General features: G+C 38.3%; 57 protein-coding genes and 1 riboswitch. Of the genes, 52 read left to right on the top strand and 5 right to left on the bottom strand.

Going from position 1 to position 57,671, the window contains the following annotated elements:
• Positions 1-88: 88 nt before the first annotated feature.
• A complete protein-coding gene (locus tag ACFQ18_RS06390) occupies positions 89-523 on the bottom strand; it encodes an Hsp20/alpha crystallin family protein (protein WP_047185494.1) in 435 nt (144 codons plus the stop codon).
• A 122-nt stretch (positions 524-645) separates the two neighbouring features.
• On the opposite strand from ACFQ18_RS06390, the gene ACFQ18_RS06385 reads away from it, so the two are divergent.
• The 31 genes from ACFQ18_RS06385 to ACFQ18_RS06235 all read left to right on the top strand — a co-directional run bounded on the left by ACFQ18_RS06385 (position 646) and on the right by ACFQ18_RS06235 (position 38,178).
• Positions 646-1,269 (top strand): DUF2179 domain-containing protein, encoded by a 624-nt coding sequence (locus ACFQ18_RS06385; protein WP_047185493.1) that lies wholly within the window; start codon positions 646-648, stop codon positions 1,267-1,269.
• A 414-nt stretch (positions 1,270-1,683) separates the two neighbouring features.
• Positions 1,684-1,781: riboswitch (purine riboswitch) on the top strand.
• Between the two features lie 173 nt (positions 1,782-1,954).
• Complete coding sequence (gene purE, locus ACFQ18_RS06380; RefSeq protein WP_204797913.1) at positions 1,955-2,446, top strand: 5-(carboxyamino)imidazole ribonucleotide mutase; 492 nt, start codon at positions 1,955-1,957, stop codon at positions 2,444-2,446.
• Complete coding sequence (purK, locus tag ACFQ18_RS06375) at positions 2,433-3,569, top strand: 5-(carboxyamino)imidazole ribonucleotide synthase (protein WP_204797912.1); 1,137 nt, start codon at positions 2,433-2,435, stop codon at positions 3,567-3,569. The genes purE and purK overlap by 14 nt, the downstream gene beginning before the upstream one ends.
• 29 nt (positions 3,570-3,598) lie before the next feature.
• A complete protein-coding gene (locus ACFQ18_RS06370) occupies positions 3,599-4,309 on the top strand; it encodes a phosphoribosylaminoimidazolesuccinocarboxamide synthase (RefSeq protein ID WP_047185490.1) in 711 nt (236 codons plus the stop codon).
• The gene (gene purS / locus ACFQ18_RS06365; RefSeq protein WP_047185489.1) at positions 4,306-4,557 is read left to right on the top strand and encodes a phosphoribosylformylglycinamidine synthase subunit PurS; all 252 of its coding nucleotides are present in this window, start codon (positions 4,306-4,308) and stop codon (positions 4,555-4,557) included. Before ACFQ18_RS06370 ends, purS begins: the two co-directional genes overlap by 4 nt.
• Positions 4,554-5,237 (top strand): phosphoribosylformylglycinamidine synthase subunit PurQ, encoded by a 684-nt coding sequence (purQ, locus tag ACFQ18_RS06360; RefSeq protein WP_204797911.1) that lies wholly within the window; start codon positions 4,554-4,556, stop codon positions 5,235-5,237. Before purS ends, purQ begins: the two co-directional genes overlap by 4 nt.
• Positions 5,221-7,449, top strand: coding sequence for a phosphoribosylformylglycinamidine synthase subunit PurL (gene purL, locus ACFQ18_RS06355; RefSeq protein WP_047185487.1), 2,229 nt, complete (start codon positions 5,221-5,223; stop codon positions 7,447-7,449). Before purQ ends, purL begins: the two co-directional genes overlap by 17 nt.
• A 14-nt stretch (positions 7,450-7,463) precedes the next feature.
• A complete protein-coding gene (gene purF, locus ACFQ18_RS06350; protein WP_379565987.1) occupies positions 7,464-8,846 on the top strand; it encodes an amidophosphoribosyltransferase in 1,383 nt (460 codons plus the stop codon).
• A gap of 24 nt (positions 8,847-8,870) precedes the next feature.
• Positions 8,871-9,890, top strand: coding sequence for a phosphoribosylformylglycinamidine cyclo-ligase (purM, locus tag ACFQ18_RS06345; protein ID WP_204797910.1), 1,020 nt, complete (start codon positions 8,871-8,873; stop codon positions 9,888-9,890).
• Entirely contained in the window at positions 9,887-10,450 is a 564-nt protein-coding gene (purN, locus tag ACFQ18_RS06340; RefSeq protein ID WP_204797909.1) for a phosphoribosylglycinamide formyltransferase, read from the top strand. Before purM ends, purN begins: the two co-directional genes overlap by 4 nt.
• 64 nt (positions 10,451-10,514) lie before the next feature.
• Positions 10,515-12,047 carry a bifunctional phosphoribosylaminoimidazolecarboxamide formyltransferase/IMP cyclohydrolase gene (gene purH, locus ACFQ18_RS06335; RefSeq protein WP_204797908.1) on the top strand — a complete coding sequence of 511 codons (1,533 nt, stop codon included), beginning with the start codon at positions 10,515-10,517 and terminating at the stop codon, positions 12,045-12,047.
• A gap of 17 nt (positions 12,048-12,064) precedes the next feature.
• Entirely contained in the window at positions 12,065-13,309 is a 1,245-nt protein-coding gene (gene purD / locus ACFQ18_RS06330) for a phosphoribosylamine--glycine ligase (RefSeq protein ID WP_047185482.1), read from the top strand.
• Between the two features lie 553 nt (positions 13,310-13,862).
• A complete protein-coding gene (locus tag ACFQ18_RS06325; protein WP_047185481.1) occupies positions 13,863-15,605 on the top strand; it encodes an adenine deaminase C-terminal domain-containing protein in 1,743 nt (580 codons plus the stop codon).
• Between the two features lie 254 nt (positions 15,606-15,859).
• Entirely contained in the window at positions 15,860-16,879 is a 1,020-nt protein-coding gene (locus ACFQ18_RS06320; RefSeq protein ID WP_204797907.1) for a DUF3048 domain-containing protein, read from the top strand.
• Positions 16,880-17,172: 293 nt separating this feature from the next.
• Positions 17,173-17,469 carry a YerC/YecD family TrpR-related protein gene (locus ACFQ18_RS06315; RefSeq protein WP_047185479.1) on the top strand — a complete coding sequence of 99 codons (297 nt, stop codon included), beginning with the start codon at positions 17,173-17,175 and terminating at the stop codon, positions 17,467-17,469.
• A 641-nt stretch (positions 17,470-18,110) separates the two neighbouring features.
• The gene (locus tag ACFQ18_RS06310; protein WP_047185566.1) at positions 18,111-18,785 is read left to right on the top strand and encodes a heptaprenylglyceryl phosphate synthase; all 675 of its coding nucleotides are present in this window, start codon (positions 18,111-18,113) and stop codon (positions 18,783-18,785) included.
• Positions 18,786-18,803: 18 nt separating this feature from the next.
• Positions 18,804-21,020 carry a DNA helicase PcrA gene (gene pcrA, locus ACFQ18_RS06305; RefSeq protein WP_204797906.1) on the top strand — a complete coding sequence of 739 codons (2,217 nt, stop codon included), beginning with the start codon at positions 18,804-18,806 and terminating at the stop codon, positions 21,018-21,020.
• Between the two features lie 15 nt (positions 21,021-21,035).
• Positions 21,036-23,048: an NAD-dependent DNA ligase LigA gene (gene ligA, locus ACFQ18_RS06300; RefSeq protein WP_204797905.1), complete on the top strand. Its 2,013-nt coding sequence runs from the start codon at positions 21,036-21,038 to the stop codon at positions 23,046-23,048.
• Positions 23,048-24,187, top strand: coding sequence for a CamS family sex pheromone protein (locus tag ACFQ18_RS06295; RefSeq protein WP_204797904.1), 1,140 nt, complete (start codon positions 23,048-23,050; stop codon positions 24,185-24,187). The genes ligA and ACFQ18_RS06295 overlap by 1 nt, the downstream gene beginning before the upstream one ends.
• A gap of 183 nt (positions 24,188-24,370) precedes the next feature.
• A complete protein-coding gene (locus ACFQ18_RS06290) occupies positions 24,371-25,636 on the top strand; it encodes a helix-turn-helix domain-containing protein (RefSeq protein WP_204797903.1) in 1,266 nt (421 codons plus the stop codon).
• An 18-nt stretch (positions 25,637-25,654) separates the two neighbouring features.
• Positions 25,655-25,792, top strand: a complete 138-nt coding sequence (locus tag ACFQ18_RS06285) for a hypothetical protein (RefSeq protein ID WP_165589212.1) — start codon at positions 25,655-25,657, stop codon at positions 25,790-25,792.
• Between the two features lie 288 nt (positions 25,793-26,080).
• Positions 26,081-26,374 (top strand): Asp-tRNA(Asn)/Glu-tRNA(Gln) amidotransferase subunit GatC, encoded by a 294-nt coding sequence (gene gatC, locus ACFQ18_RS06280; RefSeq protein WP_047185474.1) that lies wholly within the window; start codon positions 26,081-26,083, stop codon positions 26,372-26,374.
• Positions 26,375-26,463: 89 nt separating this feature from the next.
• The gene (gene gatA / locus ACFQ18_RS06275) at positions 26,464-27,930 is read left to right on the top strand and encodes an Asp-tRNA(Asn)/Glu-tRNA(Gln) amidotransferase subunit GatA (RefSeq protein WP_047185473.1); all 1,467 of its coding nucleotides are present in this window, start codon (positions 26,464-26,466) and stop codon (positions 27,928-27,930) included.
• On the top strand, positions 27,930-29,360 hold the full coding sequence (gatB, locus tag ACFQ18_RS06270; RefSeq protein ID WP_047185472.1) for an Asp-tRNA(Asn)/Glu-tRNA(Gln) amidotransferase subunit GatB: 1,431 nt from the start codon (positions 27,930-27,932) through the stop codon (positions 29,358-29,360). Before gatA ends, gatB begins: the two co-directional genes overlap by 1 nt.
• A gap of 478 nt (positions 29,361-29,838) precedes the next feature.
• Entirely contained in the window at positions 29,839-30,759 is a 921-nt protein-coding gene (locus tag ACFQ18_RS06265) for a diacylglycerol kinase (RefSeq protein WP_047185471.1), read from the top strand.
• A 378-nt stretch (positions 30,760-31,137) separates the two neighbouring features.
• On the top strand, positions 31,138-32,520 hold the full coding sequence (gene rlmD / locus ACFQ18_RS06260; RefSeq protein ID WP_204797902.1) for a 23S rRNA (uracil(1939)-C(5))-methyltransferase RlmD: 1,383 nt from the start codon (positions 31,138-31,140) through the stop codon (positions 32,518-32,520).
• Between the two features lie 338 nt (positions 32,521-32,858).
• On the top strand, positions 32,859-33,071 hold the full coding sequence (locus ACFQ18_RS06255) for a helix-turn-helix domain-containing protein (RefSeq protein ID WP_046058007.1): 213 nt from the start codon (positions 32,859-32,861) through the stop codon (positions 33,069-33,071).
• A gap of 36 nt (positions 33,072-33,107) precedes the next feature.
• Positions 33,108-33,833, top strand: coding sequence for a DNA-methyltransferase (locus ACFQ18_RS06250; RefSeq protein ID WP_204797901.1), 726 nt, complete (start codon positions 33,108-33,110; stop codon positions 33,831-33,833).
• Positions 33,830-34,891 carry a DNA cytosine methyltransferase gene (locus ACFQ18_RS06245; protein ID WP_204797900.1) on the top strand — a complete coding sequence of 354 codons (1,062 nt, stop codon included), beginning with the start codon at positions 33,830-33,832 and terminating at the stop codon, positions 34,889-34,891. Before ACFQ18_RS06250 ends, ACFQ18_RS06245 begins: the two co-directional genes overlap by 4 nt.
• A 3-nt stretch (positions 34,892-34,894) precedes the next feature.
• Positions 34,895-36,880, top strand: a complete 1,986-nt coding sequence (locus tag ACFQ18_RS06240; protein ID WP_204797899.1) for an McrB family protein — start codon at positions 34,895-34,897, stop codon at positions 36,878-36,880.
• A 17-nt stretch (positions 36,881-36,897) separates the two neighbouring features.
• Complete coding sequence (locus ACFQ18_RS06235) at positions 36,898-38,178, top strand: LlaJI family restriction endonuclease (protein WP_204797898.1); 1,281 nt, start codon at positions 36,898-36,900, stop codon at positions 38,176-38,178.
• A gap of 47 nt (positions 38,179-38,225) precedes the next feature.
• Here the strand turns inward: ACFQ18_RS06235 and ACFQ18_RS06230 are convergent, their stop codons facing one another.
• Positions 38,226-39,431, bottom strand: coding sequence for a CGNR zinc finger domain-containing protein (locus ACFQ18_RS06230; protein ID WP_204797897.1), 1,206 nt, complete (start codon positions 39,429-39,431; stop codon positions 38,226-38,228).
• Positions 39,432-39,892: 461 nt separating this feature from the next.
• On the opposite strand from ACFQ18_RS06230, the gene ACFQ18_RS06225 reads away from it, so the two are divergent.
• From ACFQ18_RS06225 to ACFQ18_RS06200, 6 genes are all read left to right on the top strand, one after another.
• A complete protein-coding gene (locus ACFQ18_RS06225; protein ID WP_379565977.1) occupies positions 39,893-40,426 on the top strand; it encodes an ECF-type sigma factor in 534 nt (177 codons plus the stop codon).
• A 46-nt stretch (positions 40,427-40,472) separates the two neighbouring features.
• Positions 40,473-40,691 (top strand): hypothetical protein, encoded by a 219-nt coding sequence (locus ACFQ18_RS06220; RefSeq protein WP_012103008.1) that lies wholly within the window; start codon positions 40,473-40,475, stop codon positions 40,689-40,691.
• Complete coding sequence (locus ACFQ18_RS06215; protein ID WP_204797895.1) at positions 40,666-40,989, top strand: rRNA biogenesis protein rrp5; 324 nt, start codon at positions 40,666-40,668, stop codon at positions 40,987-40,989. The genes ACFQ18_RS06220 and ACFQ18_RS06215 overlap by 26 nt, the downstream gene beginning before the upstream one ends.
• Entirely contained in the window at positions 40,982-42,130 is a 1,149-nt protein-coding gene (locus ACFQ18_RS06210) for a DUF2800 domain-containing protein (protein ID WP_204797894.1), read from the top strand. Before ACFQ18_RS06215 ends, ACFQ18_RS06210 begins: the two co-directional genes overlap by 8 nt.
• Positions 42,123-42,671 (top strand): DUF2815 family protein, encoded by a 549-nt coding sequence (locus tag ACFQ18_RS06205; RefSeq protein ID WP_204797893.1) that lies wholly within the window; start codon positions 42,123-42,125, stop codon positions 42,669-42,671. The genes ACFQ18_RS06210 and ACFQ18_RS06205 overlap by 8 nt, the downstream gene beginning before the upstream one ends.
• A gap of 72 nt (positions 42,672-42,743) precedes the next feature.
• A complete protein-coding gene (locus ACFQ18_RS06200; RefSeq protein WP_204797892.1) occupies positions 42,744-44,678 on the top strand; it encodes a DNA polymerase in 1,935 nt (644 codons plus the stop codon).
• Positions 44,679-44,962: 284 nt separating this feature from the next.
• Here ACFQ18_RS06200 and ACFQ18_RS06195 read toward each other — a convergent pair whose 3' ends face one another.
• Positions 44,963-45,562: a TetR/AcrR family transcriptional regulator gene (locus ACFQ18_RS06195; RefSeq protein ID WP_137743047.1), complete on the bottom strand. Its 600-nt coding sequence runs from the start codon at positions 45,560-45,562 to the stop codon at positions 44,963-44,965.
• 103 nt (positions 45,563-45,665) lie between these two features.
• On the opposite strand from ACFQ18_RS06195, the gene ACFQ18_RS06190 reads away from it, so the two are divergent.
• The 11 genes from ACFQ18_RS06190 to ACFQ18_RS06140 all read left to right on the top strand — a co-directional run bounded on the left by ACFQ18_RS06190 (position 45,666) and on the right by ACFQ18_RS06140 (position 52,960).
• Positions 45,666-46,379 carry a GAP family protein gene (locus tag ACFQ18_RS06190; RefSeq protein WP_204797891.1) on the top strand — a complete coding sequence of 238 codons (714 nt, stop codon included), beginning with the start codon at positions 45,666-45,668 and terminating at the stop codon, positions 46,377-46,379.
• A gap of 25 nt (positions 46,380-46,404) precedes the next feature.
• Positions 46,405-46,623 carry a hypothetical protein gene (locus ACFQ18_RS06185; protein WP_027625323.1) on the top strand — a complete coding sequence of 73 codons (219 nt, stop codon included), beginning with the start codon at positions 46,405-46,407 and terminating at the stop codon, positions 46,621-46,623.
• Positions 46,624-46,936: 313 nt separating this feature from the next.
• A complete protein-coding gene (locus tag ACFQ18_RS06180) occupies positions 46,937-47,689 on the top strand; it encodes a phage antirepressor KilAC domain-containing protein (protein WP_137743045.1) in 753 nt (250 codons plus the stop codon).
• Positions 47,689-48,123 carry a DUF7768 domain-containing protein gene (locus ACFQ18_RS06175; protein WP_015926216.1) on the top strand — a complete coding sequence of 145 codons (435 nt, stop codon included), beginning with the start codon at positions 47,689-47,691 and terminating at the stop codon, positions 48,121-48,123. Before ACFQ18_RS06180 ends, ACFQ18_RS06175 begins: the two co-directional genes overlap by 1 nt.
• On the top strand, positions 48,120-48,746 hold the full coding sequence (locus tag ACFQ18_RS06170; protein WP_379565972.1) for a hypothetical protein: 627 nt from the start codon (positions 48,120-48,122) through the stop codon (positions 48,744-48,746). Before ACFQ18_RS06175 ends, ACFQ18_RS06170 begins: the two co-directional genes overlap by 4 nt.
• Complete coding sequence (locus tag ACFQ18_RS06165) at positions 48,667-50,310, top strand: VapE domain-containing protein (RefSeq protein ID WP_379565970.1); 1,644 nt, start codon at positions 48,667-48,669, stop codon at positions 50,308-50,310. The genes ACFQ18_RS06170 and ACFQ18_RS06165 overlap by 80 nt, the downstream gene beginning before the upstream one ends.
• 30 nt (positions 50,311-50,340) lie before the next feature.
• Complete coding sequence (locus ACFQ18_RS06160; RefSeq protein WP_260838637.1) at positions 50,341-50,490, top strand: hypothetical protein; 150 nt, start codon at positions 50,341-50,343, stop codon at positions 50,488-50,490.
• Positions 50,491-50,708: 218 nt separating this feature from the next.
• The gene (locus tag ACFQ18_RS06155; protein WP_012103000.1) at positions 50,709-50,990 is read left to right on the top strand and encodes a VRR-NUC domain-containing protein; all 282 of its coding nucleotides are present in this window, start codon (positions 50,709-50,711) and stop codon (positions 50,988-50,990) included.
• Positions 50,971-52,332 carry a DEAD/DEAH box helicase gene (locus ACFQ18_RS06150; RefSeq protein ID WP_042357514.1) on the top strand — a complete coding sequence of 454 codons (1,362 nt, stop codon included), beginning with the start codon at positions 50,971-50,973 and terminating at the stop codon, positions 52,330-52,332. Before ACFQ18_RS06155 ends, ACFQ18_RS06150 begins: the two co-directional genes overlap by 20 nt.
• The gene (locus tag ACFQ18_RS06145; RefSeq protein WP_015926212.1) at positions 52,329-52,550 is read left to right on the top strand and encodes a hypothetical protein; all 222 of its coding nucleotides are present in this window, start codon (positions 52,329-52,331) and stop codon (positions 52,548-52,550) included. The genes ACFQ18_RS06150 and ACFQ18_RS06145 overlap by 4 nt, the downstream gene beginning before the upstream one ends.
• The gene (locus ACFQ18_RS06140; RefSeq protein ID WP_204797890.1) at positions 52,547-52,960 is read left to right on the top strand and encodes a DUF1492 domain-containing protein; all 414 of its coding nucleotides are present in this window, start codon (positions 52,547-52,549) and stop codon (positions 52,958-52,960) included. The genes ACFQ18_RS06145 and ACFQ18_RS06140 overlap by 4 nt, the downstream gene beginning before the upstream one ends.
• 191 nt (positions 52,961-53,151) lie before the next feature.
• Here the strand turns inward: ACFQ18_RS06140 and def are convergent, their stop codons facing one another.
• Positions 53,152-53,727 (bottom strand): peptide deformylase, encoded by a 576-nt coding sequence (gene def / locus ACFQ18_RS06135; protein WP_027625331.1) that lies wholly within the window; start codon positions 53,725-53,727, stop codon positions 53,152-53,154.
• On the bottom strand, positions 53,720-53,911 hold the full coding sequence (locus ACFQ18_RS06130) for a helix-turn-helix transcriptional regulator (RefSeq protein ID WP_027625332.1): 192 nt from the start codon (positions 53,909-53,911) through the stop codon (positions 53,720-53,722). Before ACFQ18_RS06130 ends, def begins: the two co-directional genes overlap by 8 nt.
• A 263-nt stretch (positions 53,912-54,174) precedes the next feature.
• On the opposite strand from ACFQ18_RS06130, the gene ACFQ18_RS06125 reads away from it, so the two are divergent.
• From ACFQ18_RS06125 to ACFQ18_RS06110, 4 genes are all read left to right on the top strand, one after another.
• Positions 54,175-54,555 carry an HNH endonuclease gene (locus tag ACFQ18_RS06125; RefSeq protein ID WP_449290097.1) on the top strand — a complete coding sequence of 127 codons (381 nt, stop codon included), beginning with the start codon at positions 54,175-54,177 and terminating at the stop codon, positions 54,553-54,555.
• A 111-nt stretch (positions 54,556-54,666) separates the two neighbouring features.
• Entirely contained in the window at positions 54,667-55,218 is a 552-nt protein-coding gene (locus tag ACFQ18_RS06120) for a P27 family phage terminase small subunit (protein WP_035150331.1), read from the top strand.
• Between the two features lie 17 nt (positions 55,219-55,235).
• Complete coding sequence (metK, locus tag ACFQ18_RS06115; RefSeq protein WP_204797889.1) at positions 55,236-56,417, top strand: methionine adenosyltransferase; 1,182 nt, start codon at positions 55,236-55,238, stop codon at positions 56,415-56,417.
• The gene (locus tag ACFQ18_RS06110) at positions 56,392-57,633 is read left to right on the top strand and encodes a site-specific DNA-methyltransferase (protein WP_204797888.1); all 1,242 of its coding nucleotides are present in this window, start codon (positions 56,392-56,394) and stop codon (positions 57,631-57,633) included. The genes metK and ACFQ18_RS06110 overlap by 26 nt, the downstream gene beginning before the upstream one ends.
• Positions 57,634-57,671 lie beyond the last annotated feature (38 nt).

Here is a 57,671-nt window from a genome sequence, read left to right as displayed (position 1 = left end):
AGTAATCGGAGTCCCAGGACGTTGCGCTTTTAGCCGACCTCGATCCTTTTCATCCTCCTTTTTGAACACGTATTTGAAGTGCAAAACCTTATGCATCTTCTAATGGTTGGATTTCCACCTTATTTCGTCTGCTCGATTCATCTATAAAACGATGAAGTTGAATAAAGACAAGACCATTTTTATACGTTGCACTAATTTTATCGGCTCGAACTGGGAAAGGAAGGGTTATTTTACGATCAAAAACACCTTGTAAAATTTCTTCCTTTACAACTGTTCCATGTGCATTTTCTAAGTCAATGCTGCCTTTGAGTTCTAAAGTAGCATAATTCACATAGATATCCATTTGGTTCAAATCTTTTAATCCAGGTACGTTAACAATGCATAGAATTTCATTTTCCGTTTGATACATATTGATTTGGGGAATATTAGGTTTGATCATTCCTTCAAAATCTTTCCAGAAGTTTTCACCAAAGAAATGATCCATGTTCTTTTTCCAGTCAGACATTTGTTTAAACGGATCCATCATTACACCACCTAATGTATATTATATTTAATAACGTATGCACACGGTATAGGTAAGGTGCCTAGAAAGGTAGGCTTAATATAGAATTAACGATATAAAATGAATGGTTAGGGGGATGTGAATTGCTTACTAATGCTTTGATAATGGTGGCAATCATTTTCGCGGTTAATGTTGTTTATGTTTCTCTTATGACGATACGTATGATATTAACACTCAAAGGTCGTACATACATTGCCGCTTTTGTTAGTATGTTTGAAGTGGTCATGTACATTGTTGGGTTAGGTCTTGTTTTAGATAATTTAAATCAAATACAGAATATCATTGCTTATGCAATTGGATATGGTACTGGTTTAATTATTGGATCCATCATAGAGGAAAAACTGGCATTAGGCTACATTACAGTAAATGTAATTTCATCTAATCCGGACTTAAAGTTTACGAAACGAATTCGTGACAAAGGCTTTGGTGTAACTAGCTGGTCTTCTTACGGAATGGATGGAGATAGATTAACGATGCAAATATTAACCCCAAGAAAATATGAATTAAGACTTTATGAAGTAATTAAAGAAATTGATCCTAAAGCTTTTATTATATCTTATGAACCGAAGCGAATTCATGGTGGATTTTGGGTGAAGCAAGTTCGCAAAGGTAGGTTATTTAATCCGAAAAAAAAGGAAGCAACACAGCAAAAGCAAACAACAACCACTAATACAGATGTGCAGGTTAAGCCTGAAAAAGAACAGTAGAATAAAGTGAAACACACTAAACGCTTGGAAAGATTAATTTCTGTTCAAGCGTTTATTTTATTATCTTTGATGGGGAAAAAACATGAGTGGCAACTTATCCCTGCAATGAGTGCCCGTTCCCTATCAAATTTAGCCAAAAGATAACTCATCGCCGTAATGAGAGCCCGATCGCCACCAAATGTAACCGAAAAGGTAACTCATCTTCATGAACAAATTAAAAGGAAACTACTATTCCTTTGTTCATGAAGTTCCTTTCATCCAAAGCAAGAACTTAATGAAAACCGCCAAATGATATTAGAAAAAGACAAAAAAATCGCGACTAACCACTAAAATCCGAACATTAGGGAAAAATATAACTTAATTGTCCGATATTTCATTGACATTCACCATATGAATTGGTATGCTTAAGTCATCAAAAATACGATCATATTACCTCATATATTTCTGGAATAAGGCCGGAAGTTTCTACCCAGCACCGAGAATGCTGGACTATGAGGGAAGGTGAAAATGTGTCTCGGACTTTTCTACTACACACTACAAGTCTATTCATCTTTCCTCATATGGGAGATAAATAGACTTTCTGTGTATGGTAAAGCATTATGTGGATTGAATTTTCTAAATAATTGATTAAAAGAAAAAGTCGAATATAAACCTAAATTTAAAATAATGTAGAGAGAGGGATTTCATGGCTCAAGTTGGTATCATAATGGGAAGTATTTCGGATTGGGAAACGATGCGACACGCTTGTAATGTGCTCGAACAGTTAGAAATTCCGTACGAAAAAGATGTTATATCTGCCCACCGTACACCGGATAAAATGTTTGATTATGCCAAATCAGCACGGGATCGTGGACTAAAAGTAATCATTGCTGGTGCTGGTGGGGCAGCTCACTTGCCTGGTATGGTGGCTTCCCAAACTACTTTACCAGTTATTGGTGTGCCCGTTCAGACGAAAGCATTGAATGGACTTGATTCCCTGTTATCTATTGTTCAAATGCCTGACGGGGTTCCAACTGCAACGGTTGCAATCGGAAAAGCCGGTGCTACAAATGCGGGGATTCTAGCTGCTCAAATCCTAGGAATATTTGATGAAAAGATTGCAGCAAATCTTCAACGGAATCGTGAAGAAATGCAAGATAAAGTGGCAGAAATGAGGGAAGAACTTGCAGACAAATAAAACGATCATTCCGGCGCAAACAATAGGTATTATCGGCGGTGGCCAATTAGGAAGGATGATGGCGATGGAGGCACGTTATATGGGGTATAAAATTGCTGTGTTAGATCCAACCCCTAATTGCCCCACTGCTCAAGTGGCTGATGTTCAAATTACTGCGCCTTACAATGATATGGATGGAATCAAGCAATTGACGGATATCAGTGATGTGATTACATATGAATTTGAAAATGTGGACCTTGAAGCGGCAACTTACATCGAGAGCAAGGGGAAGCTTCCACAAGGTGCTTACGCTCTAGAAGTGACACAAAATCGGGAAAAAGAAAAGACGTTGATGAGAAACCTAAATTTGCCTACTCCAAAATTTGCTATTGTGACAAATGCCGAAGTCTATAAGAAAGCTTTAGAAGATTTTACTTATCCCACAGTGATTAAAACATGTCGTGGTGGTTATGACGGAAAAGGACAGTTGAAATTAAATTCTGAAGCAGATTTAGAAGAAGCTTTAGCTTTTGTTGAAAAAAATGGGCATTGCATGATAGAAGAATGGATTCCATTTGATAAGGAAATCTCTGTTATTTTTACAAGATCCGCATCAGGCGATATGACGTATTTCCCTATTTCCGAAAATGAACATCGAGACCATATTCTTTATAAAACGACAGTCCCAGCAAATATAGAGGTTGAACTTCAAATAAAAGCAAATGAAGCTGCGCGTGTGCTAGCCGAAGACATGAATATTGTAGGTACTTTTGCCATTGAAATGTTTGTAAAAGGGAATGAAATCTATTTAAACGAGATGGCTCCAAGACCTCATAATTCAGGGCATTATACCATTGAGGCGTGTAATATTTCCCAATTTGGTCAACATATTCGTGCCATTTGTGGATTACCGCTTTTCGAAATTAAACAATGGAAGCAAGCATGTATGATTAATATCTTAGGTGAAGATATGGAATTTGTTTTAAAGTCTATTCCACATCATCATACAGGATTTATTCATTTGTATGGAAAGGAAGAAGCCAAAGAAAAGAGAAAAATGGGACATATCACATTTATCGGTAATACGCTTGAAGAAGTCTGGACACAAATCCATAAATTCGAGGATTTGAAAACCATAACATAACCGCGTCAAACTAACGGAAGGTGAATGCGTTGAAAGCTGAGCTCCTTTATGAAGGCAAAGAAAAGAAAGTTTATCAAGTGTCTGAACAACCCGGAAAATTGATTTTTTCTTATAAAAGTGAAAGAACTGCATTTACGGAGGAAGGAAAAGAGAGTTTCGTTGAAAAGGCCCGGTTAAATAATGATATATCGTCACGCATCTTTGAATACCTACGTGACAGGGGAATGGATACCCATTATATAAAGAAGCTAAGTGATACGGAACAACTCGTGAACAAAACAGAAATGATCCCATTAAAAGTGGTGATTTGTAACAGTGTGACCCCTGCCATGTCTAAAAGATTAGGAATTGAAGAGAATACGATTCTTTATCCACCAATTATTGAATTATATTATAAAAATGAATTACTTAAGAATCCGTTAATTAATGATGAGCACGCGTTATTTCTTACAAATATTACACCAATTGAATTACAAGAAGTGAAAGAAAAAGCATTACGTGTCAATAAACATTTGAATCAATTATTTTCAAGTCTAACTATATCTTTAGCGGTATTGAAATTAGAATTTGGAAGGATGAATGGTCATATTATTCTTTCTGATGAGATTTCCCCAGATACTTGGAAACTCTTAGATAAATCAACAGGTGAAATTCTTCAAAAGGCAAATGAAAAGGTATATTCAGGAAATCAATTAGAGTTTTACGAAAAGTTAGTAAATCGACTGGAGGAATTAAAATGAAGAAAGTAACGGTATACATCACATTAAAGGCCGGTGTTCTTGACCCGCAAGGAAAGGCAATCCAAGAATCATTAACTGCACTTGGATATGAAGGGGTAACAGATACAAGGGTTGGTAAAGTAATTGAATTAAATATGGAAGATGGTCCTGATTTAGAGGTACGTATCAAAGACATGTGTAATAAACTTCTTGCTAATCCTGTAATGGAAGATTACCGATTTGAAGTGGAGGAGGCTGTTCAAGCGTGAAGTTTGCAGTAATTGTTTTTCCGGGGTCAAACTGTGATAGAGATATGTATCATGCCGTGAAAGAAGTATTAGGTGAAGAAGCAGATTTGCTATGGTATGAAAATAGTAACCTAGAAAACTATGATGCCATTTTAATTCCAGGTGGATTTTCTTATGGGGATTACCTACGCTGTGGTGCTGTTGCAGCTACCTCAGACGTTATGAAACAAGTTCGTGAACATGCGGAACGTGGAAAACCTGTCTTAGGCGTATGTAATGGATTTCAAATCCTTACTGAATTTGGATTGCTTCCAGGTGCTTTCATGCGAAATCAGAATGTATCTTTTATGTGCCATCAAGAAGAGCTAGTTGTAGAAAATAATGAAACGGTCTTTACTTCGGGCTATGAAAAAGGCGAAATCGTTCGCTTTCCAATTGCGCATGGGGAAGGTAATTATTTTTGCGATGAAGAAGCACTTCAACAATTAAAAGCAAATAACCAAATTGTTTTCACATATAAAAATAACCCAAATGGTTCCGTATCGGATATTGCTGGAATTATGAATAAAGAGGGGAATGTACTTGGATTGATGCCTCACCCGGAACGTGCGATGGAAGCCATTCTAGGTAGTGATGATGGTATGAAATTATTCAAGTCATTGGTTGAGAATTGGAGGAAGACTTATGTTACAAACGCGTGAGTGGAGCCCTGGGCAAATTGAAGAAAACAAGATTTACCGTGAAATGGGTTTAAGTGACGAAGAATATCAAATGATTAAAGATATTTTAAAACGTCAACCGAATTTCACGGAAACGGGAATCTTTTCTGTTATGTGGTCTGAACACTGTAGTTATAAAACGTCTAAGCCATTATTGAAAAAGTTCCCAACCAAAGCACCTAACGTACTACAAGGACCGGGTGAAGGTGCTGGGATTATCGATATCGGTGATCATCAAGCAGTTGTGTTTAAAGTAGAGAGTCACAACCATCCTTCCGCTGTGGAACCATATCAAGGAGCAGCAACTGGTGTTGGTGGAATTATTCGTGACATCTTCTCCATGGGTGCACGTCCAATCGCATCCATGAACTCATTGCGTTTCGGTAATTTAACTAATGAACGTACGAAATATTTATTCACAGAAGTAGTGAACGGGATTGCTGGATATGGTAACTGTGTTGGAGTTCCAACGGTTGGTGGAGAAGTTCAATTTGATGATAGTTATGAAGAAAATCCACTAGTTAACGCAATGGCTATTGGACTAATCAATCATGATGACATTCAAAAAGGGATTGCTGCAGGTATTGGAAATACGATTCTTTATGCTGGACCACCAACAGGACGTGACGGAATTCATGGTGCAACATTTGCATCTGATGATTTAGCAGAAGATGCGGACAAAGACCGGCCATCTGTTCAAGTTGGAGATCCGTTTATGGAAAAATTACTTATTGAAGCATGTTTAGAAGTTATTCACAACGATGCTTTAGTAGGAATGCAAGACATGGGTGCAGCAGGCCTTACGTCATCTGCATCAGAAATGGCAAGTAAAGCTGGTACCGGATTAGAAATGAACTTAGACCTAGTACCACAACGGGAACCGAACATGTCCGCATATGAAATGATGCTTTCTGAATCACAAGAACGTATGCTTTTATGTGTGGAACAAGGTCGTGAACAAGAAATTATCGACATCTTTGAAAAATACGGCTTGAAGGCAGTACCTGTTGGGAAGGTCATTGAAGAGAGAGTTTTCCGGATTAAACATCATGGGGAAGTGGTTGCAGATATTCCGGTGGATCCTTTAGCGGAAGATGCGCCTGTGTATGAAATGCCATCAGAAGAGGCGAAGTATTTTAGGGAGTTTCAACAGATGGAGAATACCGTTCCGGGCGTTGAAAATCACCAAGAAATGCTTAAAAAACTATTGCAACAACCAACGATTGCAAGTAAAGAGTGGGTTTATGATCAATACGATTCCATGGTACAGACCAATACAGCAGTAGCACCTGGTTCAGATGCGGCTGTGATTCGTATTAAAGGTCATGACAAAGCAATAGCAATAACAACGGATTGTAACTCTCGTTATATTTATTTAGACCCTGAAACCGGTGGGAAAATTGCTGTAGCTGAGGCTGCACGTAACATTATTTGTTCTGGGGCAAAACCATTGGGGCTTACAGACGGACTTAACTTTGGTAATCCCTCTAATCCAGAAATTTACTGGCAAATGGAAAAAGCTACAGATGGAATGAGTGCTGCTTGTACGGCACTTTCAACCCCTGTCATTAGTGGGAACGTATCGTTATATAACCAATCGAAAGGTAAATCTATTTTCCCAACACCTGTTGTAGGGATGGTTGGTTTACACAAATCTTTAGACCATATTACTCCAAGCTTTTTCCAACATGAAGATGATATTGTGTATGTCATTGGAGACGCTAAAAAGGAATTTGGTGGTAGCGAATTACAAAACATCCTTCAAGGTAAATACGAAGGTCGAGCTCCCGAAATTGATTTAAATGTAGAAGCAAAAAGACAAAAGCAATTACTAGAAGCTATCCAATCTGGAGTAGTTGTTTCGGCACATGACTTAGCAGAAGGTGGTCTAGGTGTTGCTCTTGCGGAAAGTGTGTTCGGTCGTAAGGGATTAGGAGCAACGGTAGAACTAACTGGAGATGTGACTGTAGAATTATTTAGTGAAACACAATCCCGATTTATCGTAACAGTAAAAGCAGAAAATCAAGAAAAGTTCGAAAGTCTTGTGGACGATGCAAAACAAATTGGCAAGGTTACTACAGATGGCACCATTCAAGTTTCCATTAACAATGACATGGTTATCAAGCAAGATGTAAAGGAACTTGAAGAACTTTGGAGAGGTGCAATCCCAAGCTTGCTGAAATCCAAAGAATAAGTGGGGAATGTCCAGTGTTCGGAATTTGGGGTCATGAAAAAGCAACGGAATTAACATACTATGGTCTACATGCTTTGCAACATCGTGGCCAAGAAGGAGCCGGAATCGTTGTAAACGTAGAAGGAGAATTAAAGGCGCATAAAGGATTAGACTTAGTCAATGATGTGTTTAAAGATGTAGAATTTGACCAATTGCAAGGACATCATGCAATTGGTCATGTAAGATACGCTACTCAAGGTCAAACCGGAATTGAAAATGTTCAACCATTATTATTCCACTCTCAAACAGAAAGTATGGCTTTAGCACACAGTGGGAAAATCATCAATGCGTATGAACTCCGTGGCCAATTAGAGAAGCAAGGCAGTATCTTACAAACATCATCAGATACCGAAATTTTAGCTCATTTAATCAAGCGTGACGGTCAAGAAATTAATGAAAAATCCATTAGTAACGCGTTAAATGAATTACATGGTGCCTATGCTTATATGATTTTGACGAAAGATAAAATGTATGCAGCACTTGATCCGCACGGTATTTTCACCCTATCTATTGGATTATTAGGGGATGCCTATGTGATTGCATCGGAAACATGTGCGTTTGACCAAATTGGTGCGACATTTGTGCGAGATATATTACCGGGAGAATTAATTACAATCGAGGAAAGGGCATTAAAATCATCTCGTTTTGCCAAACAAGAAAAGCGTGCTTTGTGTGCGATGGAATATGTTTATCTATCTAGACCAGATAGTAATGAGAATGATGTAAATGTTCATGCTTCACGTAAACAAATGGGGAAAGAGTTGGCCAAAGAGGCCCCCGCCCCTTTTAATGCAGATATTGTCATTGGAGTACCGGATTCAAGTATCTCGGCTGCCATTGGTTTTGCGGAAGAAAGTGGTTTACCTTACGAGATGGGTATTATTAAGAATCGTTATATTGGTAGAACCTTTATTAAGCCTTCTCAGGATTTACGTGAACAGGGTGTTAAAATGAAGCTTTCTCCAGTTCGGGGAATTATTGAAGGAAAAAGCGTTATGATGATTGATGATTCCATTGTAAGAGGAACAACGAGTAAACGGATTGTTCACATGCTAAAAGATGCCGGAGCAAAAGAAGTACATGTTCGCATTGCTTCCCCTCCCATTGAGCATCCCTGTTACTACGGAATCGATATGTCAACCTATGAAGAATTAATAGCGACGAACCATTCCACCTGTGAAATTGCAGAAATGATCGGAGCGGATAGTTTAGCATTTTTATCAGAAGCGGGATTAGAAAAAGCAATCGTTAAAGATAAATCACTTAACCAAGGATTATGTACCGCATGTATGTCCGGTCGATATCCCATTGATATTAAGGAAGGAAAAAAATCCCCTTTATGTGTGATAAAGGACTAATCTAGAGGATGTGTAGAATCAACGATGTCAGATGTATATAAACAAGCTGGTGTAGATGTAGAAAAAGGGTATGAAGCAGTGGAGCGTATGAAAAAGCATATTGCAAAAACGACACGTCCCGAGGTGCTGGGGGGGATCGGGTCTTTTGCGGGACTTTTTGATTTATCTAACGTTAACTATCAAGAACCTGTCATGGTTTCCGGAACAGATGGAGTTGGAACGAAACTAAAACTTGCCTTTCAATTAAATAAACATGATTCAGTAGGTATTGATTTGGTTGCGATGTGTGTGAACGACATTGTTGCTCAAGGTGCACAACCACTATTTTTTCTGGATTATATTGCTTGTGGAAAAAATGACCCCGAGCGCATGGAGCAAATTGTAGCAGGGGTATCGAATGGTTGCGTGGATGCTGGAGCGGCTCTTATCGGTGGAGAAACAGCTGAAATGCCCGGTATGTACAGGGATGAAGAATATGATTTAGCAGGATTTGTTGTCGGTATAGCGGAAAAATCTAAACTAATTACAGGGGAGGCAATTCAAAAAGGAGATGCTATAATTGGTCTTGCATCAAGTGGTATTCACTCCAATGGTTATTCCCTAGTAAGAAAACTAGTAGAAGGTTTAAATTTGAATGAAACACCAAAAGGATTATCGAAGTCTTTAGGAGAATCACTACTTACTCCAACCAAAATCTATGCAAAATCAATTGCTAGAGTACTAGATAAACATGAAATCAAAGGAATTTCCCATATTACTGGCGGTGGGTTTTACGAGAATTTCCCGAGAATGATGCCCAAAGGTCTAGGGGTTGAAATTGCACCAAATAGCTGGGACGTACCTGAAGTTTTCCCTTTTTTACAAACATTAGGTTCCATTCCAGATGCTGAAATGTACGGTGTATTTAATATGGGAATTGGAATGGCACTTGTTGTTAGTCAAGATAAGGTGGAAGAGGTACTTTCTATTCTTCAAGAACATGGAGAAAAAGCATCAGTAATTGGTAAAGCTGTAGCCAAAGAAGGGGTGCATTTCCAATCATGAGTAAAATAAATGTTGCCGTTTTTGCCTCAGGTACGGGTAGTAATTTTGAGGCAATCATGGAAGCTGGTGATCTCTCGTGTAACATTGTCCTACTTATTTGCGATAATCCTGGAGCAACGGTTATTCAAAAAGCAGAAAAATACCAAGTTCCTACTTTTGTATTCCGTTCGAAAGATTATGTTTCTAAAGAGGAATATGAAAAAGTTTTAGTAGAAAAACTGAACGCGGCAAATATTTCTTGGGTTTTTCTAGCTGGATACATGCGTATCATAGGGTCAACCTTACTTGAAGCATATGAAGGTAGGATCATAAACATTCACCCTTCTTTATTACCTGACTTTCCAGGGAAAGATGCCATCGGTCAAGCATATCATGCCAGAGTCAAAACAACAGGAGTAACCGTTCACTACGTTGATGCGGGGATAGACACCGGGCCAATCATCGCTCAAGAAGAAATAGAAGTAAAAGAAAACGACACCTTAGAATCACTAGAAGAAAAAATACATCATGTAGAACATCAATTATATCCGCGTGTAATGAAAGACATTGTTAAAAAGTAATTTACTATAGTAGTCTGTTAAATGCAGAAGACTTACATACTAGACAAAGTGGAGGGTTCAACTAATGAAAAGAGCACTAATTAGTGTTTCCGATAAACAAAACATCATTGAATTTGCCAAAGGTCTCGTAGAACTAGATTATGAGATTATCTCAACAGGTGGAACATTAAGCAAAATCCAAGAAGCAGGAATACCTGCAAAAGCAATAGACGAAGTAACTGGCTTCCCAGAAATTATGGATGGCCGGGTAAAAACACTTCATCCATTCGTTCATGGAGGATTACTTGCAAAACGTTCTAACCCTGATCATATGAACCAAATGAAAGAAAACAACATCGAACCAATCGACATGGTTGTCGTAAACTTATATCCTTTCAAACAAACCCTTGAAAAAGAGGGTGTATCTAAAGAGGAAATCATCGAAAACATTGATATCGGTGGCCCAACGATGCTACGTTCTGCCGCAAAGAACTTTGAAGATGTAACTGTAATAGTAGATCCACAAGATTATGATGATATTCTAACTTCTTTAAAAGAAAACACACTAGACTTTGTAAAAAGGCAAAAATTAGCTGCAAAAGTTTTCCGTCATACAGCTAACTATGACGCAATGATTGCAGAATACTTCATGGGTGAAACAGGCGAAGAATTCCCGGAGACTTATACCGTTACATATGAAAAAGTTCAAGATTTACGTTACGGCGAAAACCCACATCAAGAAGCTGCATTCTACAAACGTCCGATTGTTAAAACGATGAGCCTTGCAGCAGCAAAACAATTACATGGGAAAGAACTATCTTATAACAATATTCAAGATGCGAATGCTGCGCTTGAAATTCTAGCAGAATATGATGGGCAAGCTGCAGCAGTTGCTGTAAAACATATGAACCCATGTGGAATTGGTGTAGCGAATTCCATCTCGGATGCATTTAATCGTGCATTTGATGCAGACCCAATTTCAATTTTCGGTGGTATTGTTGCTCTTAACGAAGAAGTAGACTCTCCTACTGCAGAAAAACTTAGTGAAATTTTCTTAGAAATCGTTATTGCACCAAGCTTCTCAGAGAAGGCTTTAGAAATCTTAACGAAGAAGAAAAATATTCGCTTACTTGAATTACCAATGAACGATACGGAGATAGTTAACCATAAATTAACCTCTGTGAATGGTGGCGTGCTCATTCAAGATCAAGACAATGGCAAGGTTGAGGTAGATGACTTAAAAGTGGTTACGAAACGCCAACCAACAGAACAAGAATTGCATGACTTATTATTTGCTTGGAAAGCGGTAAAACATGTGAAATCAAATGCAATTGTTCTAGCTAAGAACGGCCAAACCGTTGGCATTGGCGCTGGGCAAATGAATCGTGTCGGATCTGCAAAAATCGCAATCGAACAAGCTGGTGGAAAAACAAAAGGCTCTGTCATGTCATCGGATGCATTTTTCCCAATGCCAGACACAGTTGAAGAAGCTGTAAAAGCTGGTGTAACAGCAATTATCCAACCAGGCGGTTCCATCCGTGACCAGGATTCTATCGATGTTTGTGATGAACATGGAATTGCAATGGTTTATACGGGAATGCGTCATTTTAAACATTAAGAGTGGAGGACCTTGGAATGAACGTCTTAGTAGTAGGAAGAGGTGGCCGTGAGCATAGTGTGGCACTTGAACTTGCCAAAAGCAGTAAAGTTACGAAACTTTACGTTGCTCCCGGTAACGGCGGAATGAAAGAACAAGCTACATGTATCCCAATTGATGAAATGGATATAGATGATCTTGTTTCTTTTGCAAAAGAAGCTGCAATTGACTTAACAATTGTTGGACCAGAAGCACCATTAAACGAAGGAATTGCGAACCGATTCCAACAAGAAGGTTTAAAAGTATTTGCCCCAACCAAAGAAGCGGCTTTACTAGAAGGAAGTAAAAGTTTTGCAAAAGCGTTTATGAAAAAATACAGTATACCAACAGCAGAATACGAAACGTTTACAGATGTGGAAAAGGCAAAAGCATATATTGAAGAAAAGGGTGCACCAATTGTTATTAAAGCGGATGGTCTAGCAGCTGGGAAAGGTGTCGTTGTTGCTGAAACAATGGAGCAAGCTTTAAAAGCTGTAGAAGATATGCTAGTTTCCAAAACCTTTTCTGAAGCAGGTTCCAAAGTCGTTATTGAAGAATTCTTGGACGGCCGTGAATTCTCATTAATGGCATTTGTTCATGAACACCATGTATATCCAATGGTTCCAGCTCGAGATCATAAGAGAGCGTACGATCATGATGAAGGTCCCAATACTGGCGGGATGGGTTCCTTTGCTCCAGTTCCGGATGTTACGGAAGAACATATCGCGTATTCTGTAGAAAATGTTCTCCAAAAAGCTGCAGATGGTCTAATGTCAGAAGGAAGACCATTTACCGGAATTCTTTACGGCGGTTTAATCATGACGGAACTAGGTCCAAAAGTCATTGAATTCAATACTAGATTTGGTGACCCTGAAACCCAAGTCGTTTTACCATTGTTAAAAAATGATCTAGTTCAAGTATTCACGGATATCCTAGATGGAAAGGATCCTAAATTGGAATGGGAAGATGTAACGTGTCTAGGAACTGTTCTTGCATCTGCAGGTTATCCAGGGCCTTACAAAAAAGGAACAGTAATTCCAACGTTTCCGGAAATAGAAGATACGTATATTATCCATGCTGGAACAAAATACGAAGGGGATACACTTGTATCCGATGGAGGTCGTGTTCTCCTAGTTGGCGCAAAAGCAGCTAATCTACAAGAAGCGCATCAAAAGGTGTACCAGGTTTTAGAATCTATGAATAATGATAATTACTATTATCGTAGAGATATTGGTATGAAATAAACGAAAAGGCAAAAGGAGTTAGTGAAATGCCTCCCCATGGGTAACAAGATTTTAAATCTAGTTACCCATGAGGGGGTTTTTTTATTTAATCTTCTAGTAAATCAGTCATCGTAGAGTGGATATCAGTACTCAGAGGGGAGATATCAGTACTTGGGTAGGATATATCGGTACTCGAGTAGGATATATCAGTACCCAAGGAGGAGATATCGGCACACGAGTAGGATATATCAGTACCCAAGGAGGAGATATCGGCACACGAGTAGGATATATCAGCACTCAAGGGTGAGATATCAGTACTTGAGGGGATATCAGCACACGGGTAGGATATATCAGTACTTGAGGAGAGGATATCAGCACTCAAGGAAGATATATCAGTACTTGAGTAGGATATATCAGCATCCAAGTAGAAGAAATCAGTAATTATGGAATCTACTAGGCAAACTTGTAACAACACATGCGAAATTTGTCAATAAGTATTAAGCAAACATCCCTACAAGAAAGAATAATAGTATGGTAGAATAGGAGTAATCATAAATTATTGGAGAGCTTGCCGATGCATACAAATGAAAATAATTGGAGAAGCCGCGAGCTTAGACAACATGTAAAAGTAATAGATGGTCTAGAAGCTCCTACGCTTGTACTTAAAAATAGTAATTATTTAAATGTTTTCGTAAAACAATGGATAAAAGCGAATATATGGATATATCATGATCGGATTGTTTATGTTGGGGACAATATGCCTGACAAACTAGATCAAACGGAAGTTGTAGATTGTGAAGGGAAATATCTAGTTCCTGGTTATATGGAGCCACATTCCCATCCTTTTGTATTATCAAACCCAGAAGAATTAGCAAAACATGCTGCCAGATACGGAACCACCACTATGATGAATGATAACCTTATGTGGCATTTTTTATTAGACAAAAAGAAAGCGTTTTCTCTATTAAACGACTTTGATCACTTGCCAGTTTCCATGTATTGGTGGTCTCGATTTGATCCACAAACTTCGGTACAAGATGAAGAAGAAATCTTTAATACGGAAGACATGTTATCATGGATTTCTCATCCTTCCGTTGTACAAGGTGGAGAGTTAACTTCTTGGCCAAGCCTGTTAGATGGAAATGATAGATTACTATATTGGATTCAAGAAACAAAAAGACAAAGAAAGCCGGTAGAAGGACATCTTCCTGGTGCATCAGAAAAGACGTTAACAAAGATGAAATTACTTGGAATTTCTGCTGATCATGAACCAATCACTGGTGAAGAAGTATTAAGAAGGCTCCGTTTGGGTTATCATGTATCTTTAAGGAACTCTTCTATTCGTCCTGATTTATCCCTCCTAGTAAAAGAGATATTAAGTCTAGGACTTTCTAATTTTGATAACCTAACATTTACAACAGATGGACCTACACCTTTGTTCTCGGAAAAGGGATTTATCAACGTTTGTATTGATATTGCTATTCAAAATGGAATCCCTATTGAAGAAGCATATCGGATGGGTAGCTATAATGTTGCCAGACATTTTCAGTTGAGTGAGACGCATGGTAGTATTGCGCCTGGTCGAATTGCACATATTAATATATTAGAAAGCAAAGAAAATCCTCAACCTATAAGTGTTCTAGCAAAAGGACAATGGATTATAAAAGACAATACGAAACAAGAGCTTCCTAATAAGATTAACTGGGAAAAATATGGGGTTGCTCCATTAAACTTCGATTGGGAACTTGGAGAAAAGGATTTACAATTTTCCATGCCAATGGGATTAGAAATGGTCAATAATGTTATTGTTAAACCGTATAGCATTAATGTTGATATTACACTAGAAGAACTTCCTGAAAATAAAAATGATGCATTTCTTATATTAATCGATAAAAATGGTAAATGGAGAGTTAACACAACGATTAAAGGATTCACGAATCAACTTGGAGCTATTGCTAGTTCGTTTACTTCATCCGGAGATTTAATCTTTATTGGAAAAAGTAAAAAGGATATTTTACTTGCATGGAAGAGGTTAAAAGAAATTGGTGGAGGAATTGTCCTTGTTCATAAAGGAGAAATACTGACCGACCTTTCCCTAACGCTAGGTGGTATCATGTCTACGGAATCAATGGATGTTATAATGGAGAAGGAAAGAGAATTAAAGAACTATCTTAAAGAATTTGGTTATAAATTTGACGATCCAATCTATAACATCCTTTTCTTATCCTCTACACATTTGCCATATATTCGAATTACACAACAAGGAATTGTAGATATTAAGAAAAATGAAATACTCTTCCCTGCTACAATGTGTTAACATATAATAGTTAGAGAGAAGGCTTAAGCGACCGTTTAGTGATGTACAAGCTTTTGTTGACTTTCACCACAATGGTATAAGTGCAACTAAGCCTCTGTTTTCATCAATCGTGAGTGCGGAATTTGGGGATCCGATTACTCGCTCCACCGAAAACCTTTGCTAGAGCTGGACGTGGTCTAACTTAAGTCAAAAGTTTTAATCTTTCTCAGTTGCAAAAATAAGCAATGGGTAATCTTACAAAGGGTGTTGGGCAAATGAGGAAACCGATCCTATTATTTTTCGTGATGCTTCTTGTTCTAGTTGGATGTTCCAATGATAAAGAAGAGACGGAAAATGCAGTAGAAGATGGAAGTTTCAAAAATATATATCCTTTTACAGGTATTGGTACAAATGAACCGATAGATAACCGAATGATTAGTGTAATGGTTAATAATCATCCAAAAGCTAGACCGCAGACAGGTTTATCTCAGGCGGATATTGTTTTTGAGATACTAGCGGAAGGAAATATCACAAGATTTTTAGCGTTATATCATAGCAATTTACCAGAAGTCGTTGGACCAGTAAGAAGTGCTAGAGAATATTATTTTAAATTAGCAAATGGCTATCATGCTCTATATGTTTATCACGGAGCGGCAGATTTTGTTGATGAAATGATTGTTAATAGTGGCACTGACTTCTTAAACGGATCTACCTATGATAATGATGGCTATTTATTTAAAAGAGAGTCATTTAGAGAAGCCCCGCATAATTCATACCTGCAGTTAGGAGCAGCCTATGACGTGGCTAAAGATAAAGGTTATGATATAACAGCGGAATATGAAGCCTTGCCATTTCTATCAGCGGATGAGATTGAAACATTAGCTGGAGAAGAGGCACGTCATATTGAGGTGATTTATTCGGATTCTTATTCATTCGCAAATGTTCAGTATGACTATGATCAAGATTCAGGAAGTTATACAAGATCGAGTGGCGGAGAGAAGACAGTTGAACTACATACAGAAGTGCCAATCGAAGTCGAAAATGTACTAATTGTAGAGACAAGTCATCAAGTAATTGACGATGCTGGACGTAGGGAGATTGATTTAGAATCAGGAGGAAATGCTTACCTACTGCAAAAAGGACTTATAAATAAAGTGAATTGGGAGAATCATGATGGTAGAATAATACCTATAAAAGACGGCCAAGAGATTGGGTTTATACCTGGTCAGACATGGATCAACGTTATCCCAACAAATCCTGGGTTAGACCAAGCAGTGAAAATTTCCAACGAATAGAGTTAAAGTGAGTGTTCAAAAAAGGAGGATAAAAAGGACCGAGTCGGCTAAAGTCGCAACGTCCTAGGACTCCGATTACTCGTCCCACCGTAAAGATTTCTTGCAACGCTGACACTAGCACGTCTTGTGCGTCGGTAGTTCGAGGCGGTGTAGCTTTGGAGCACTGGAGTGTACATCCTAAAGATACATGAGGAGCGGAAAAGCAAGCCAACTAGAAACGTCAAAGTGTCATTTTTACCGGACTTTTTGAACAACTTCTTAAAGTAATAAGTAGAAGGTCAGGAGGATATACCGTGCAAATAGATAAGCTAAGAGGAGAGCAACTTGATCAATTATTTGATGCAATTCTCTCTTTAAAGGATAGAGAAGAATGCTATCGTTTCTTTGATGATATTGCTACCATGTCCGAAATTCATGCATTATCCCAACGTTTACAAGTTGCAAAAATGCTAATGGAAGGAAGTACATACAATAATATCGAACAAGAAACAAAAGCCTCCACCGCCACCATTTCCCGTGTCCGCCGCTGCATCAACTACGGAAGCGAAGGATACAAAATGGTACTTGATCGAGTATTAGAAGAAAAATGATCCACTGCCAAAAAGGTAGTGGATTTTTTAATGGTACAAACCACTTATACGCAAGCAGAAACGCAGTGATATTCAGAATCCACTGCGTTTTTTATTGGTTGCTGCTCTTATAGTTCGAAGGCTACCGAGAAAAACAGTATTACGGTTTAGTATCCTCATAGTTGTCTGTAGTTAATCAAGAAAGGTCGCCCCCTCACGGCCATTTGCAAGGAAAAAACAGGGGGTTTTGTCCGTGATACCCATTGTCACGGCCATTTGCAAGAAAAAAGCAGAAGACTTTGTCCGTGATCCCCACTCTCACGGCCATTTGCAAGGAAAAAGCAGGAGACTTTGTCCGTGACCCCTGCCGTCACGACCATTTGCAAGAAAAAAGCAGAAGACTTTGTCCGTGATCCCCACTCTCACGGCCATTTGCAAGAAAAAAGTATGAGATTTTGTCCGTGTTCCCCACAGACAAGGCCATCTGCAAGAAAAAAGCAGAAGACTTTGTCCATGAAAACCCCTACCACAGACAGGATAATAGCCTTTTCACATACACTTCAAAAATTTCCACCACATAACTCTAAATACTACCTACGATTTTTGGTATAATGGATTAATGTAATTTGAAAGATGGAGGGATATCCTTTTTGAAGACAAAAATGAACGAATGGAAGCATATTTTTAAGCTGGATCCTGCGAAGGAAATTTCGGATGAACAATTGGATATCCTCTGTACATCAGGTACAGATGCCATCATGGTTGGTGGAACAGATGACATTACTTATCGAGGAGTAGAAGACTTATCCAATCGACTCAGTCATTATTCCGTCCATAAAATACTGGAAATATCCAGGATGGACGCCATTACAACCGGTTTTGATGATTACTTCATTCCGATGGTACTCAATTCCAAAGAAAAGAAATGGATGATGGACATGCATCATCAAGGAATCAAACAACATATGGACTACATGGATTATGTCCAACCCGTTTTTGAGGGATATTGTATTTTGAATGAAGAAGCAAAGGTTTTTCAATATACGAACAGTACACTTCCAGATGCAGAAGATACGTTAGTATACGCATATATGGCGGAGGAAGTTTTTCACTTACCTATATTTTACTTGGAATACAGTGGGATATATGGGGATGCAGAACTTGTTAAACAAGTAAGCCATCAATTAAACGATACATTGCTCTTTTATGGGGGTGGAATTGAGAATGCCCACCAAGCAAAAGAAATGAAGCAGTATGCGGATGTTATTATTGTTGGTAATAGTATCTATACCGATTTTGATAAGGCACTGGAAACGGTACGAGCGGTAAAGCCTTAATATGATGGAGGTGTAAAAATGAGTCAGACGATGGATGACTTATTGAAAGGATTAAATAAAGAACAACGAGAAGCGGTAAAGACAATAGAAGGCCCGTTATTGATTATGGCTGGTGCTGGATCAGGGAAAACAAGAGTATTAACACATCGAATTGCTTATTTAATTGGTGAAAAAGGTGTGGCACCACGCAATATTTTGGCAATTACGTTTACGAATAAAGCAGCAAGAGAGATGAAAGAACGTGTCCGCAGATTAGTTGGGCCTGACAGTGAGTATATGTGGGTTTCTACATTCCACTCCATGTGTGTTCGTATTTTACGAAGAGACATCGATCGGATTGGTTATAATAGAAATTTCACCATTCTAGACAGTAGTGACCAATTATCTGTTGTGAAACAGGTTTTAAAAAATAAAAACATCGATCCGAAAAAATTTGACCCACGTGCTATGATTGGGCAAATTAGTGCTGCAAAGAACGAATTAATTACCCATGAACAATTTAGTAAGAATGCTGGGAATTTCTATGACAGGCAAGTGGCTCAAGTCTATGAAGGCTATCAAAAAATGCTTCAAAAAAACCAGTCACTTGATTTCGATGATTTAATTATGTTGACAATTCAATTATTCAAGCGTGTACCTGAAGTGCTAGAATTTTATCAACGCCGTTTTCAATATATCCATGTGGATGAGTATCAAGATACGAACCATGCGCAATACTTCTTAGTAAAACAATTAGCGAGTCGTTTTCAAAATTTATGTGTAGTAGGGGATTCAGATCAGTCCATCTATCGTTGGCGTGGAGCAGATATTACGAATATCTTATCATTTGAAAAAGATTATCCAACAGCAAAAACGGTATTTCTAGAACAAAATTATCGTTCAACAAAATCCATTCTACAAGCAGCTAATACAGTGATAGCCAACAACCCTGGACGTAAACCAAAAAATCTTTGGACAGAAAACCCAGATGGACAAAAAATCAATTATTATCAAGGTTCAACAGAGCAAGATGAAGCATTATTTATCACAAATAAAATACAAGAATTAACAAAAGAAGGGTATTCTCCAAGTGATATTGCGATTTTATACCGTACGAATGCACAATCCCGTGCCATTGAGGATACGTTTGTAAAATCAGGAATTGCTTATCAAATGGTTGGTGGCACAAAGTTCTATGATCGAAAAGAAATTAAGGACATGCTTGCTTACTTACGCCTAATTACAAACCCAGATGATGATATAAGTTTTGAACGTGTCGTGAATGAGCCAAAACGTGGAATAGGGAAAACCTCTATTGAAAAACTACGAGCTTATGCAATGGTAAACGATCTTTCTTTCTTCCAAGTAGTAAAGGAAGTTGATTTTACTGGTGTATCTAAGAAGGCGGCAAATGCATTAGTTGAATTTGGCCAGTTGATTGAAACATTATCTCAACAACAAGAATTTTTAACAGCTACGGATATGGTTGAACAAATATTGCAACGGACAGGCTATGAGAAGATGCTTAAAAATGAAAATACACTTGAATCTCAGTCACGTTTAGAGAACTTAGAAGAGTTTATGACGGTAACGAAAGACTTTGAAGCTAGTGCTGAAGATAAGACATTAGTTGCCTTTCTTACTGATTTAGCGCTTATTGCGGATATCGATAAAGTGGATGAGGAAGATCCAGATAATGAAGAAAAAGTTACCATGATGACATTGCACGCTGCAAAGGGGCTTGAGTTTCCTGTTGTGTTCCTCATTGGTTTGGAAGAAGGGATTTTCCCACATAGTCGTTCGATTATGGATCAAGAGGAAATGGAAGAAGAGAGAAGACTGGCTTATGTAGGAATAACTCGAGCAGAGAAAATCCTTTTCCTTACACATGCCAAGATGCGGACCTTATTTGGTAGAACAAGTATGAATCCAGTTAGTCGTTTTATTAACGAGATTCCCAAAGATCTATTAGACGGTTTGGAACAACTGAACTCATTCACCTATGGTTCTTCTTCATTTGGACAGAGAAAAGACACCCCAGCACCTAAGCGACAAGCAGTACGTATGCAGAAAACAACTGGAGCTGAAAATGAGGAGTGGGCATCAGGAGATAAAGTGACACACAAAAAATGGGGGATAGGTACCGTAGTAAAAGTACAAGGACAAGGGGATTCCACAGAATTAGATATTGCATTTCCAGCCCCAACCGGAATTAAACGGTTATTAGCAAAATTTGCTCCGATTACAAAACAGTAGGAGGTGTGCTTCTTTATGGATGAAAAGCAAGCACAAAAGAAAATAGAGGAACTTAAAGAATTGCTGAATCAATATGGGTACGAATATTATGTGTTAGATCAGCCAACTGTACCTGATTCAGAATATGATGAGAAGCTAAGAGAACTACAAAAGTTAGAAGAGCAATTCCCTCATTTGATTACAGAGGACTCCCCAACCCAGCGTGTTGGTGGAGAACCTCTGGAGGGATTTGTTAAAGTGGAGCATCGTGTTCCAATGCTCAGCTTAGGAAATGCCTTCAATGAACAAGATTTAAGAGACTTTGCAAGACGCGCTAGTCTAGGAGTAGATGGAGAAGTCTCTTTCGTTTGTGAATTAAAAATTGATGGGCTTGCAGTTTCTCTTACTTATGAAAATGGTAAGTTTGTTCGTGGTGCAACGCGCGGAGATGGAACGATTGGAGAAGATATCTCGAATAATTTAAAAACAATCCGTAGTATCCCATTAACATTGAAAGAACCAGAAACGTTAGAAGTACGTGGTGAAGCTTTTATGCCCCATCGTTCATTTTTGAAATTAAATGAACTACGAACAGAAAATGAGGAAGAACCATTTGCAAATCCACGAAATGCTGCGGCCGGGTCCCTACGCCAATTAGATCCTAAAATAGCAGCTAAACGTCATCTTGATATCTTCCTTTATGCAGTTGGAGAGTGGGAAAACAATGATATTACCACACATAGCGGTCGGTTAGAGAAACTAAAAGAACTCGGTTTTAAAACGAATCCAGAGTGGAGAAAATGCTCATCAATTGAAGAAGTAATGGAATTTGTAGAGTATTGGACGAAAGAGCGTCCTAACCTCGACTATGAAATTGATGGAATTGTAATCAAAGTGGATAATTTGGAACAACAAGAGGAATTAGGATACACAGCGAAAAGTCCAAGATGGGCTATTGCCTATAAATTTCCTGCTGAAGAAGTAATGACAAAACTAATTGATATTGAACTAAGTGTTGGTCGAACTGGAGTCATTACACCTACTGCTATTTTAGAGCCAGTTCGAATAGCTGGATCAACCGTACAACGTGCTTCTTTACATAATGAAGACTTAATTCGTGAGCAAGATATCCGAATTGGCGACATGGTTGTTATTAAAAAGGCAGGAGACATTATACCAAAGGTTGTCCGTGTCGTGGAGGAGAAACGTTCGGCTGATGCAACAGAGTTTCATATGCCTAAAGAATGTCCTGCGTGTGGGAGTGAACTCGTAAGACTAGAAGGTGAAGTGGCCCTGCGCTGCATCAATCCTAGTTGTCCTGCCCAATTGACAGAAGGATTAATTCATTTTGTATCACGTAACGCCATGAATATTGATGGATTAGGCGAAAGAGTAATCATCCAGCTATTTCAACACGGACTCATTCAGACGTTTGCTGATTTGTACCGTCTAGACCGTGAACAATTGTTGAAGTTAGAAAGAATGGGTGAAAAGTCCGTTCAAAACCTTCTACATGCAATAGAAGCATCCAAAGAGAATTCGTTGGAACGATTGATATTTGGATTAGGAATTCGTTTTATCGGTGCCAAAGCTGCCAAAACACTCGCAATGGAATTTGAAACCATGGAAAAATTAGAGCAAGCAACCTATGAGGATCTCGTGGCAATAGATGAAATTGGAGAAAAGATGGCAGATGCCGTTGTTCAGTATTTCCAGGAAGAACATGTCCAAAAGTTATTAATGGATTTAAAAGACTTAGGAGTCCATATGGAATATAAAGGCCCTAAGAAAGTTGAAACAGGAAATGAAGTAAGTATCTTCGCTGGAAAGACAATTGTTTTAACCGGTAAGATGGAATACTATACCCGTAACGAAGCCAAAGAATTAATTGAGGCTTTGGGTGGTTCTGTTACTGGAAGCGTCAGTAAGAAAACCGATATCGTTATCGCTGGTGAGGACGCTGGGTCTAAATATGATAAAGCCCAAAAACTTGGAATTACGATTTGGAATGAAGAACAATTAAAAGAAGCATTAGGGAGTAATTCATAATGAAAAGAATAAGTACCATATTAATTATCGCACTCCTACTACTTGCGAGCTGTTCACCGAAAAATAATGATCAAGAGGAAGTAGTGCAAGAAAACGAAAATAAAGAACAACAAACGTCCATTGTTCCAAGCTATCAATTGACCGATGAAACGTACCGTATTATTCTTCCGTTTCAGACAAGTGAGGCGAGAGGGGTCATTACGAACCAAATGGGAAACCGAGTGGATATTGATGAACTGGAAGAAGGACTCATGCGCCAATCTAAGGAAATCTTTGACCCGAGTGAGCTGTTTTATCAAGAAGGGCAATATTTTTCAAATGAACTTCTCTTTTCTTTGATTGATGAATTAAATCCAAAGGTAAACGAGGAAAAAATCAAAGGATTGGATAAAGAAGAAAAAGCTGAAGTTTACAAAAAGAATCCTCGTTACTTAACACATATATTAGAGCAAAATTATATGAAAAGAAACGAAAAGGAAAACACGGTTGAGTTAGCTGGAGTTTCTATAGGAATTGCATTAAAATCCGTTTATCGATTCCAAACAGAAGTTGGTGGACCATATCAATACAAAAAAATTCCTATGAAAGATATGATAGAAAAAGGCCAAGAAGTGGCACAAAAGGTGGTAGACGAATTAAAGGGTATGGAAAACTTTCCGGATGTACCGATTATGATTGCTTTGTTTAGGGAAGCGGAAATAGATTCCCCTGTACCAGGAAATTTCGTCTCCAAAACAGTCGTTCCTGCTGGACAAAACAAAATAGATAAATGGGATAAAATAAATGAAAAAAATGTTCTTTTCCCATCAGAAGAGGCGAAAAAGGATTATACAGACGACAATGAAATAATTAATAGTTTTGGAAATGAAATATCACAATTCTTCCCTAATTATGTCGGTTATATTGGAAAAGGCTTTTACATTAACGATGATTTACAAAAGCTTACAATCGAAATACCACTTGAGTTTTATGGTAAAGGGGAAATAATAGGATTTACTCAATATGCATACGGACTTATTCAAGACATGTTTCCAAAGAACTATGATTTAGAAGTTCAGGTTACCTCAAGTGCTGGTGCAGAGAGTTTAATCTATCGAGAAGCAGGAAAGGAAAAACCAGAATTTCATATTTATAATTGATTAAAAATCATCACCTAAAAAATGGGTGATGATTTTTTTATTTTGGGAAGGCTCACAAGAATCTATTGTTAATTAAGGAATCTAGCTATAATTTTTCTAATATAAAACTATAGTACCTATGTTATAATGTAAAACGAATACATATCATTAAAACTTCATACTTAATAGGATAGGATGGGTATTTTGATAGAGATTGGATCTTTTATTAAATTGCAACGCACTAAGAAAGGAATGACACTAGGGGAATTAGCTGATGGTATCGTTTCTGTATCCTACTTGTCCAAAATTGAAAATCTAAAAACCCAAGCAAGTCCTGAAATTATTCAGTTACTTTGTAATAAGCTTGGTATCAACGTAGACAAGAGTAAAGAGCCAATGATTAGGAGAAAATGTGATCAATGGTTTAGCATGCTCTTCGAAGTGAATGATAAAGAGGATATTATTGCTACATATAAAGAACTACAAGAATTAATGGATACTAATATATCGGATAGTCTACTCCTATTTGAATTACATAAAATCAGGTATTACCTCTTGATTGGAGAGACATCCAAAGCTTATAATAAAATAAACGAGCTCACTGAAATGAGCGATGATTTTGATGATATACATAAGTTCTATTGGTGTAAGTATAGAGGAAACTATTATTCTATCATAGAGGATAATAGTATTGCCTTAGATATGTACAACAAGGCAGAAACATTGTTTAAGTTTTTAAATTTAGAAGAACACGAGGTAGCAGATGTTTACTATCTTTTAGCGGTTACGCATAGTAAGCTAAGAAATACATTGGAATCTATTGATTATGCGAATCAGGCATTAGAAGTTTATATGAAACAATATGACTTTGTTCGCTGTGCCCAATGTCATAATATTTTAGGTATATCATACAGAAGAATTAGGATGTATGATAAAGCTATAAAAAATTATAATCTAGCATTACATTTAGGTAAATTGAACAATAACAAAGCTATTATCCAACTGACAAACCAAAATCTTGGTCATTTATACTCTGTAAAAGGGGATTCAGAGGAAGCAATTAAACATTATCTAGAAGTATTGAATGATGAACAAGTTTTACCGACTAACAGGTTAACTACTTTAGCATCATCCGTAAGTGAGTATTATCAAGCCGGAAGATATGAAGAGGCAAAAGAAACCATACATGCTGCCTTTGAATTAATGAATGAGTTAAAAGACGAAACACATAGGTTGTGCCACTATACGATTCATATTTATCACTATCTTTTAACTGAAGAATGGGATAAATTTGAAAATGTAATGGTTAACGAGCTCTTACCTTACTTAAGGAAAACAAAAGACTACGCAAATATTATTATATTTAGTAGTCTACTTGCAGATTTCTTTGAAAAACGGCAACGATACAAGGATGCGGCTAAGTATTATAAGGTAGTCAATTTTGCCTATAGGCAAATTGCTAATATATAAAAAAGGGGGGCTATGTAAATGAAAAAAGCATTGATGATTATAGGTCTTGGTGCTCTACTAGCCACTGGGGTTGCTTTTTCGGTTTTACCAAATGACTTAGCAATCGAAGTGGAGCCAGGGATTTTCTTTATTGGAAACTTCCTATCTAATTTTTAATATCTTCATATTTTTTACGCTTTAATTTTAAGAAGACAGAGCCGGATTAGTATTTACTTTTCCGGCATTTTATTTTGTACAACATTTTTTTCTACAAAATTTGCCTAGATACGGCTATCTCTGCTATTATCATAGTGTTATAATAATAAATTATGGTTATATTGAGATGTATATAGTGAGTGTTCAAAAATAAGGATGAAAAGCGAGCCAACTAGAAACGGAAGTGTCATTTTCACCGGGCTTTTTGAACAACCTTATATAGCGAAAATACGGTTTGGAGGTTGAACCATGGCAGACATATCAAAAGAACAAGTAAAACACGTTGCTCATCTAGCAAGACTTGCTGTTACGGAAGAAGAAGTCGAACAGTTAACAAAAGACCTAGGTGCTATTATTGATTATGCAGAACAATTAAATGAACTTGATACAGAAAACGTAGAACCTACTACCCATGTATTAGAAATGAAGAATGTGATGCGTAAAGATGAAGCAAGACAATGGATTACGCAAGAGGAAGCTTTGAAGAATGCTCCGGACAAAAAAGATGGTCAATTCCGCGTACCATCCATTTTGACAGAGTAGAAAGTGCAAAAGTTTACATTCGTGCAACAAAGGCATTTACTTACATTTAGCGAATGCCAAGTGTACTAGATTAAGGAGGAGAGAAGGATATGTCATTATTTGACCATTCCATTAAAGAATTGGAAGGGAAATTACATAATAAAGAAATCACCGTTCAAGATTTAGTTGAAGAATCTTACAAACGTATTAAAGAAGTAGACGGTGAAGTTCATGCTTTTTTAACATTAGATGAAGAAAATGCAAGAAGACAAGCGAAGGAACTAGATGAGTCTCCAGATACTTCTGCAAGTCTTTTTGGCATGCCTCAAGGTATTAAAGATAATATTGTGACGAAAGGCCTTCGTACTACTTGTGCAAGTCAATTTTTAGATAACTTCCATGATCCACTATATGATGCAACCGTTATTCAAAAATTAGCGAATGAAAAACCAATTACAATTGGTAAATTAAACATGGATGAATTTGCGATGGGTTCATCTAATGAAAACTCAAGCTATACTCCAACCAGAAACCCATGGAATACAGATCATGTTCCGGGTGGATCTAGTGGTGGATCTGCAGCAGCGGTAGCAGCAGGAGAAGTATTATACTCTTTAGGATCTGATACTGGTGGTTCTATTCGCCAACCTGCAGCATTTTGTGGTGTGGTAGGAATGAAACCTACATATGGTCGTGTATCTCGTTTTGGTTTAGTAGCATTTGCTTCTTCCCTTGATCAAATTGGACCAATTACACGCAGCGTTGAAGACAATGCACGTGTATTGGAAGTAATTGCTGGACATGACAAGATGGATGCAACTAGCGCAAATGTGGACGTGCCTAAGTATACAGATGCTTTAACAAATGATGTAAAAGGACTTAAAATTGCAGTACCGAAAGAATATTTAGCAGAAGGGGTAAACCCTGAAGTTAAAGAAGCGGTGATGAATGCATTAAACGTATATGAGTCACTTGGTGCAACATGGGAAGAGGTTTCTCTACCACATTCTAAATATGCAGTAGCAACCTATTATATCCTATCTTCATCTGAAGCATCTGCTAACCTTGCGCGCTTTGATGGGGTTCGCTATGGTGTACGTACAGAAAACGCAGATAACATGATTGATATGTTCAAGAATTCTCGTAGTGAAGGATTTGGACAAGAAGTTAAACGTCGTATCATGCTTGGAACATTTGCTTTAAGTTCCGGCTACTATGATGCTTACTATAAAAAGGCACAAAAAGTTCGTACATTAATTAAGAATGACTTCGATAAAATCTTTGAAGAATACGATGTTGTTATTGGACCAACAACTCCAACGCCAGCATTTAAAGTTGGAGAAAAAATTGATGATCCATTAACCATGTATGCAAATGATATTTTAACCATTCCAGTAAACTTAGCTGGTGTCCCAGGGATCTCTATTCCATGTGGATTCTCAAACGAAGGTTTACCAATTGGTTTACAAGTTATTGGAAAACATTTCGATGAAAGCACTGTATATCGTACTGCACATGCTTTTGAACAAGCAACAGATTTTCATACAAAACGACCTCAACTAGGGGGTAGTAACTAATGAATTTTGAAACAATTATAGGTCTAGAAGTACACGTAGAATTAAAAACAAAATCTAAGATATTTAGCCCAAGTGTGAATGCATTTGGCTCTGAACCAAATACAAATGTAAGCCCAATTGAATTAGGTTATCCTGGAACACTTCCAGTTTTAAATGAAGAAGCAGTAAACTTCGCTATGAAAGCTGCGATGGCTTTAAACTGTGAAATTGCAACAGATACGAAGTTTGACCGTAAAAACTATTTCTATCCAGATAATCCGAAAGCTTACCAAATCTCCCAATTTGATCAACCGATTGGGGAACATGGTTGGATTGAAATTGAAGTAAATGGCAAGAAGAAAAAAATCGGTATTACTCGTCTTCACTTAGAAGAGGATGCTGGTAAATTAACTCACGGTGATGACGGATATTCTTATGTTGACTTTAACCGTCAAGGAACACCATTAATCGAAATTGTTTCTGAACCCGATATGCGCACTCCAGAAGAAGCTTATGCATATTTAGAAAAACTGAAAAACATTATTCAGTACACAGGTGTATCTGATGTGAAAATGCAGGAAGGTTCCCTACGATGTGATGCGAACATTTCTTTACGTCCAATTGGTCAAGAAGAATTTGGTACAAAAACAGAATTAAAGAATTTAAACTCCTTTAACTTTGTACAAAAAGGACTTGAGTATGAAGAAAAACGTCAAGAAAAAGTTCTATTATCAGGTGGAGAAATTCTTCAAGAAACCCGTCGTTACGATGAGAAAACAAAAGAGACAATTTTAATGCGGGTTAAAGAAGGTTCTGATGATTACCGTTACTTCCCAGAACCGGATTTAATTCCACTTTATATTGATGAAGAGTGGAAAGAACGTATTCGTGCAGAAATCCCAGAACTTCCAGATGCGCGCCGTGAGCGATATGTGAAGGAGCTTGGTTTATCGGAATACGATGCGAATGTATTAACAAGTTCCAAAGAAATGGCAGACTTCTTTGAAGAAGCAGTTGGCCATGGCGCAGATGTTAAACAAGCATCTAACTGGTTAATGGGTGAAGTTTCTGCTTACATGAATAAACATTTAAAAGAACTTCATGATTTAGCGATTACTCCTGAAGCATTAGCATCTATGATTAAGCTAATTGAAGATGGAACAATTTCTTCTAAGATCGCGAAGAAGGTATTCTCTGAGCTTGTTGAAAAAGGCGGAGATCCTGAGAAGATTGTTAAGGAAAAAGGACTTGTACAAATTTCTGACCCTGAACAATTAAAAGAAATTGTAAACAAAGTCTTGGATGAAAACGAACAATCTATTATAGACTTTAAAGCGGGTAAAGGAAAAGCGCTTGGCTTCTTAGTTGGACAAATTATGAAAGCATCAAAAGGGCAAGCTAACCCGCCAATGGCGAACAAAATCCTTAAAGAAGAAATTGAAAAACGTTAAATGAAAGTAATGGATTAGACTACGATTTTAATTAAATCGTAGTCTAAACTTTTTTAGTAGCCGGGAAAGTATAGACCTTTCCCATTTACTAAAAGAGTTTAGCCAATGCCAAGTTTGTTAAGCCAAATAAGAAAGCTTGTACTCTCTTATTTGCCAAATAGTTTTTTTGAGACTATGATAGAATGGGTAAACTAATTATTGCGAATTGTAAAGCCCTATACAAAACAAATAAACGAAGTGATTAACTAAATACAAAGGACAGCTTTTTTGCCTTACTGTACAAAGTAAACAATTTATCCGACCTAAATGGGCAGTAAGACCCCCACCACAAAACAAAGAAGATAGGTGGAAGATTAACTGCCCATAAAGGTCCGATAAATGCGACTAACCATCAATGGGGGATGAAGGAAAATCCCCACTGTGGAAGTCTTCTTTATAAATTAACAAGAAGCAAATGTTGCAGGAGGGAGGAAGTAAAATGAAAAGGGCTAGAATCATTTATAATCCGACATCAGGTCGTGAAATATTTAAAAAGGAATTACCTTACGTATTGCAAAGATTGGAATTAGCTGGTTATGAAACATCTGCTCATGCAACTACTGGCGAAGAAGGAGATGCTGAAGAGGCAGCAAAATATGCACTTTCGAGGAGTTTTGATTTAGTTATAGCTGCAGGTGGAGATGGAACCATCAATGAAGTTATTCATGGGGTAGCTGAACAAAATCATCGTCCAAAGCTGGGCATTATTCCAACGGGGACTACAAACGACTTTGCACGAGCATTGCATATTCCACGGGATATTAAAAAAGCGGTAGATATTATTGTCGAAGGGCACTCACAACTTTTAGACATCGGCAGAGTAAATGAACATTATTTTATAAACATAGCCGGTGGAGGTAAATTAACCGAATTAACTTACGATGTTCCGGCGAAATTAAAAACAGTTATTGGGCAGTTGGCTTATTATGTGAAAGGAATCGAGATGCTTCCTTCCCTGAAGCCTGCGAGAGTAAAAATAGAATATGATGGAAACGTAATTGATGAAGATATTATGATATTTTTAGTATCTAATTCCAACTCTGTAGGTGGCTTCGAAAAGTTAGCACCAAGCGCTGATTTAAGTGATGGATATTTTGATTTAATTATATTAAAAAAGGTGAATTTAGCCGAATTTTTACGTATCGCTACACTAGCTATACGTGGTGCACATTTAGATGATCCCAATGTCATCTATAAACAAGCAAAACGAATTACTGTTACACCACAAGAAAAAATGCAACTGAACATAGACGGTGAGTATGGCGGTCTTTTGCCGGGAGAATTTATTAACTTAAAACAACATATCGAATTTATGGTACCGAAAGAATTTATTAAAGAGGAAGAGAAGGCTGAAGAATAAACAGCCTTCTTTTTGTTTAAGTAAGAAAGTCTTTTAAAACGCATCAAAGAGATGAACGACCAAATATAGAAAAGTTATCGTCATAGGTTGGATGAGTGCCCGAATGCAGGAAAATAAAAGTCAAAAGGTCACTCATAGGTTAGATGAACGACCGAGTACAGCAAAGAAATCGCCACACGGTCACTTACAGGTAGATGAATACCGATTGAAGTTACTGATGAGCTTCTTACAAACAAATAGCCTATTGATTTTTGTATGAAATACTGGGTTTCACACTTAAACGAAGACAGAAAACATGAAAGTATGAGAAATGCCTTTCCCGTTCAGAATATGATAAGATAGAACCATTATATGTTCGAAAAAAGGAAGATTAGCATAATGGCGAAACAAACAGCTCCAGTTAAAAAAAATGAAACAATTACTTTAACATTTGAAGACCTCACCCACGAAGGAAACGGCGTTGGGAAAGTGGAAGGGTATCCGCTTTTTGTACCCTATGGATTACCAGGTGAAGAAGCAACAGTTAAAGTAGTGAAGGTAAATAAAAATTTTGGTTACGGAAAATTATTAGAGGTTACAAAGAAAAGCAAAGATAGAGTGGAACCACCATGTAATGTATTTTATCAATGTGGTGGATGCCAACTTCAGCATATGAGCTATGATTTGCAACTTGAAATGAAACGGAATCAAGTAAAAAATGTTATGAAGAAAATTGCTCACCTTGAACATGTACCCGTTCACCCGACAATCGGTATGAAGGATCCATGGCGTTATAGAAATAAAGTACAGATTCCTGTTGGGGATCGTGATGGTGAGTTGATAACTGGATTCTACCGGATGCGCAGTCACGATATAATCGATGATATGGAAACATGTGTTATTCAAGATGAAGTAAATGATCGTTCGGTCCATGCTGTACGTAGAATAGCGAATCAATTAGGAATCGAAGCCTATGATGAAAAATCAGACCGAGGCGTCCTACGACATATTATGGTTCGTACAGGCAGAGAAACGAATGAAACAATGATTGTTTTAGTTACTCGAACTAAAAAACTACCACATCAAGAAGAATTCATCCGTCAACTAACGGAAACTTTTCCACATGTGAAATCAATCGTTCATAACATTAATGATAGGCGAACCAATGTTATTTTAGGTAGAAAGACGAAAGTGATATGGGGAGAGGAATACATTTATGACACCATTGGTGATATTAAATTCGCCATTTCAGCAAGGTCCTTTTATCAAGTGAATCCATATCAAACAAAGGTATTATATGAAAAAGCATTAGAAGTGGCCAATATTGATAAAAATGATGTGGTCATTGATGCCTATTGTGGAATTGGAACGATTTCTTTATTCTTAGCCCAAAAGGCAAAGAAAGTTTATGGGGTGGAAGTCGTTCAAGAAGCCATTAATGATGCAAAAAATAATGCTAAGTTGAATGGTATAACGAATGTTGAATTTATAGTAGGAGAAGCGGAAAAGGTCATGCCAGAGTGGAAAAATGAAGGACTTAATCCCGATGTCATTGTTGTTGATCCACCGAGAAAAGGATGCGAATCAGAGTTTCTCGAAGCTATGATAGAGATGGAGCCTAAGCGAATTGTGTATGTTTCTTGTAACCCATCTACATTAGCTCGTGACTTGCGAATTTTAGAAGATGGTGGATATGAAACGAAAGAAGTTCAACCAGTAGATATGTTTCCGCAGACGAATCATGTTGAGTGCGTAGTATTGATGTCAAGGGTGGAAAAATAGGAGTGTTCAAAATACTGATAAATAAAGGGTTTCCAAGGTTGAAAGATTTTCTGTCAAATGTCTGGCAGTGCCTTTTAACCTTGGAAATCCTTGTTTTTGTTTATGAGGAAATAGGTCAACTGTAAAAAAATGTGTGTAGGGTTGAGTTGACAGGTTAGATTTTTTATTGGGGTTGAGGAGATAGGATAGATGTATAAAAAACAGGCTTAGAGGGTAAAGTCTGTATTTTGACTTTTACATATAAATATTCGAGAAATCAAAATAACTATTGAAAAGTCGAAAGTAGTGTGATATAATTAATAATCGTATGACTTTACCATGTAAACGAGGGGTGCAAAATGGGAGTTAACTATAAAAAACTCTGGAAGAGACTGATAGATGAAGAGTTATGTGTATCGGATTTGCATCTTGCCACTGGCATTGCCCCTAGTACATTTTCCAAGATGCGTAAAAATGAATACGTCTCTCTTGATGTACTGGTGCGTATTTGTAATGAGTTAAATTGCCAGTTGAGTGAGATTGTTGAGGTTGAGCTCGACAATCGGTCATAAGTACAACAACAAAATTTAAAGCAGAGGAAATGAGTTATGGCTGATTCTATATTATATAATGAAGACTGTATACGTTCTATGAAGCGTCTCGCTAATGGTTCTATAGACCTTATATTAACTGATCCACCATATAACTTAGGTAATTTTATGAAAGGTAGAGATACAAACCTAAAAAAGATGCGTGATAACTTTTTTGGTGATGCTGGTTGGGACGATTTAAGTTTTGAGGATTGGGAAAAATCAATGGATAACTTTTTCGAAGAATCCGTTCGAGTGCTTAAAAAGGGTGGAGCTATGATTGTATTCATGGCTATTATTAAGGTAGAGAGTATTATTAAAATAGCAGAACGACATGGACTATATTATAAGACTACTGGTATTTGGCATAAATTAAATCCTATGCCACGTAACATGAATCTACATTTTGTTAATTCGACGGAAGCGTGGGTTTATTTTACTTACAAGAAGAAAACAGGCACATTTAATAATGATGGAAAGGTGCTACATGACTTTATTGAAACAGGCGTTGCAGCAAACGGTGAGCGCAAGTTTGGTAAACATCCAACACAAAAACCTGTACAATTGATGGAGTTCTTTGTTAAAGTGCTGACCAATGAAGGAGAGACGGTTCTTGATCCCTTTATGGGTAGCGGTAGTGCCGGTGTGGCTGCAAAATTAAATAATAGGAATTTCATAGGTGTAGAAATAAGTGAGGATTATTTTCAAATCGCTACACGCCGTATTCAAGAGGTGAAAGAATGAAGCCAACAGTGATTGATTTGTTTGCGGGCGTTGGTGGTCTTTCGCTTGGGTTTGAAATGGCCGGTTTTAATATTGTGCTCGCAAATGAATATGACGAATCTATAGCTAAAGCATATAAATTAAATCATCCAAATACAAAAATGATTGTTGAGGATATTACAAATTTACCCATTGAAAAAATATTTCATGAGTATCGTAGAAAGGTAGATGTTATTATTGGAGGCCCTCCCTGTCAGGGGTTTTCCCAGAAAGGACAAAGAAAAACCATCAACGATGAACGGAACTTTTTATTTAAGTACTTTGTAGCTGTTGTTGATTTTGTACGTCCACGATATTTTGTAATGGAAAATGTACCGAATCTTTTAACTGCGGAGAATGGTTACTTTAAGGAAGAAATTATAGATTTATTTGAGGGTTTAGGATATACATTGTCAACAGACACACTCAATGCCGCCGACTATGGTGTTCCTCAAAATAGAAGAAGAGCTGTGATTATTGGTAAACAAGGAGAATCTGCAATTGCAATGCCAAGACCACTTGATTATAAGGTTACAATATGGGATGCAATTAGTGATCTAGCATATTTAAGTTCAGGTGAAGGTGTAGAATGTGATTCATATAGGTACCCTCCTCAAAGTGAATATCAACGTATGATGCGCGAAGGTAGCGATAATCTATATAATCATAAAGCGACAAAACATTCAGAGCTGGCAATTGAGAGATTAAAGATGATACCTCCAAATAGAGGGAAAGAGGTATTACCTAAAGAACATTTAACTAAATCAATCTATAGTGGAACCTGGACTAGGATGGTCAAAGATGAGATATCTGTAACTATTACAACTAGATTTGATACTCCTTCTTCTGGTAAGTTCACTCATCCATTTTTACATCGAGCAATAACCGTGCGAGAGGCTGCAAGGATTCAGTCGTTTCCTGATACGTTTCATTTTATAGGTACAAAAGGTTCACAGATGAAGCAAGTTGGAAATGCTGTTCCGCCATTGCTTGCTAAAGCTATTGCAACGGTTGTTATGAATGATATAACAGGAGGATAAAAAATGTTAAGACCAGACAATATGGTTAAATATCCAGAAGTGGATTTAAAACTAGGAATTAAATCTTCTTTACCAAGTGTAAAGGCAACCTTGGGATTATTAATGATGTTTTGGAGAGCATCAAACAATCCAGATGAACTTGCATACTCGAAAGAAGCAGGTAATTCAATAGAAGTTTCAGATGAGTTAAAAACTAGATTGATTGAAAAGTATCACCCTATTTATTCGTCTATTGGAATTTCCGATGAACAGTTTCTTGAACGTGTGAATAATAACCAGTTGTTCAAATCACAGCTAGAATCATTGATTGTAGCATTTGAATTAATTTGGCGTGTTGCAAAAATTAAGTTTGACAACAATATGCCAGCATCATCTGAGAGAACTGGCGGTAAAAGATATCCTAAAACGCTCCTGTTCACAAAAAATATGGATATTCTTGATACAGTGCTATCCTCAGACGATGAACAGTATTCAAAAGTTCTCTTATCATGGATAGGGTTAAATATCCCTATTGAATCTACATTTGAAGAAGCTTTGTTGCATTTGCTTGTTTATATATCTGAGGAAGCGGTGTACAAACTAACTGATGGGGATCAAGATATCATCTTTAATATGAACAGTGTATATATGAAATTGCTGGAGGAAGAAGAATCTGCAGTTGATATTAACGATAGAAAAGAAGCAAAGGGTTCACTCCGTATATTAAAATCTGCACTATCGGATAAATTAAATCCATTTTTAACATATGGCAATGCAAATGGAGTTGCTATTAAAGATGGGTTAGGAGATAAGTTGAGGGCATATCAAAAGCGTGTCGATGCGTCTTTAAGCTTATCAAATACTAGATATATTTTAACGCCTGAAGTTAGTGAAACAGAGAATATGTATCTTCGGGAAGGCTCAAGTGAATATACATACGAAACATCTAGGGTTGCTGGGGGGAGAAATATACTGCTTTATGGCGTTCCAGGTTCTGGTAAGAGTTGGACTATCGAACATGAGTATTGCAAGAAGGACAGTAATGTGGAACGATTGGTATTCCACCCTGATTACACCTACTCTGATTTTATTGGTCAGATTTTACCGGATGTATCGGAAGATGGACAAGTTAGCTACAAGTTTACCCCAGGTCCCTTCACTACTATTTTGCATGATGCATATGTTAATCCTCAGAAAGAATACATTCTTATAATTGAAGAAATTAACCGTGGAAATGCACCAGCAATTTTTGGAGAAGTGTTCCAACTACTCGATAGAAAAGTAGAAATTAAAGATGATGATGACGAGTTTCCTATTGGTACAAGCGAATATGGAATTACTAATAAAAATATAGCGCTTGAGGTTTATGGGGATGCCAGACGCAAGGTTCGTATTCCATCAAACCTCTCTATTATAGGAACAATGAATACATCTGATCAAAATGTATTTACTTTGGATACTGCTTTTCAACGTAGATGGGAAATGCGTATGATCGAAAACAGTTTTGAGAGAGTGGATTCGAACTTTGCAAATGCAGAAATTCTAGATACAACGGTTACATGGAAAAATTTCTGTGTTTCTATCAATGATATTATTGTTGGAAACAACGCAAGGATGACTTCTGCAGAAGACAAAAGATTGGGTGCGTATTTTGTGCATTTGAGAGATTTAAAGTATAATGCCGCATCTGAAGATAGGACAGAGGGTGAATATGAAAGCCTTTGTGAAAAAGAAAAGGAAGGAATTCTTACTTCTGAAGAAGAAATGCGTCTTGTTGAAATCAGAGATGCAATGCAACAAAATCGTAGATTCCCAGAAAAGGTTATCAAGTACTTGTGGGATGATGCATTCAAATTCTCACGTGAGGTAATCTTTGAGACAAACGAATATCAAAGTTTAGAAGCAGTTATCCGTAAATTTATGCAATCTAAGAAATTTGAACGTTTTGAAATATTTAAACAAAATGTACGTGATGCATTTACAAATCAGAATAACACTAGGCAAAACTAGTAGGGCGGTGATTCTATATGGAGAGAGATTTAGATATTAGAAGGCGCTGCCATGTAAATACGAATGAAGATGGAGATCGTTTTGTAGGAGTGAAGGCGGATTCCGATGATGCTATCGTCTATTTTCCATTAGGATATCAGTTGCCTGAAACAGATGCAGAAATTAGGACTGATATAAAGCATCTTTTTCAAGTGCTTTCGGAATTCACAGAAAAAAAAGACCGTGTGCTTGCAATGAATAAATTCGAGGCACCACAGACTGTGGACTTTCCCATCCATGCCTACTTAGAAGTAATCAATTATTACTTAGGAAAAGGCGGGCAGTATTACGTTGAAACAGATCCAACCTATGTAACAAGTGCAAGAGGTAGTGCTCATTGGCCCAAAACATTCCGGAATCAGACTCCGCTTGTACAACAAAAAGATGGTGTAAACTCGCTTATTTATACACAATTTACAGTCCGTTCGGTTACACCTAATGAAACAAAACTTATAACCCAGATTAACAGGTATTGCGTTTATGAGAGCTTTGAAAAATTGGGTTGGTTATATGTTCCATATATGCCGCCACCACCAGGTCCACATCCTGATATAAAAACATCAATTATCATAATCAATGATAAATTGATGCACACCTTCAATGATAAAGATAAGAGATTATTTAAGGCTATGAAGGATATGCTAGAATATTTGGATGAAAAGACATCTGAAAAGCAATTTTACTTTGGTACAGATAACTTTGAAGGCGTTTGGGAGAGATTGATAGATAGAGTATTTGGAGAGAAGGATAAAGACAAATACTTTCCTCGAACTCGCTGGCTGCTTGACTATGGTAAATACAAAGAAAAGCGTCCGTTGCTTCCAGATAGTATTATGATATACAACGGTAAGTATTATGTATTAGATGCCAAGTACTATAAATATGGGCGAACTGGTAATCCAGACGACTTACCTAATGCATCCTCGATAAATAAGCAGATTACGTATGGTGAGTATTTACATCAAACTCGAAAAATAGCTAATGATTCACTATTTAATGCTTTCATAATGCCATACAATATGGCAGATAACTACTTTAACTTAGGGGAACCTATTGGAACAATAGGAGAGGCAGTTGGAGATTGGAAATCTAATAAATTAAACTATGAAAGAATTCAAGGAATTGTGGTAGATACTAGATACTTAATGTACGTGTATACTGGAAATCCTATAAAATTCAAAGTGCAATTAGCAGATTGCATAGAGGCGGTTCTTTCTAAAGGTGAAGTGCCGCCACCTAAATTACAAGAGAATAACTGAAGAAAGGCCTCTGTTATGCAGTTTAACTGTATAGCAGAGGCCTTTTTTCATTCAAGTCGTTCTAGCTCGGAACGTTTCTTTTGTCGGTGTTTATGTTGCTGGAATCTGTTACGGCATTCATCTGAACAGTATCTTTTCCGTGTTGAAGTGGTTCTTACAAGAAAATACACACCACAGTTTGGATTAGCACAACGGCGATATAATTCAGATTGAGTCATATAAAAAATTGAAAAGTAAAGTGCCGCCATCAAAGTATCAATGTTCCAAGATGGAGACATTTTAACAGCATCGTATTGAGGGTGAATGCCATCAAGATTAGCATTTACTTCTTCCCCTAAAACAATTTGTGCAACTTTAATTAAAGCATCTTTGAGAGGTTTATCAAAATTGTCTCTGTCTGGTGCTGTGAAATATTCTATGCCATTTTCATAGTCAATTGCTTTTATAATGCCAACATCATATTGATAGTGAAATAGAAAATCAATGATTTCCCGGAGCCGTAGATCTTCATAAATTCCATTACAGTATAAAAGTGTTAGGTTCTTAAAATAAGGATTATCAGACCCAATTTTGGATTTCATATAACCACCAACAATATCATTGTAGTCATTAATATCCAACTCATAAATTGGAGAGTAGATGGTATCACAAATCGAATATGTATATTTATCAAAACTTTCTTGACCTCGGTCTACTACTGGTAGATTAGAGGCGTTTTTTATTTTCTCTAAAAAAGGATGCTTACAAGTTGTATATGGGGTTTTCAGTGAAGGAAGGTCTAAAGCGATAGGCTCCGATAAAAGCAAATATAAAGTTAAGTGCAATATCCTGTCATAATCTCTACGGATCGCTGTAAGGGCACTCATAAGCTCTACGGTTGCTCTAATTCTACTAATTAATTCAAAGATTAATGCCCCGTCAATCTCCTCATATTCTGTACTGCTTACGTTAAAAAAGAAACCATTTCTTTTGAAAAAACTAAATAATTCAGCAGTGTCCCCACTTTTAATAGAGATTAAATTACCCAGTATATTCTTTTCAATTAATGCACCTTTGGTACCAAGACGAACTAATCCTACATCACCAGCTGCGAAAGCAAAGTGAATGGTATCTGTTGGTACAGCTTGTATCTTTAAAACTCGTTTCTCTGGCTTCCCAGGTGCAGTATGAATGATATCTTCAACGCAATCACAGGAGCAACTGCCAAATCGAAATAAATTATTTTCAAAAAAATTTTCAGTATTTTGAGCCATTAGCGCAACCCCCTTAACACTCAAAAGTAATGGTAATAGTAATCTATTATTTTAATTTTCCAAAATTAGTAATTATAAAACTAATTATAGGTTAATAATATCTCATTTTCATAATCTTAACAATAACTATTGGAAAAATATTCTAAAAAAGTAATAGTTAATATGCTGACTATCAGTTACTTTTTGGAAGTCATAAAATGAAATCAGACAAAGGATAGGTTCTTTGTAGTCCGATAGGACGAGCCGATCCTGTCTACAAAAAAATATCAAATGCCTGATTTGCAATAAGGGCAAAGGATACATATTGTTACGTTTCAGTCCGTTAAGGATTGTTATACGTTGCAATAGAAGTACCTTTCCTTGTTGCGCTCATTTTCAGGACAAAGGGTCTGTGTACTTCGAGGCACAGACCTATTTTTGTATCCTTTGCCGCCAATGCAGTCCGGCGGAAAGGATGCAAAATGAAAATTAGAATTCAGCACGAAAACAAACCTATCTATCTAGAGGTACCAGACGAGGACTTCACCTTAATGATTGATGCAGATTACGAGGACAGGCTGTCTTCTGTCGAGGACAAGGGAACTGTAACACGCCGTTCTCCACAAGAGATTATGGACGAGCGTTTCAACAAACCTGAGTACAATAACTGGCATAAATTTGATAGGCACAGAGGGATGCCAAAGAAACCATTCCGCAAGGATGATGAATCCGAAGATGCTACGGACCATATGGACTATTTCCCTGATAACACCGATGAAGTGACTCGAGAGAAACAAGTAGAGTATGAATACCTCTGTGAAATTATCCGCAAGGCCCTCAAGGAAAAACAAGCAGAGTTATTGATTGCTATATTCCTAGATGGTGTTTCTGTAACAGAGTATGCAGAGCGTGAGGGTGTTAGTAAAAGTGCCATTTCACACCGTTTAGATACAGCCAAGAAGAATTTCAAAAAAGTTTTTCCTGAATCCTCAACTTTCCCCTCTTGCCACGGCTAATAGATAGAGGGCAGTACATAAACGCTCTCGGAAAGAGGTGAAGAACATGAAACACAACTTGAAAATCAGTGTTTCAAAAACTCCACAGACTGGCGGGATTGTTTCCTGTCGTAATGTCACCATAAGGGAGCGTTTCCTTCGTTTCTTACTTGGTGATAAGCAGAAACTGACTATCCTTGTTCCGGGTGACACCGTTCAGGAACTCGCCATCAGTGAGATTAAGGAGGGAGGATTAAACCATGAGCAAAATCAAACTACTTCTTGATGTGGTTTCTGATATGCGTTCTTTGGCGGACAGTATACAAGCGGTTGCTGATGTAATGGCCGGCAATGAACCTGTGGAAACAAAAGAACCGACTACACCTGTAAAAGAACCTGCGCCAAAGAAAAAGGAGATCACTCTGGAGGAAGTCAGAGCAAAACTCGCTGAAAAGAGTCAAGCCGGTCTTACTGCCCAAGTGAGAGAAATCATCCAAAAATACGGTGGCTCTAAATTAAGTGAAGTTGACCCGAAACATTATGCAGATATGTTGAAAGATGCGGAGGTACTAGGTAATGAGTGATCACGCAGTACTTTCCGCATCAGGGTCCCATAGGTGGCTTAATTGCCTTCCATCTGCAAGATTGGAACTAGAATTTGAAAATAGCGAATCCAATGCGGCCGCTGAAGGTACAGCCGCCCATGCCCTCTGTGAACATAAACTTAAAAAATCACTTCACATGAGGAGTAAGCGTCCTGTCTCGGCTTATAACACCGATGAGATGGAAGAACATAGCGATGCCTATGTGGAATTTGTAATGGAGCAGCTTGAACTGGCAAGGCAAAGCTGTACGGACCCGTTAATACTTATTGAACAACGTCTTGATTTTTCCTGCTATGTACCGCAGGGGTTCGGAACTGGTGACTGCATCATCATTGGCGATAAAAAGCTTCATATTATCGATTTTAAGTATGGCATGGGTGTGCTGGTAGATGCGGTAGATAATCCGCAAATGAAATTATATGCCCTTGGAGCTTTGGAAATCTATGATAGCCTGTATGACATCGAGGAGGTTTCCATGACCATCTTCCAACCCCGCAGGGAAAATGTCAGCACATGGACAATCCCGGTAAAGGAATTAAAAAACTGGGCAGAAAATGAACTGAAGCCAAAGGCGAAGAAGGCCTATGAAGGCGAAGGTGACTATCTTCCAGGTGAATGGTGTACTTTTTGTCGAGCGGCTGTCAAATGCCGTGCAAGAGCAGAAGAAAAGCTGAAATTAGCACAGATGGAGTTTAAACTGCCACCCCTACTTACGGATTCTGAAATTGAGGAAGTTCTCTCTAAATTGTCCGACCTTACAAAGTGGGCAAATGAAATCATTGCTTATGCCACGGATGCTGCCGTTAATCACGGGAAAGAATGGCATGGTTTTAAGGTAGTCGAGGGCAGATCAGTTCGGAAATATAAGGACGAAGGGGCTGTGGCTGAAGCGGCCAAGGCAAATGGATATAAGGACATCTACCGTCAGAGTCTCATAACCCTTACAGAAATGCAGAAGCTGATGGGCAAAAAGAAATTTGAGCAAATTCTTGGTGGTCTCATACATAAACCACCGGGCAAGCCAACGCTAGTTCCAAATTCGGACAAGCGGCCAGCTATGAATATATCAAACGTAAAAAATGAATTTAACGAAATAACGGAGGAATTGGAATATGAATAATCAAAACAGAACTAAGGTTGTTACAAGCGTCAACACACGTCTTAGCTACTTTCACGGCTGGGAGCCCGTATCCATCAATGGCGGAGCGGAAAAGTACAGCGTATCCGTATTGATTCCCAAAACAGATAAGGAAACCATCAATGCTATCAATGCAGCAGTAGATGCAGCCATTGAAGAGGGCCTTGCAAAGTTTGGTGGTAAAAAGCCGAATAAGGCTGCTATCAAACTGCCACTTCGTGATGGGGACGTAGAACGTGATGACGAGGCTTACAAAGGACATTACTTTGTAAATGCCAACAGCAAGACTCCACCCCAAATAGTAGATAAAGCAGTCAGACCTATCTTGGATCGTAACGAGGTTTACAGTGGTTGTTATGCAAGAGTATCCCTAAATTTCTATGCTTTTAACTCTAATGGCAATAAGGGTGTAGCATGTGGACTTGGCAACATCCAGAAGATAAGCGATGGAGAGCCTTTAGGCGGAAGAACCAATGCAGCTGATGACTTCACAACTATTGAAGATGATGATTTTCTAGCATAAAGAATAAATACAGACGAGGTGGTGGAGGTTGTTCTTCTGCCACCTCGTTTGCATTGGAAAGAGGGGTAATACATGAATTCTATTTCTATTGATATTGAAACATTTAGTAGTGCCAATCTTCAAAAGTCTGGAGTTTACCGTTATGCCGAGAGTGATGATTTTGAAATTCTACTATTTGGCTATTCGGTGGACGGTGGCGAAGTACAAGTTGTTGACCTTGTCAGCGGGGAGGAAATACCAGATGAAATTATAAATGCACTTATGGATAATTCCGTTACTAAGTGGGCTTTCAATGCAATGTTTGAGCGTGTGTGTCTATCAAAATGGCTTAACCTTGAAGATTATCTTGACCCTGCATCCTGGAAATGTTCCATGATATGGTCAGCATATATGGGACTACCTCTTTCTTTGGAGGGAGTCGGTGCAGTTCTAGGTTTAGAAAAACAAAAATTGACTGAGGGTAAAGACCTTATTAAATATTTCTGTACACCTTGCTCCCCTACAAAATCTAATGGTGGTCGAGTTCGTAATTTACCAGAACACGACATGGATAAATGGGAGCGGTTTAAAGTGTATAACATTCGCGATGTGGAATCCGAGATGTCTATACAACAGAGATTATCCAAGTTTCAAGTACCAGAGAATATCTGGGAGGAATATCATCTCGACCAGGAAATCAATGATCGTGGCATTGCCATTGACATTGCTTTCGTAAAACAGGCTGTTGTGATGGATGAACATTCCCGTGAAAAGCTGATGGCTTTAATGCAGGATATAACTAATTTAGAGAATCCGAACTCTGTACAACAAATGAAAGACTGGCTTGCCGATAACGGGCTAGAAACAGATACCCTTGGTAAAAAAGCGGTTGCTGAGATGTTAAAGACAGCACCTGAACCACTAGGCACTGTTTTGGAACTTCGGCAACAACTTGCAAAATCATCGGTGAAAAAATACACAGCAATGGAGAATGCGGTATGTAGTGACGGTCGTGCAAGAGGAATGTTTCAGTTTTACGGAGCCAACAGAACCGGCAGATTCTCTGGCAGGCTGATTCAGTTGCAAAATCTACCCCAAAACCATATGTCCGATTTGGAACAGGCTCGTGCTTTAGTTCGAAGCGGAAACTTTGATGCTCTTACTTTACTATATGATTCAATCCCAGAGGTACTGTCGGAGCTTATCCGTACTGCTTTTATACCACGAGAAGGTATGAAGTTCATTGTGGCAGATTTTTCAGCGATTGAGGCTCGCGTCATTGCTTGGCTTGCAGGTGAAAAATGGAGATTAGATGTATTCCAAAACGGCGGTGACATCTACTGTGCCAGTGCCTCTCAGATGTTTAATGTACCTGTTGAAAAGCATGGTGTAAACGGGCACCTTCGTCAAAAAGGGAAAATTGCTGAACTTGCTCTCGGTTACGGAGGATCTATTGGAGCATTAAAATCAATGGGTGCTTTAGAGATGGGAATTGAAGAAGAGGAACTTCAGCCTCTTGTAACGGCTTGGAGACAGTCCAATCCCAATATCACAAAATTGTGGTGGGATGTTGACCGTGCAGTAAAAACTTGTGTTAAGCAAAAAACTCCCACAGCGACACACGGCATTAAATTTATATATCAAAGTGGAATGCTCTTCATTGTCCTTCCTTCTGGTAGACGGCTTGCCTATGTGAAACCCCGTATGGGAGAGAACGTGTTCGGCGGTGAGTCGGTTACTTATGAAGGTGTCGGTGGGACGAAGAAATGGGAAAGAATCGAAAGCTATGGACCCAAATTTGTAGAGAATATTGTTCAGGCAATCAGTCGTGACATTTTGTGTCATGCCATGCAGACATTAAAGAATTGTTCCATTGTGGCTCATGTACACGATGAAATTATCATCGATGCGGATATGGGAATGTCACTTTCCGCTATTTGTGAACAGATGGCTAGGACACCAACATGGGCAAATGGCCTGTTACTTAGTGCTGATGGCTATGAGTGTCTGTTTTATCAAAAAGATTAAATTAATTGGTAATCGGATAATCGTGTGGGAGGAGGTTAAAAGACCTTCAATTTTTAAATAATGAAAACAGGATAGCACTTATTTTATGACCGGCACGTGCTATCTTGTTTGTTTAATAAACGCTCCATTTTTGTGGAATAAAGGGTTAAAATTCGAATCTTGAAGAAATATAGTGAAAGAACCGATTTTGACTCCTCTCTCTATAAAGTTAATAATAAATCAAGGGGTAAGACTAAATCTATTAAAAACACATGGGACAATAATTGATACATCGACCGATTAGCTTAATTGATTTTATTGCAGAGTGTCTCTAAATGATAACGAATAACTTCCTTCACCTTTTCTGGAGAGTATACATCAGGTCTTAATAAAGCATGAATCGACAATCCCTCTATTAATGCCGTTAACCTACTCTTTTCTAATTCTGCATTCATTGAATCTGATAATACGCCTTTTAGAGCTAAGATTTCAATCATTGAATTTGCTAATTCATATGTACCGTCCGTCATTTCATCTTTTTTGTCCTTTATTGTATCACTTGTAAGTGAACGTAATGCAAGAATCCACCAAACACTCGTTTCAATTTTCTTTTCTTCATCTATTGGTACTAGCTCTAATAAAACTTCTTCTACTGCCTGCACTGGGTTTTCTGACCATTCTATATTTTGAGAACGTTTTTTCCCTTCTTCTAAGTAGTAATTCATAATAAATAATAACATTTCATCTTGAGTTGAAAAATAATGTCTTAACGCACCAGAAGACATCCCTGCCTCAGCTGCAACTCTTCGTATAGACGCTTTCTCAACCCCTTCTTTCCCAATAATATTCCATGCAGCCTCAGCAATTTGTTTGCGCTTTTCATCATGATCAACAATTTTTGGCATTATAAAAATCACTTCCTTTATTTAGTACAGTGTGTTATTATCTTTTTATAGCACGATGTGTTAAATAGATAATACCACAACATTTAAAGGAGGACTAGTTTGTTTGATCGAAACTATTGAAGCATTGATGCCTTCTTCATCATTAGACATTTCTTCAGCATTAATGATTATTTTTTTGTGTGCTTTAATTGATATTTTAAGTCCCGGTGTACTGACTGTAACAGCCTATTTATTACTGACACAACCGAATCAGTTATCTTCTCGTTTATTTGTGTTTTTATTCATCACGCAGTTAGGCTATTTCATCACGGGTTTATTACTCTACTTTGGTGGAAATTCATTATTGAAGAGAATAGAACAATTGTCTCAGTTTGACTTTATCAATTGGTTTTATATCCTACTTGGAGCAGTTCTTGTTCTAATAAGCTTCAGTAAACCAAAAGAGACTACAAAAAAACGTTTAATTTCATTTATCCCCAAAAATACAACAATTAAAGGGATGATTATATTAGGAATCATTGTTTTCCTAATTGAATTTGTAACGGCATTGCCTTACTTTTATTCAATCTTTTTAATGAATCATCAAACAATTGATGCTACACCTGCTATCTTAATAATAATTGGATACAATCTAGTAATGGTGCTTCCTTCTCTGTTACTGTTAGGGGTTAATATTATATTTAAAGAAAAATTGCAACAATTTCTTGTTAAAATCAGGTCAAAATTAAATGAAGCTCCAATCTCTTCACTCTTGGTAGCGATAGGAGTCATAGGTGCAGTTTTTTTTAATATCGGTCTTAGAGGCATATTAAATTAGAAAAAATATTAAAGAGGTGTTCATCATGAAAGAAATTATCAGTGGACTCAGTCTACTTTTTATTATTCAGGGAGTAGGCGGATTAATCAATCATTTGACTAATGGAGGAAAAAGTTGGTTTTTAGTAAATTATATTGATGCGTTTCAAGGGTTGGAAATCGTTTTGGACATTGTATTTATTGTAGTTGGTGGGATCATAGCTTTAGCCACTCGTAAAATAACATCTAGTAAAAACGATAAGTGAATGATGTAAATAAAAAATACAGAGTGAGAATTTCTCGCTCTGTATTTTTTATTTTAATTGATTCTCCTCGAGGCTCTACCAACCTTACTCATCCAGGTCATAGATCAAAGATGATGCCCAAAATGACTGTTTTTCTCTTTTCTTAAAGTAGAAAATTACTGAATCAACCATTTAAATCTATTTTACATATACAAATTTCGAACAACAATCCGGATGTCTAATTTATTTTTTCAAAATCCTCAACAATCATTACCTCCTGTGGCTATTAGGTAGAGGGGTTTCCTCTCTGACTATATTGCAGGAGGTAATTCGTATGGACGAATTAGTAAAAATCAATTATGAAAATCAACGACCAACCGTACTCGGTCGTGATTTACATGAAGCCTTGGATGTAAAGACCGCTTATAAAGATTGGTTTCCAAGAATGTGTGAGTACGGATTTGAGGAAGGATCAGACTTTAGCTCATTTTTGAGCGAAAGTACTGGAGGCAGACCAAGCATAGACCATCAGTTAACAATTGACATGGCAAAAGAGCTGTGCATGATACAGCGTACTCCAAAAGGGAAAGAGTGCCGTCAATACTTTCTTGAAATAGAAAGAAGATGGAATTCCCCAGAAGCGATCATGGCAAGGGCACTTCAGATTGCCAATCAACAGCTAACTCAAGTAAGGAAACAAAATAAAATGCTTGAAGGTACGATTGCTGTTCAGAATCAGCAAATTGCAGAAATGAAACCGAAAGTGTCTTATTACGATGTGGTTTTAAATTGCAAAGACCTCATTTCCACATCAGCAATCGCCAAAGATTACGGTAAGTCAGCTATTTGGATGAACCGCTATCTTAATAAAAAGGGCATCCAATTTAAACAAGGCGGCATTTGGCTTTTATATCAGAAGTATGCGGAAAAAGGTTACACCAGCACTAAGACTCATAGCTACCTTGGCAGTAATGGGCAACAGCATACAAAGGTCCATACATATTGGACACAAAAAGGCAGACTCTTCATTTACGAACTGATGAAGGCAGACGGTATTTTGCCACAGATAGAAATGGAGGGTGTGTAATGGGAATCAACAAATTCAATCACGAAGGATACCATGACCCAACTCCCCATGAAGCACTGACCAACATAATGAAAAAGGAAAAGGCAGAGAAAAAATCTGCCTTTAAGCCGCTTGTATATATCTGTTCTCCCTATTCCGGTGATGTAGAAGGAAACATTAAAAAGGCTCGCAGTTTTTGCAGGTTTGCCTTAGACCAAAACTGTATTCCAATTGCTCCCCATCTTATGTTTCCGCAGTTTATGGATGATGAAAACCCAGAGGAACGGGAGCTTGCCATATTTATGGACATCGTACTTATGGGTAAATGCTCCGAGGTGTGGGTGCTGGGCAATACCATCTCAAGCGGTATGGCGAGGGAAATTGAAGTAGCCAAAAAACGCAGACAAACGGTCAGATATTTTAGTCCGGAGCATGAGGAGGTTGAAAGCTTATGAAAATTGCAGTGGGCAATAGCCGGATGGATAGGAAATGGAAAAACAAAGATATCTCCTGGGTGGATTTTTGCTCCCGTGTAAAGACGACGCAACGTACTACAGAAACGGTAGAAGAATATCGGAAACTTAAAAAAGGTCAACAAGATGATATCAAAGACGTGGGTGGCTTTGTCGGAGGACATTTAAAAGAAGGAAGGCGAAAGAAGGGCAATGTTCTATGTCGCTCTTTGCTTACCCTTGATATGGATTACGGTAGACCGGATATTTGGGAGCAAATCAGTATGCTTTTCGACTACAAATGCTGTGTTTACTCCACTCATAAACATACACCAGAAAATCCGAGACTCAGACTTATCGTTCCCCTTGCTCGTGAGATCAGTGAAGAAGAATATGCAGCCGTTGGACGTATGGTGGCAAAAGAAATCGGTATTGACCTTTTCGATGATACGACATATGAAGCTCATCGCCTTATGTATTGGCCATCTACTTCCTCTAATGGTGAATTTGTCTACGAAGAGCAGGATGGAGCATTACTTGACCCGGATGTTTATCTTTCAAAATATGAAAACTGGCGAGATACATCAACTTGGCCCGTATCAAGCAGGCAGTCTGAAGGTTATTAATCGCAGTCTTAAAGAACAAGCCGATCCGCTTTTAAAGGAAGGTGTAGTAGGTACTTTCTGTCGTGCCTATTCCGTTCGTGAAGCAATTGAGAAATTTTTAGGTGCAGTTTATGAACCATCTGCCATGGAAGGGCGCTATGACTATATTCCAGCTGACAGTAGTGCGGGTGTGATTATCTATGATGATAAATTTGCATACAGCCACCATGCCACCGACCCAGCAAGCGGCCTGCTCCTTAATGCTTTTGACCTTGTTCGTATTCATAAATTCGGCTCTTTAGATGATAGAGCTTCCACGACTACGGCTCCTGGTAGGATGCCGTCTTTTGTGGCAATGTGCGAGTTTGCTATAAAAGATGAAGCGGTAAAAGCTGAGTTCGCAAAGGAAAGACAGGCTCAGGCTGAAGATGAGTTTAGTGATGAGGATTGGCAGACAGGTTTGGAACTAGATAAGCAAGGTCGGATAAAAGACACACTGGATAACATCGTCTTGATTATTCGTCATGATGAAGAGTTACAGCATATCGCTTTCAACTGCCACCGTGATGGTATTGATGCCAAAGGTGGTTTGCCTTGGGAGCAGATTAAGGCGGGTTGGAATGATTCAGACAATGCACTTCTTAAGGTGTACTTAAGCAGCAAATACGGTGTCTATTCTCCTACCAAGACCAAGGATGCTGTGTTAGCAGTAGCATCAGAACGATCATACCATCCTGTTAAGGAGTACCTAGACTCCCTGCCAAAATGGGATGGTATTAGCCGAGTAGAAAATCTATTAATTGATTATTTCGGTGCAACAGATAATTCCTACACAAAAGCGGTGATTCGCAAAACGATGGTTGCAGCGGTAGCCCGTATTTATAGACCAGGTACAAAGTTTGATAGTGTTCTAATCTTAAACGGTCCTCAAGGTATCGGTAAGTCAACCTTCTTTGCGAAGCTTGCAGGGGATTGGTTTTCAGATAGTTTGACCATTACGGACATGAAAGATAAATCAGGTGCTGAGAAACTTCAGGGATATTGGTTACTGGAACTAGGAGAGCTTGCTGGAATGCGTAAGACGGATGTGGAGGTTGTAAAGTCCTTTATTTCAAGGGCGGATGATAAGTACCGTGCCAGTTATGGGGTCAACGTCGAAAGCCATCCCCGTCAGTGTGTAATTGTAGGTTCAACGAATGCAGAAAGTGGATTTCTTCGAGATATCACGGGCAACCGCAGATTTTGGCCAGTCCGCATTAACGGTAACGGTAAAAAGAAAGCTTGGCAGATGACCAAAGAGGAAGTACAGCAGATTTGGGCAGAAGCACTAGTGCTTTATGAAAATGGAGAAAAACTCTACCTTGAAGGTGATGATGTATCCATGGCAACGAGTGAACAGGCTGATGCGATGGAAACAGATGAACGAGAAGGACTAGTTCGTACCTATCTGGATACGCTCTTGCCGGATGATTGGGACACGATGTCTTTGTACGAGCGTAGAAATTTCCTCGGCGGTAGCGAATTTGGCGGCGGCACCCGTGTAGGAACAGTAAAAAGGACCCTTGTCTGCAATATGGAAATTTGATGGTGTGAGTGTTTCGGTAAAGAGGCATCCATGTTAAAACCATCGGATTCCTATGCCATCGGTGCCATTATGAGAAAGATCAGTGAGTGGAACAAGTACACTGGGAACAAGAATGGTGTTGTAACGTTTCCTGTCTACGGAAAGCAACGAGCTTATTCCCGAGTCGAGGAACAACGCTAAGTTGTACCTTACCTTGTTCCCATACTTGTTCTTTCCCTAAAGTTAGTAATGATAAGGAAAATCAACGGTTCGGAACAAGTGGAACAAGAAGTAACCTATTTATTTATAAATAGTAAAAAGAAGTAATAGTAGCCTGTTCGTACACGCATACACGCGCGTATAGGAAAATTGGTTCAAAGTTGTTTTCTTGTTCCGGCCTTTTTATATGGGAGGTATTTATGCTTGAAAAATATATCGAAAAGAAACTGGTGGCTGAGGTAAAAAAGATGGGAGGCATCGCTGCGAAGTTTGTTAGCCCAGGTTTAGATGGAATGCCAGACCGCCTAGTGCTTTTACCGCATGGGAAGATGGCATTTGTGGAATTAAAGGCTCCCGGAAAGAAACCTCGCCTGTTACAGATTAGAAGAATAAAGCAATTACAGAAGTTAGGCTTTGCCTGCTATGTCATTGATGATGTTAAGCAGATTGGAGGGATACTCGGTGAAATACAATCCTCATAAATATCAGACCTATGCAACGAACTTCATTCTAGAGCATCCCATTGCTGCGGTGTTTTTAGAAATGGGTCTTGGCAAAAGCGTCATTACTCTAACTGCTATATTCGACCTTTGTCTTGATAGTTTTGAAATTGGAAAGGTTCTGGTCATTGCCCCACTTCGAGTAGCTAGGGATACTTGGCCAGCTGAGATTAATAAGTGGGAGCATTTAAAAGGACTCAAGTTTTCGGTAGCCATCGGTACAGAGCAGGAGCGATTGGCGGCTCTAAGGAAACCTGCAAGTGTCTATCTTATAAACAGAGAAAATGTTGACTGGTTGGTAAACAAAAGCGGTATTCCTTTTAATTTCGATATGGTGGTCATTGATGAACTATCATCTTTTAAGTCCTATGGCGCAAAAAGGTTTAAAAGTTTACTAAAAGTAAGACCGAGGGCAAAACGGATTGTGGGTCTTACGGGTACACCCTCCAGTAATGGATTAATGGATTTGTGGGCAGAGTTTCGTATTCTCGACATGGGTAAAAGACTCGGCAGGTACATAACACACTACCGCAATTCCTACTTTACACCGGATAAACGAAATCAGCAGATTGTGTTTTCATATAAGCCATTGCCAGGTGCTGAAGATGCCATATATCGGCTCATTTCAGATATTACCATTTCCATGAAGTCGGTAGATTTTCTAAAAATGCCTGAATGCGTGATCAATGAAGTGCCTGTCTATCTTAATGCTAAAGAACAATCAGTATATGATCACTTTCGTGAGGAGATGGTCCTTAAATTTGGCGATGAAGAAATAGATGCCATGAATGCAGCTGTCCTTTCAGGCAAACTTCTGCAAATGGCAAACGGTGCTATCTATGATGATGATAAAAAACCCCATATTATCCACGACCGCAAGCTAGATGCTCTTGAAGATTTAATCGAAGGTGCAAACGGCAAACCCGTGCTTATTGCCTATTGGTATAATCACGATTTGGAGCGTATTAAGGCAAAATTTAATGTCAGAGAAATTAAAACTTCCAAGGATATTAAGGATTGGAACAACGGTGATATTTCTGTGGCAGTTATCCATCCTGCATCGGCGGGACACGGTCTCAACTTACAAAGTGGAGGTTCAACGCTTATCTGGTTCGGACTTACTTGGAGTCTGGAACTCCATCAACAAACAAATGCGAGACTTTGGAGACAAGGACAAAAAGAGACAGTAGTAATCCATCACATCATTACTAAAGGCACAATCGATGAAGATGTGATGAGAGCCTTGAAACGAAAGGAAAAGACACAAACCGATCTTATTAATGCGGTCAAAGCAAATCTTGGGAAAGCGAGGGATGCTGTATGATGGATGCATTTGAAAAACTGGCAAATGCCATTATTCTACAGGCAGTCAAGGATTATCGTTTTGCTTTAAAAAGACTAGCAAAACACCCTCGCAATGATTCTGCTTTATATACGAAACGTGAGGTTGAGTGCTTCTTTCATTCTGGATTGTTCAATGTCCTCACCTCTCTCAACCCTGACATGTTAATTCAACAGCTACAAGAGGAGGTGGTGCGATGATGACAGCTAAGGAATTCTTAAAACAGGCTTACCGTTTGAATGAATTGATTAACTCCGACCTTGAAGAGTTGCAAAACTTAAGAAATCTATCAAGAAGTATTTCATCCCCCATTCTTGAGGAAAAAGTCAGTCGAACCAAGAGTACTGACCCACCCTTTGAAAAATATGTGATTAGAATAATAGATTTGGAGCAACAGATACAACATGAGGTTGAGCGATTAATAAAGCTTAAATCAGATATCCGTGAAGCGATTAACCAGATGGAAAATGTGGATGAGAAGCTGCTTCTTCGCTACCGATACATTAACTTTCTTAACTGGGAAGAAATCTGTGTCAACCTTAATGTTTCTATGAGAACCGTACACAGACTCCACTCATCCGCTTTGCAACATTTAAAGGTTCCAAAATAAAAAGGAGTAACCGGAAAATAGTGCAGGAAGAGGGTTAAAAGGCCCTCTTCACCATTACCTTAGTCATTGTATGAAAATTACAGTGATTTAAATAATTAGTTTCTCCTTTTTAATGATTATTAAATTAAAATGAGCTGTCAAAACAACAACTCATTGCTTACCCACTTTGAATACCGACCTAATGCATGATCTCAGTATAAACTTTTACAGTTTTCTGGTAGTTTGAAAGGATTTTCTTTATTGATACGCTCATAAAACATAATTCCATTTAGGTGATCTATTTCATGTTGAATAACAATAGAGGAATAGCCATTGAGTTTTAATATTATTTCTTCTCCTTCTAAATTAAACCCTTTCACTTTAATTCTCTCATATCTTGGTACGAACCCATTTATATCTCGATCAACAGATAGGCACCCTTCACTTGGTGGTAAGTAAATCATAGAAACGGAATGGCTAATAATTTTTGGATTAATAAGGGTATATTCATGTTCTTTCCCCATCTCGTCAGTGAAATACGCTACAAACATTCGCTTATTCAAGCCAATCTGATTCGCGGATAATCCAACTCCTCCACGTAATTTATATTTTTTGGATAGAATGGGGTCTTGACTATTTTTTAAGAAATTCATCATACTAGTTAATGTTTCCTTATCTTCCTCAGGGGGAGGTACCATCACTTCCAGTGTTGGTCGATGTAAGATATCATTACCTTCCCTTACAATATCTTTCATTGTTATTATATAATTTGAATGAAATTTATTCATAAATAAACAATTCATCTACCTTTACTTTTAACGTTTTTGATAATTTGAAAGCCAGTTCCAGTGTGGGATCATATTTATCATTCTCTATACAATTTATTGTTTGTCTAACAACTCCACACTTCTTAGCAAGTTGCTCTTGTGTTATCCCCAATTTGTTCCGTATTGCTTTAATTTTATTTTTCAACAGTATCACCTATGTCAAAGATATTGGACATTGTTATTATAACAATTACAATAAACATGTCAATAACTTTGGATATTTTTGAAAATATCTATTGGTGGTTTTTGTACGCAGTAATCTGAATGCTCGCAAAAGGTTGGCACACTTTGGCACAGTTTGGCATACGATGACACTGTTTGTCTGTAGTGAAAGTTATATAATGGTAGTATGGAATATTAATAAACAGAAGCCTTCACGGGAGAACCACTCCTGCGAGGGCTTTTTCTATGGGCAAAAGGAGGTGCAGTATGCCAAAGAAACCTAAGCGACCGTGCTCTTACCCTGGTTGCCCAGAGCTAACCGACAAGCGCTTTTGTGAAGAGCATAGCAAGAAGGAAGCTGCACGGTATGAAAAGTATGATCGTGACCCAGCAACACGTAAGCGTTATGGTCGTGCTTGGAAAAGAATACGTGACCGTTACATTGCAGCTCATCCTCTTTGTGAGGAATGCAAACGACAAGGAAAGCTGACCCCAGCAACCGAAGTGCATCACATTCTTCCTCTTGCAAGAGGAGGGACTGACGATAGAAGTAATCTGATGGCTCTTTGTACTCCTTGCCACTCTGCAATCACAGCAAGAGATGGAGATCGTTGGGGAACCCGGTAGGGGGAGTCAAATCTCTACAGCTTTTTAAATGTGCAACGGGCGTGGGGTAACGCGTGAAAATTCGCGGTTTCAAACAGGGTAATAGACCCATCAACGAAAAGAGGTGAGTGAATGGCCAAAGATGGAACAAATCGTGGCGGTGCCCGTATAGGCTCTGGTCAAAAAAAGAAACCACTTGCTGATAAAATTGCACAGGGTAATCCAGGTAAGAGAAAGCTAGAAATTATCGACTTCCAAAATACCGCTGATTTAAAGGGGCAGGAAATGCCAAAGCCAAGGGCCATGCTCTCAGCGGTGCAAAAGGACGGGAAAACCCTAGTAGCCAGCGAGATTTATGAAATTACTTGGAAATGGCTTGAGGAGCGAGGCTGTGCCCATTTGGTGCTCCCACAGCTTCTAGAACGATATGCCATGAGTGCGGCCAGATGGATACAGTGTGAGGAGGCGATAACTGAGTTTGGCTTTCTTGCCAAGCATCCAACTACCGGCAATGCTATTCAAAGTCCTTATGTAGCTATGAGTCAGAACTTTATGAGTCAGACAAACAGATTGTGGATGGAGATTTATCAAATCGTTAAAGAGAATTGTGCTACAGAGTATTCTGGTTTAAACCCACAGGACGATGTGATGGAGCGACTGCTATCTGCCCGCAGAGGAAAATAAAGATGAGGAGATATATAATGAGTAAAAGATATTTAACAGCTGAAAGTGTATGTGCTGGACATCCTGATAAACTATGCGACATCATAGCAGATAGCATTTTAGAAGCATGTTTACGTAAAGACAAAGCATCACGTGTCGCTTGTGAGGTAATGGCAACCAAAGGGAAAATTATCGTGGCGGGCGAAATCTCCTGCAGCGAGAAAATAGACATCCGATACATTGTTAGGAATGTCCTTAAAGAGATTGGATACAACCCTCTTAAATTCTTGATTTATGTATTTGTACACAAACAAAGTGTAGATATTGCAACTGGCGTGGATACTGCACTGGAAGTAAGAAATGGAATAAATGAACAGTATGGTTCGATAGGTGCTGGAGACCAAGGAACTGTGTATGGCTATGCTACAAAGGAAACGGGAGAAATGCTTCCCCTACCCCTTGTACTATCTCACAGGATTGTAAAGAGACTGGATGATTGCCGAAAAGGGAAACTGATAAAAGGTATACACCCAGATGGTAAAGCACAGGTGACGGTGGAATATGAAGGGGACACTCCAGTGCGAATAAAGACTATTGTGATATCGGTACAGCATGATAAGGATAAAACACAGGAAGAACTTAGGACAGATATCCTTAACAATGTCCTATGGCAGTGCTTTGAGGACTTCCCATTTGATGATGAAACAGAAATTCTCATTAACCCCTCTGGTAGATTTGTCGAAGGTGGTCCCGCTGCCGATACAGGCTTAACTGGTAGAAAAATTATGGTTGATACCTATGGAGGACTTGCATCCCATGGAGGTGGCGCACTTAGTGGTAAAGACCCCACCAAAGTTGATCGAAGCGGTGCCTATATGGCTCGGTACATTGCAAAGCATATCGTCTGGTGTGGTTATGCAAAGAGATGTGAAGTTAGTATATCCTATGCAATAGGTAAGGCAAATCCTGTAGCCTTTTCTGTAAATACCCTTGGCACAGGTATTGTTTCTGACGAAATATTAACTCTTGCTGCACAGGAGACTTTCAATTTAAGACCTGCGGCAATCATAGAGAAGTTGCGTCTAAGGTATGTGATTTACTCTGATACAGCTGTTTATGGTCACTTTAATAGTTGTCTATTCCCGTGGGAGGATGTAAATAAGTATAGTGAATTTAGAAAGGCGGTGGAAAAGTATGTTGATAGAGAAGATAAAGACTAAACAACTCATCCCCGCTGAATATAACCCAAGAAAGGATTTAAAACCGGGTGATCCGGAATATGAGAAACTAAAACGCTCCCTTGAGGAGTTTGGATATGTAGAACCCGTAATATGGAATAAGACCACAGGCAGAGTCATCGGAGGTCATCAGCGTTTGAAAATCCTGCTGAGTATGGGCATGGATGAGATAGAATGCGTAGTTGTTGAAATGGATGAGCAAAAGGAGAAGGCGCTGAACATTGCACTAAATAAAATAAGTGGTGATTGGGATAAAGACAAATTAGCACTTCTCATCACGGACTTAAATGCTTCAGACTTTGATGTGTCTTTGACAGGTTTTGACCCAGGAGAGTTGGACGATCTTTTCAAGAATTCCCTTAAGGATAATATAAAAGAAGATGATTTCGATGTAGACAGCGAGCTGAAAAAGCCCGCTGTTTCGCATTTAGGGGATGTTTGGCTACTTGGGCAGCATCGATTAGTCTGCGGAGACAGTACAAAGAAAGACACCTTTGATGTCTTGATGGATGGGAAAACTGCTAATTTGGTAGTTACGGACCCTCCATATAACGTTAACTATGAAGGCACCGCTGGAAAAATCAAAAATGACAATATGGCTAACGAAGCGTTCTACGATTTCCTGCTTGCAGCATTTCAGAACACCGAAGCAGCGATGGCAAAGGACGCTTCTATTTATGTATTCCATGCGGATACCGAAGGACTCAATTTTAGAAGAGCATTCTCTGATGCAGGATTTTATCTTTCCGGTACTTGTATATGGAAAAAGCAGTCCCTTGTTCTCGGTCGCTCCCCTTATCAGTGGCAGCATGAGCCTATTCTCTTTGGGTGGAAAAAGAAAGGTAAGCATAACTGGTATTCCGATAGAAAGCAGACCACCATCTGGGAGTTTGAGAAACCGAAGAAAAACAGCGACCACCCAACCATGAAACCAGTGGCACTTGTGGCATACCCCATTATGAATTCGAGCCTTAGTAACTGTATCGTGCTTGATCCCTTCGGCGGTTCAGGAAGTACACTGATTGCCTGTGAGCAGACAAATAGAATCTGCTACACCATTGAACTGGATGAAAAGTACTGTGATGTCATTGTAAAAAGGTATATTGAGCAAGTGGGAAATTCTGATGGTGTGTTTCTTTTAAGAGATGGATCGAAATTCAGATATTGTGACCTGCCGGAGGTGAATGAGGATGAGTAAATTGACACTTGGTTCCCTCTTTGATGGCAGTGGTGGTT

This window comes from Oceanobacillus caeni (assembly GCF_042678465.1).
GTDB classification, from domain to species: domain Bacteria; phylum Bacillota; class Bacilli; order Bacillales; family Amphibacillaceae; genus Oceanobacillus; species Oceanobacillus caeni.
The sequence above is the reverse complement of the archived record's forward strand: the minus strand, read 5'-3'. Positions and strand labels throughout refer to the sequence as shown.

Bases quoted from the DNA above. Each gene is read 5' to 3' on its own strand.
- ACFQ18_RS06390 (WP_047185494.1), bottom strand. From the start codon at position 523: ATGGATCCGTTTAAACAAATGTCTGACTGGAAAAAGAACATGGATCAT.
- purE (WP_204797913.1), top strand. From the start codon at position 1,955: ATGGCTCAAGTTGGTATCATAATGGGAAGTATTTCGGATTGGGAAACG.
- purS (WP_047185489.1), top strand. From the start codon at position 4,306: ATGAAGAAAGTAACGGTATACATCACATTAAAGGCCGGTGTTCTTGAC.
- purL (WP_047185487.1), top strand. From the start codon at position 5,221: ATGTTACAAACGCGTGAGTGGAGCCCTGGGCAAATTGAAGAAAACAAG.
- purM (WP_204797910.1), top strand. From the start codon at position 8,871: ATGTCAGATGTATATAAACAAGCTGGTGTAGATGTAGAAAAAGGGTAT.
- purN (WP_204797909.1), top strand. From the start codon at position 9,887: ATGAGTAAAATAAATGTTGCCGTTTTTGCCTCAGGTACGGGTAGTAAT.
- purH (WP_204797908.1), top strand. From the start codon at position 10,515: ATGAAAAGAGCACTAATTAGTGTTTCCGATAAACAAAACATCATTGAA.
- purD (WP_047185482.1), top strand. From the start codon at position 12,065: ATGAACGTCTTAGTAGTAGGAAGAGGTGGCCGTGAGCATAGTGTGGCA.
- ACFQ18_RS06325 (WP_047185481.1), top strand. From the start codon at position 13,863: ATGCATACAAATGAAAATAATTGGAGAAGCCGCGAGCTTAGACAACAT.
- ACFQ18_RS06320 (WP_204797907.1), top strand. From the start codon at position 15,860: ATGAGGAAACCGATCCTATTATTTTTCGTGATGCTTCTTGTTCTAGTT.
- ACFQ18_RS06310 (WP_047185566.1), top strand. From the start codon at position 18,111: ATGAACGAATGGAAGCATATTTTTAAGCTGGATCCTGCGAAGGAAATT.
- pcrA (WP_204797906.1), top strand. From the start codon at position 18,804: ATGAGTCAGACGATGGATGACTTATTGAAAGGATTAAATAAAGAACAA.
- ligA (WP_204797905.1), top strand. From the start codon at position 21,036: ATGGATGAAAAGCAAGCACAAAAGAAAATAGAGGAACTTAAAGAATTG.
- ACFQ18_RS06295 (WP_204797904.1), top strand. From the start codon at position 23,048: ATGAAAAGAATAAGTACCATATTAATTATCGCACTCCTACTACTTGCG.
- ACFQ18_RS06285 (WP_165589212.1), top strand. From the start codon at position 25,655: ATGAAAAAAGCATTGATGATTATAGGTCTTGGTGCTCTACTAGCCACT.
- gatC (WP_047185474.1), top strand. From the start codon at position 26,081: ATGGCAGACATATCAAAAGAACAAGTAAAACACGTTGCTCATCTAGCA.
- gatA (WP_047185473.1), top strand. From the start codon at position 26,464: ATGTCATTATTTGACCATTCCATTAAAGAATTGGAAGGGAAATTACAT.
- gatB (WP_047185472.1), top strand. From the start codon at position 27,930: ATGAATTTTGAAACAATTATAGGTCTAGAAGTACACGTAGAATTAAAA.
- ACFQ18_RS06265 (WP_047185471.1), top strand. From the start codon at position 29,839: ATGAAAAGGGCTAGAATCATTTATAATCCGACATCAGGTCGTGAAATA.
- rlmD (WP_204797902.1), top strand. From the start codon at position 31,138: ATGGCGAAACAAACAGCTCCAGTTAAAAAAAATGAAACAATTACTTTA.
- ACFQ18_RS06255 (WP_046058007.1), top strand. From the start codon at position 32,859: ATGGGAGTTAACTATAAAAAACTCTGGAAGAGACTGATAGATGAAGAG.
- ACFQ18_RS06250 (WP_204797901.1), top strand. From the start codon at position 33,108: ATGGCTGATTCTATATTATATAATGAAGACTGTATACGTTCTATGAAG.
- ACFQ18_RS06245 (WP_204797900.1), top strand. From the start codon at position 33,830: ATGAAGCCAACAGTGATTGATTTGTTTGCGGGCGTTGGTGGTCTTTCG.
- ACFQ18_RS06240 (WP_204797899.1), top strand. From the start codon at position 34,895: ATGTTAAGACCAGACAATATGGTTAAATATCCAGAAGTGGATTTAAAA.
- ACFQ18_RS06235 (WP_204797898.1), top strand. From the start codon at position 36,898: ATGGAGAGAGATTTAGATATTAGAAGGCGCTGCCATGTAAATACGAAT.
- ACFQ18_RS06230 (WP_204797897.1), bottom strand. From the start codon at position 39,431: ATGGCTCAAAATACTGAAAATTTTTTTGAAAATAATTTATTTCGATTT.
- ACFQ18_RS06225 (WP_379565977.1), top strand. From the start codon at position 39,893: ATGAAAATTAGAATTCAGCACGAAAACAAACCTATCTATCTAGAGGTA.
- ACFQ18_RS06220 (WP_012103008.1), top strand. From the start codon at position 40,473: ATGAAACACAACTTGAAAATCAGTGTTTCAAAAACTCCACAGACTGGC.
- ACFQ18_RS06215 (WP_204797895.1), top strand. From the start codon at position 40,666: ATGAGCAAAATCAAACTACTTCTTGATGTGGTTTCTGATATGCGTTCT.
- ACFQ18_RS06210 (WP_204797894.1), top strand. From the start codon at position 40,982: ATGAGTGATCACGCAGTACTTTCCGCATCAGGGTCCCATAGGTGGCTT.
- ACFQ18_RS06205 (WP_204797893.1), top strand. From the start codon at position 42,123: ATGAATAATCAAAACAGAACTAAGGTTGTTACAAGCGTCAACACACGT.
- ACFQ18_RS06200 (WP_204797892.1), top strand. From the start codon at position 42,744: ATGAATTCTATTTCTATTGATATTGAAACATTTAGTAGTGCCAATCTT.
- ACFQ18_RS06195 (WP_137743047.1), bottom strand. From the start codon at position 45,562: ATGCCAAAAATTGTTGATCATGATGAAAAGCGCAAACAAATTGCTGAG.
- ACFQ18_RS06185 (WP_027625323.1), top strand. From the start codon at position 46,405: ATGAAAGAAATTATCAGTGGACTCAGTCTACTTTTTATTATTCAGGGA.
- ACFQ18_RS06180 (WP_137743045.1), top strand. From the start codon at position 46,937: ATGGACGAATTAGTAAAAATCAATTATGAAAATCAACGACCAACCGTA.
- ACFQ18_RS06175 (WP_015926216.1), top strand. From the start codon at position 47,689: ATGGGAATCAACAAATTCAATCACGAAGGATACCATGACCCAACTCCC.
- ACFQ18_RS06170 (WP_379565972.1), top strand. From the start codon at position 48,120: ATGAAAATTGCAGTGGGCAATAGCCGGATGGATAGGAAATGGAAAAAC.
- ACFQ18_RS06165 (WP_379565970.1), top strand. From the start codon at position 48,667: ATGTTTATCTTTCAAAATATGAAAACTGGCGAGATACATCAACTTGGC.
- ACFQ18_RS06160 (WP_260838637.1), top strand. From the start codon at position 50,341: ATGTTAAAACCATCGGATTCCTATGCCATCGGTGCCATTATGAGAAAG.
- ACFQ18_RS06155 (WP_012103000.1), top strand. From the start codon at position 50,709: ATGCTTGAAAAATATATCGAAAAGAAACTGGTGGCTGAGGTAAAAAAG.
- ACFQ18_RS06145 (WP_015926212.1), top strand. From the start codon at position 52,329: ATGATGGATGCATTTGAAAAACTGGCAAATGCCATTATTCTACAGGCA.
- ACFQ18_RS06140 (WP_204797890.1), top strand. From the start codon at position 52,547: ATGATGACAGCTAAGGAATTCTTAAAACAGGCTTACCGTTTGAATGAA.
- def (WP_027625331.1), bottom strand. From the start codon at position 53,727: ATGAATAAATTTCATTCAAATTATATAATAACAATGAAAGATATTGTA.
- ACFQ18_RS06125 (WP_449290097.1), top strand. From the start codon at position 54,175: ATGGGCAAAAGGAGGTGCAGTATGCCAAAGAAACCTAAGCGACCGTGC.
- ACFQ18_RS06120 (WP_035150331.1), top strand. From the start codon at position 54,667: ATGGCCAAAGATGGAACAAATCGTGGCGGTGCCCGTATAGGCTCTGGT.
- metK (WP_204797889.1), top strand. From the start codon at position 55,236: ATGAGTAAAAGATATTTAACAGCTGAAAGTGTATGTGCTGGACATCCT.
- ACFQ18_RS06110 (WP_204797888.1), top strand. From the start codon at position 56,392: ATGTTGATAGAGAAGATAAAGACTAAACAACTCATCCCCGCTGAATAT.